The sequence below is a fragment of the Halocatena halophila genome, from assembly GCA_027563145.1.
Lineage (GTDB): Archaea > Halobacteriota > Halobacteria > Halobacteriales > Haloarculaceae > Halocatena > Halocatena halophila.
On sequence record CP071306.1, the window covers coordinates 1,302,228 to 1,355,909 of the forward strand.

64 protein-coding genes and 1 tRNA gene (2 of these 65 running past the window's edge) are annotated in these 53,682 nt (G+C 58.2%); 36 read left to right on the top strand and 29 right to left on the bottom strand.

Annotation, left to right across the window (positions count from 1 at the left end; genetic code table 11):
• Positions 1-319, top strand: the 3' portion of a protein-coding gene (cgi121, locus tag JXQ78_RS06910) for a KEOPS complex subunit Cgi121 (protein WP_330632747.1). It extends 170 nt beyond the left edge of the window; only the last 319 of its 489 coding nucleotides appear in the window; its start codon lies off the left edge, out of view; its stop codon occupies positions 317-319.
• A gap of 6 nt (positions 320-325) precedes the next feature.
• Here the strand turns inward: cgi121 and JXQ78_RS06915 are convergent, their stop codons facing one another.
• Positions 326-928 (bottom strand): MaoC family dehydratase, encoded by a 603-nt coding sequence (locus JXQ78_RS06915; RefSeq protein ID WP_330632748.1) that lies wholly within the window; start codon positions 926-928, stop codon positions 326-328.
• 149 nt (positions 929-1,077) lie between these two features.
• Between JXQ78_RS06915 and JXQ78_RS06920 the strand changes: the two genes are divergently transcribed.
• The 6 genes from JXQ78_RS06920 to JXQ78_RS19035 all read left to right on the top strand — a co-directional run bounded on the left by JXQ78_RS06920 (position 1,078) and on the right by JXQ78_RS19035 (position 5,164).
• Entirely contained in the window at positions 1,078-1,398 is a 321-nt protein-coding gene (locus JXQ78_RS06920; RefSeq protein ID WP_330632749.1) for an AbrB/MazE/SpoVT family DNA-binding domain-containing protein, read from the top strand.
• The gene (locus JXQ78_RS06925; protein ID WP_330632750.1) at positions 1,391-2,035 is read left to right on the top strand and encodes a hypothetical protein; all 645 of its coding nucleotides are present in this window, start codon (positions 1,391-1,393) and stop codon (positions 2,033-2,035) included. Before JXQ78_RS06920 ends, JXQ78_RS06925 begins: the two co-directional genes overlap by 8 nt.
• A gap of 10 nt (positions 2,036-2,045) precedes the next feature.
• A complete protein-coding gene (locus JXQ78_RS06930) occupies positions 2,046-2,597 on the top strand; it encodes a poly(R)-hydroxyalkanoic acid synthase subunit PhaE (protein WP_330632751.1) in 552 nt (183 codons plus the stop codon).
• Between the two features lie 4 nt (positions 2,598-2,601).
• A complete protein-coding gene (phaC, locus tag JXQ78_RS06935) occupies positions 2,602-3,942 on the top strand; it encodes a class III poly(R)-hydroxyalkanoic acid synthase subunit PhaC (RefSeq protein WP_330632752.1) in 1,341 nt (446 codons plus the stop codon).
• Positions 3,943-4,057: 115 nt separating this feature from the next.
• A complete protein-coding gene (locus JXQ78_RS06940; RefSeq protein WP_330632753.1) occupies positions 4,058-4,798 on the top strand; it encodes a beta-ketoacyl-ACP reductase in 741 nt (246 codons plus the stop codon).
• Between the two features lie 240 nt (positions 4,799-5,038).
• Complete coding sequence (locus tag JXQ78_RS19035) at positions 5,039-5,164, top strand: hypothetical protein (RefSeq protein WP_407934043.1); 126 nt, start codon at positions 5,039-5,041, stop codon at positions 5,162-5,164.
• On the opposite strand, the gene JXQ78_RS06950 is transcribed toward JXQ78_RS19035, so the two are convergent.
• From JXQ78_RS06950 to truD, 3 genes are read right to left on the bottom strand one after another with little or no spacing between them, the layout of a single operon-like run.
• Positions 5,124-5,306, bottom strand: coding sequence for a hypothetical protein (locus tag JXQ78_RS06950; protein ID WP_330632755.1), 183 nt, complete (start codon positions 5,304-5,306; stop codon positions 5,124-5,126). The genes JXQ78_RS19035 and JXQ78_RS06950 overlap by 41 nt on opposite strands.
• A gap of 29 nt (positions 5,307-5,335) precedes the next feature.
• Complete coding sequence (mobA, locus tag JXQ78_RS06955; protein WP_330632756.1) at positions 5,336-5,977, bottom strand: molybdenum cofactor guanylyltransferase; 642 nt, start codon at positions 5,975-5,977, stop codon at positions 5,336-5,338.
• Between the two features lie 39 nt (positions 5,978-6,016).
• Positions 6,017-7,354, bottom strand: a complete 1,338-nt coding sequence (gene truD, locus JXQ78_RS06960) for a tRNA pseudouridine(13) synthase TruD (protein WP_330632757.1) — start codon at positions 7,352-7,354, stop codon at positions 6,017-6,019.
• Between the two features lie 284 nt (positions 7,355-7,638).
• Here truD and JXQ78_RS06965 point away from each other — a divergent pair, with 284 nt between their 5' ends.
• Entirely contained in the window at positions 7,639-8,532 is an 894-nt protein-coding gene (locus JXQ78_RS06965) for a DUF7282 domain-containing protein (protein ID WP_330632758.1), read from the top strand.
• Here JXQ78_RS06965 and pth2 read toward each other — a convergent pair whose 3' ends face one another.
• On the bottom strand, positions 8,533-8,871 hold the full coding sequence (pth2, locus tag JXQ78_RS06970; RefSeq protein WP_330632759.1) for a peptidyl-tRNA hydrolase Pth2: 339 nt from the start codon (positions 8,869-8,871) through the stop codon (positions 8,533-8,535). It abuts the gene before it with no gap.
• Positions 8,872-8,953: 82 nt separating this feature from the next.
• Here pth2 and dcd point away from each other — a divergent pair, with 82 nt between their 5' ends.
• The 5 genes from dcd to JXQ78_RS06995 all read left to right on the top strand — a co-directional run bounded on the left by dcd (position 8,954) and on the right by JXQ78_RS06995 (position 13,910).
• Entirely contained in the window at positions 8,954-9,541 is a 588-nt protein-coding gene (dcd, locus tag JXQ78_RS06975; RefSeq protein ID WP_330632760.1) for a dCTP deaminase, read from the top strand.
• Between the two features lies 1 nt (position 9,542).
• Positions 9,543-10,442, top strand: a complete 900-nt coding sequence (locus JXQ78_RS06980; protein ID WP_330632799.1) for a thiamine-phosphate synthase family protein — start codon at positions 9,543-9,545, stop codon at positions 10,440-10,442.
• Between the two features lie 113 nt (positions 10,443-10,555).
• Complete coding sequence (gene citZ, locus JXQ78_RS06985) at positions 10,556-11,689, top strand: citrate synthase (protein ID WP_330632761.1); 1,134 nt, start codon at positions 10,556-10,558, stop codon at positions 11,687-11,689.
• A gap of 280 nt (positions 11,690-11,969) precedes the next feature.
• The gene (gene ilvA, locus JXQ78_RS06990) at positions 11,970-13,181 is read left to right on the top strand and encodes a threonine ammonia-lyase (RefSeq protein ID WP_330632762.1); all 1,212 of its coding nucleotides are present in this window, start codon (positions 11,970-11,972) and stop codon (positions 13,179-13,181) included.
• 48 nt (positions 13,182-13,229) lie between these two features.
• A complete protein-coding gene (locus JXQ78_RS06995) occupies positions 13,230-13,910 on the top strand; it encodes a type I 3-dehydroquinate dehydratase (RefSeq protein WP_330632763.1) in 681 nt (226 codons plus the stop codon).
• Here JXQ78_RS06995 and JXQ78_RS07000 read toward each other — a convergent pair.
• Positions 13,904-14,650 carry a proteasome assembly chaperone family protein gene (locus tag JXQ78_RS07000; protein WP_330632764.1) on the bottom strand — a complete coding sequence of 249 codons (747 nt, stop codon included), beginning with the start codon at positions 14,648-14,650 and terminating at the stop codon, positions 13,904-13,906. The genes JXQ78_RS06995 and JXQ78_RS07000 overlap by 7 nt on opposite strands.
• A gap of 146 nt (positions 14,651-14,796) precedes the next feature.
• On the opposite strand from JXQ78_RS07000, the gene JXQ78_RS07005 reads away from it, so the two are divergent.
• The 3 genes from JXQ78_RS07005 to JXQ78_RS07015 are packed head-to-tail and all read left to right on the top strand — an operon-like array spanning position 14,797 to position 16,737.
• Positions 14,797-15,273: a hypothetical protein gene (locus tag JXQ78_RS07005; RefSeq protein WP_330632765.1), complete on the top strand. Its 477-nt coding sequence runs from the start codon at positions 14,797-14,799 to the stop codon at positions 15,271-15,273.
• Positions 15,274-15,328: 55 nt separating this feature from the next.
• Positions 15,329-16,237, top strand: a complete 909-nt coding sequence (locus JXQ78_RS07010; protein WP_330632766.1) for an RsmB/NOP family class I SAM-dependent RNA methyltransferase — start codon at positions 15,329-15,331, stop codon at positions 16,235-16,237.
• Positions 16,234-16,737, top strand: coding sequence for a DUF7122 family protein (locus JXQ78_RS07015; RefSeq protein WP_330632767.1), 504 nt, complete (start codon positions 16,234-16,236; stop codon positions 16,735-16,737). Before JXQ78_RS07010 ends, JXQ78_RS07015 begins: the two co-directional genes overlap by 4 nt.
• A gap of 1 nt (position 16,738) precedes the next feature.
• On the opposite strand, the gene JXQ78_RS07020 is transcribed toward JXQ78_RS07015, so the two are convergent.
• On the bottom strand, positions 16,739-17,533 hold the full coding sequence (locus tag JXQ78_RS07020) for a nucleotidyltransferase domain-containing protein (protein WP_330632768.1): 795 nt from the start codon (positions 17,531-17,533) through the stop codon (positions 16,739-16,741).
• A gap of 42 nt (positions 17,534-17,575) precedes the next feature.
• Complete coding sequence (locus JXQ78_RS07025; protein WP_330632769.1) at positions 17,576-18,583, bottom strand: hypothetical protein; 1,008 nt, start codon at positions 18,581-18,583, stop codon at positions 17,576-17,578.
• 97 nt (positions 18,584-18,680) lie between these two features.
• Between JXQ78_RS07025 and JXQ78_RS07030 the strand changes: the two genes are divergently transcribed.
• Positions 18,681-19,133 carry a DUF5814 domain-containing protein gene (locus JXQ78_RS07030; protein ID WP_330632770.1) on the top strand — a complete coding sequence of 151 codons (453 nt, stop codon included), beginning with the start codon at positions 18,681-18,683 and terminating at the stop codon, positions 19,131-19,133.
• A 35-nt stretch (positions 19,134-19,168) separates the two neighbouring features.
• Here the strand turns inward: JXQ78_RS07030 and JXQ78_RS07035 are convergent, their stop codons facing one another.
• Entirely contained in the window at positions 19,169-19,576 is a 408-nt protein-coding gene (locus JXQ78_RS07035) for a CopG family transcriptional regulator (RefSeq protein ID WP_330632771.1), read from the bottom strand.
• Between the two features lie 214 nt (positions 19,577-19,790).
• Here JXQ78_RS07035 and JXQ78_RS07040 point away from each other — a divergent pair, with 214 nt between their 5' ends.
• Complete coding sequence (locus JXQ78_RS07040; protein WP_330632772.1) at positions 19,791-20,432, top strand: hypothetical protein; 642 nt, start codon at positions 19,791-19,793, stop codon at positions 20,430-20,432.
• 190 nt (positions 20,433-20,622) lie between these two features.
• On the opposite strand, the gene JXQ78_RS07045 is transcribed toward JXQ78_RS07040, so the two are convergent.
• Positions 20,623-21,249: an RPA family protein gene (locus JXQ78_RS07045; protein ID WP_330632773.1), complete on the bottom strand. Its 627-nt coding sequence runs from the start codon at positions 21,247-21,249 to the stop codon at positions 20,623-20,625.
• Complete coding sequence (locus JXQ78_RS07050) at positions 21,250-22,176, bottom strand: replication factor A (protein ID WP_330632774.1); 927 nt, start codon at positions 22,174-22,176, stop codon at positions 21,250-21,252.
• A 156-nt stretch (positions 22,177-22,332) separates the two neighbouring features.
• Between JXQ78_RS07050 and JXQ78_RS07055 the strand changes: the two genes are divergently transcribed.
• Positions 22,333-22,647: a DUF7091 family protein gene (locus tag JXQ78_RS07055; RefSeq protein WP_330632775.1), complete on the top strand. Its 315-nt coding sequence runs from the start codon at positions 22,333-22,335 to the stop codon at positions 22,645-22,647.
• 11 nt (positions 22,648-22,658) lie between these two features.
• Positions 22,659-23,663 (top strand): mannose-1-phosphate guanylyltransferase, encoded by a 1,005-nt coding sequence (locus tag JXQ78_RS07060; protein ID WP_330632776.1) that lies wholly within the window; start codon positions 22,659-22,661, stop codon positions 23,661-23,663.
• Here JXQ78_RS07060 and JXQ78_RS07065 read toward each other — a convergent pair whose 3' ends face one another.
• On the bottom strand, positions 23,664-24,095 hold the full coding sequence (locus JXQ78_RS07065; RefSeq protein ID WP_330632777.1) for a TRAM domain-containing protein: 432 nt from the start codon (positions 24,093-24,095) through the stop codon (positions 23,664-23,666). It lies immediately after the preceding gene.
• Between the two features lie 204 nt (positions 24,096-24,299).
• On the opposite strand from JXQ78_RS07065, the gene JXQ78_RS07070 reads away from it, so the two are divergent.
• The 7 genes from JXQ78_RS07070 to JXQ78_RS07100 all read left to right on the top strand — a co-directional run bounded on the left by JXQ78_RS07070 (position 24,300) and on the right by JXQ78_RS07100 (position 26,626).
• A tRNA-Pro gene (locus JXQ78_RS07070) sits at positions 24,300-24,372 on the top strand.
• 64 nt (positions 24,373-24,436) lie between these two features.
• Positions 24,437-25,159 carry a DUF2103 domain-containing protein gene (locus tag JXQ78_RS07075; RefSeq protein ID WP_330632778.1) on the top strand — a complete coding sequence of 241 codons (723 nt, stop codon included), beginning with the start codon at positions 24,437-24,439 and terminating at the stop codon, positions 25,157-25,159.
• A gap of 53 nt (positions 25,160-25,212) precedes the next feature.
• Positions 25,213-25,479 carry a 50S ribosomal protein L37ae gene (locus tag JXQ78_RS07080; RefSeq protein ID WP_330632779.1) on the top strand — a complete coding sequence of 89 codons (267 nt, stop codon included), beginning with the start codon at positions 25,213-25,215 and terminating at the stop codon, positions 25,477-25,479.
• A 29-nt stretch (positions 25,480-25,508) separates the two neighbouring features.
• The gene (locus JXQ78_RS07085) at positions 25,509-25,643 is read left to right on the top strand and encodes a DNA-directed RNA polymerase subunit P (protein WP_330632780.1); all 135 of its coding nucleotides are present in this window, start codon (positions 25,509-25,511) and stop codon (positions 25,641-25,643) included.
• 8 nt (positions 25,644-25,651) lie between these two features.
• Positions 25,652-25,903, top strand: coding sequence for a KEOPS complex subunit Pcc1 (locus JXQ78_RS07090; RefSeq protein WP_330632781.1), 252 nt, complete (start codon positions 25,652-25,654; stop codon positions 25,901-25,903).
• A gap of 57 nt (positions 25,904-25,960) precedes the next feature.
• Positions 25,961-26,371, top strand: coding sequence for a prefoldin subunit beta (locus JXQ78_RS07095; protein ID WP_330632782.1), 411 nt, complete (start codon positions 25,961-25,963; stop codon positions 26,369-26,371).
• 9 nt (positions 26,372-26,380) lie between these two features.
• Positions 26,381-26,626 carry a DUF3194 domain-containing protein gene (locus tag JXQ78_RS07100; RefSeq protein WP_330632783.1) on the top strand — a complete coding sequence of 82 codons (246 nt, stop codon included), beginning with the start codon at positions 26,381-26,383 and terminating at the stop codon, positions 26,624-26,626.
• A 6-nt stretch (positions 26,627-26,632) separates the two neighbouring features.
• Here JXQ78_RS07100 and JXQ78_RS07105 read toward each other — a convergent pair whose 3' ends face one another.
• The 4 genes from JXQ78_RS07105 to JXQ78_RS07120 form a co-directional block, all read right to left on the bottom strand.
• Complete coding sequence (locus JXQ78_RS07105; RefSeq protein WP_330632784.1) at positions 26,633-27,448, bottom strand: aminoglycoside N(3)-acetyltransferase; 816 nt, start codon at positions 27,446-27,448, stop codon at positions 26,633-26,635.
• 56 nt (positions 27,449-27,504) lie between these two features.
• On the bottom strand, positions 27,505-29,418 hold the full coding sequence (locus JXQ78_RS07110) for a DUF2070 family protein (protein ID WP_330632785.1): 1,914 nt from the start codon (positions 29,416-29,418) through the stop codon (positions 27,505-27,507).
• A gap of 8 nt (positions 29,419-29,426) precedes the next feature.
• On the bottom strand, positions 29,427-29,975 hold the full coding sequence (locus tag JXQ78_RS07115; RefSeq protein WP_330632786.1) for a GMP synthase subunit A: 549 nt from the start codon (positions 29,973-29,975) through the stop codon (positions 29,427-29,429).
• An 88-nt stretch (positions 29,976-30,063) separates the two neighbouring features.
• Positions 30,064-30,597: a DUF7097 family protein gene (locus tag JXQ78_RS07120; RefSeq protein WP_330632787.1), complete on the bottom strand. Its 534-nt coding sequence runs from the start codon at positions 30,595-30,597 to the stop codon at positions 30,064-30,066.
• A gap of 160 nt (positions 30,598-30,757) precedes the next feature.
• On the opposite strand from JXQ78_RS07120, the gene JXQ78_RS07125 reads away from it, so the two are divergent.
• A complete protein-coding gene (locus tag JXQ78_RS07125; protein ID WP_330632788.1) occupies positions 30,758-32,275 on the top strand; it encodes a 2-isopropylmalate synthase in 1,518 nt (505 codons plus the stop codon).
• A 44-nt stretch (positions 32,276-32,319) separates the two neighbouring features.
• Here the strand turns inward: JXQ78_RS07125 and JXQ78_RS07130 are convergent, their stop codons facing one another.
• From JXQ78_RS07130 to JXQ78_RS07140, 3 genes are all read right to left on the bottom strand, one after another.
• Complete coding sequence (locus tag JXQ78_RS07130) at positions 32,320-32,643, bottom strand: hypothetical protein (RefSeq protein WP_330632789.1); 324 nt, start codon at positions 32,641-32,643, stop codon at positions 32,320-32,322.
• Between the two features lie 247 nt (positions 32,644-32,890).
• Positions 32,891-33,298, bottom strand: coding sequence for a GNAT family N-acetyltransferase (locus JXQ78_RS07135; protein ID WP_330632790.1), 408 nt, complete (start codon positions 33,296-33,298; stop codon positions 32,891-32,893).
• Between the two features lie 63 nt (positions 33,299-33,361).
• Positions 33,362-34,150, bottom strand: a complete 789-nt coding sequence (locus JXQ78_RS07140) for an enoyl-CoA hydratase/isomerase family protein (protein ID WP_330632791.1) — start codon at positions 34,148-34,150, stop codon at positions 33,362-33,364.
• A 128-nt stretch (positions 34,151-34,278) separates the two neighbouring features.
• Between JXQ78_RS07140 and JXQ78_RS07145 the strand changes: the two genes are divergently transcribed.
• Positions 34,279-35,031 (top strand): hypothetical protein, encoded by a 753-nt coding sequence (locus JXQ78_RS07145; protein ID WP_330632792.1) that lies wholly within the window; start codon positions 34,279-34,281, stop codon positions 35,029-35,031.
• A gap of 241 nt (positions 35,032-35,272) precedes the next feature.
• Positions 35,273-36,187, top strand: a complete 915-nt coding sequence (locus JXQ78_RS07150) for a M48 family metallopeptidase (protein WP_330632793.1) — start codon at positions 35,273-35,275, stop codon at positions 36,185-36,187.
• A 226-nt stretch (positions 36,188-36,413) separates the two neighbouring features.
• Here the strand turns inward: JXQ78_RS07150 and JXQ78_RS07155 are convergent, their stop codons facing one another.
• On the bottom strand, positions 36,414-36,941 hold the full coding sequence (locus tag JXQ78_RS07155) for a hypothetical protein (RefSeq protein ID WP_330630093.1): 528 nt from the start codon (positions 36,939-36,941) through the stop codon (positions 36,414-36,416).
• Positions 36,942-37,465: 524 nt separating this feature from the next.
• Here JXQ78_RS07155 and gnd point away from each other — a divergent pair.
• On the top strand, positions 37,466-38,359 hold the full coding sequence (gnd, locus tag JXQ78_RS07160; protein WP_330630094.1) for a phosphogluconate dehydrogenase (NAD(+)-dependent, decarboxylating): 894 nt from the start codon (positions 37,466-37,468) through the stop codon (positions 38,357-38,359).
• Positions 38,360-38,396: 37 nt separating this feature from the next.
• Here the strand turns inward: gnd and JXQ78_RS07165 are convergent, their stop codons facing one another.
• Positions 38,397-39,035 carry an NAD(P)-dependent oxidoreductase gene (locus JXQ78_RS07165; RefSeq protein WP_330630095.1) on the bottom strand — a complete coding sequence of 213 codons (639 nt, stop codon included), beginning with the start codon at positions 39,033-39,035 and terminating at the stop codon, positions 38,397-38,399.
• Between the two features lie 349 nt (positions 39,036-39,384).
• Between JXQ78_RS07165 and JXQ78_RS07170 the strand changes: the two genes are divergently transcribed.
• Complete coding sequence (locus tag JXQ78_RS07170) at positions 39,385-42,018, top strand: valine--tRNA ligase (RefSeq protein ID WP_330630096.1); 2,634 nt, start codon at positions 39,385-39,387, stop codon at positions 42,016-42,018.
• Between the two features lie 8 nt (positions 42,019-42,026).
• On the opposite strand, the gene JXQ78_RS07175 is transcribed toward JXQ78_RS07170, so the two are convergent.
• The 5 genes from JXQ78_RS07175 to JXQ78_RS07195 form a co-directional block, all read right to left on the bottom strand.
• Positions 42,027-42,515 (bottom strand): deoxyuridine 5'-triphosphate nucleotidohydrolase, encoded by a 489-nt coding sequence (locus JXQ78_RS07175; protein WP_330630097.1) that lies wholly within the window; start codon positions 42,513-42,515, stop codon positions 42,027-42,029.
• Positions 42,516-42,996: 481 nt separating this feature from the next.
• The gene (locus tag JXQ78_RS07180) at positions 42,997-43,446 is read right to left on the bottom strand and encodes a hypothetical protein (protein ID WP_330630098.1); all 450 of its coding nucleotides are present in this window, start codon (positions 43,444-43,446) and stop codon (positions 42,997-42,999) included.
• A 92-nt stretch (positions 43,447-43,538) separates the two neighbouring features.
• Positions 43,539-43,922 (bottom strand): methylmalonyl-CoA epimerase, encoded by a 384-nt coding sequence (gene mce / locus JXQ78_RS07185; RefSeq protein ID WP_330630099.1) that lies wholly within the window; start codon positions 43,920-43,922, stop codon positions 43,539-43,541.
• A 38-nt stretch (positions 43,923-43,960) separates the two neighbouring features.
• Complete coding sequence (locus JXQ78_RS07190; protein WP_330630100.1) at positions 43,961-45,643, bottom strand: acyl-CoA mutase large subunit family protein; 1,683 nt, start codon at positions 45,641-45,643, stop codon at positions 43,961-43,963.
• 71 nt (positions 45,644-45,714) lie between these two features.
• Positions 45,715-46,329, bottom strand: coding sequence for a GNAT family N-acetyltransferase (locus tag JXQ78_RS07195; protein ID WP_330630101.1), 615 nt, complete (start codon positions 46,327-46,329; stop codon positions 45,715-45,717).
• Between the two features lie 147 nt (positions 46,330-46,476).
• Here JXQ78_RS07195 and JXQ78_RS07200 point away from each other — a divergent pair, with 147 nt between their 5' ends.
• Together JXQ78_RS07200 and JXQ78_RS07205 are read left to right on the top strand one after the other, a co-directional pair.
• Positions 46,477-48,444 (top strand): AMP-binding protein, encoded by a 1,968-nt coding sequence (locus JXQ78_RS07200; RefSeq protein WP_330630102.1) that lies wholly within the window; start codon positions 46,477-46,479, stop codon positions 48,442-48,444.
• Between the two features lie 38 nt (positions 48,445-48,482).
• Positions 48,483-49,457, top strand: coding sequence for a CPBP family intramembrane glutamic endopeptidase (locus tag JXQ78_RS07205; RefSeq protein WP_330630103.1), 975 nt, complete (start codon positions 48,483-48,485; stop codon positions 49,455-49,457).
• Here the strand turns inward: JXQ78_RS07205 and JXQ78_RS07210 are convergent.
• The 3 genes from JXQ78_RS07210 to JXQ78_RS07220 all read right to left on the bottom strand — a co-directional run bounded on the left by JXQ78_RS07210 (position 49,448) and on the right by JXQ78_RS07220 (position 52,143).
• Positions 49,448-50,152: a hypothetical protein gene (locus JXQ78_RS07210; protein ID WP_330630104.1), complete on the bottom strand. Its 705-nt coding sequence runs from the start codon at positions 50,150-50,152 to the stop codon at positions 49,448-49,450. The genes JXQ78_RS07205 and JXQ78_RS07210 overlap by 10 nt on opposite strands.
• A 38-nt stretch (positions 50,153-50,190) precedes the next feature.
• Positions 50,191-51,339 (bottom strand): molecular chaperone DnaJ, encoded by a 1,149-nt coding sequence (gene dnaJ / locus JXQ78_RS07215; protein WP_330630105.1) that lies wholly within the window; start codon positions 51,337-51,339, stop codon positions 50,191-50,193.
• A gap of 90 nt (positions 51,340-51,429) precedes the next feature.
• Positions 51,430-52,143 (bottom strand): Yip1 family protein, encoded by a 714-nt coding sequence (locus tag JXQ78_RS07220; protein WP_330630106.1) that lies wholly within the window; start codon positions 52,141-52,143, stop codon positions 51,430-51,432.
• 167 nt (positions 52,144-52,310) lie between these two features.
• Here JXQ78_RS07220 and JXQ78_RS07225 point away from each other — a divergent pair, with 167 nt between their 5' ends.
• Positions 52,311-53,231 carry an ABC transporter ATP-binding protein gene (locus JXQ78_RS07225; RefSeq protein WP_330630107.1) on the top strand — a complete coding sequence of 307 codons (921 nt, stop codon included), beginning with the start codon at positions 52,311-52,313 and terminating at the stop codon, positions 53,229-53,231.
• Positions 53,228-53,682, top strand: the 5' portion of a protein-coding gene (locus JXQ78_RS07230) for an ABC transporter permease subunit (RefSeq protein WP_330630108.1). It continues 385 nt past the right edge of the window; 455 of the gene's 840 nt are visible here — the first part of the coding sequence; it begins with the start codon at positions 53,228-53,230; its stop codon lies beyond the right edge, outside the window. Before JXQ78_RS07225 ends, JXQ78_RS07230 begins: the two co-directional genes overlap by 4 nt.

A 53,682-nucleotide genomic window follows, 5' to 3' on the forward strand; every position in this document is an offset into this window, starting at 1 on the left:
TCGCGACGAGAACATCGCCGACGACCGGGCTGTAGAGCTGTTGTGTTATGCCGCCGGTCGTCGCCAGATTGATCAGGCGCTCACCATGGGGCTGTCGACGGGATCGACGCCCGCAGTGATCCTCGTGGATGGCGGCGATGAGGCGGGCGCTATCGACGAACTCGAATCCCTCCTCGAACGAACACCGACGCTCGGTGACTACGACAGAGCACGCGTTTGTTCATTTTTCGACATCACCAGCGCAGAGGTCGATGCGACCGATCGGGACCTGTCTGCACTCGTCGAAGAACGAGTTGCCCTGTTGACCATCGAAAAGTAGGACCACTTACTCGGGGGGACTGTCCACAAGCACAATTGCTTCGCCGTCGATTGCGAGACTGTCTGGCTCCGTGTGTAACTGCGTCCTGAGACGGTATCGATCGTTGCCAAGCGACTCTGCGATCGACACCGTCGCCGTCGCTCGCTCGCCAATCTCGACAGGACGAAGGAACTCGACTTCCTGTGATAGATACACGATATCTCCAGGCAGCTGTGCAAGCCCAGCACTGATCAGTCCAGTTGCGAGAATGCCGTGTACAATCCGACCACCAAATCGCGTCTCCCCCGCGTGTTCGTCGTCAAGATGAATCGGATTGGTGTCGCCACTCGCGAGCGCAAACCGTTCAACATCAGAATCCGACAGTTCTTTGGAAAACCGTACGCTGTCACCGACTGACACGGTGGAATCGCGATCGATATCTCGTTCAACTGACCAGTCCTCGAGCACGCCACCGGCTGGTATGTTCACAGAGCAACTCGATTCTGTCTCATCAGATTGGTGATTGAACGTTGCTACTGCCGCCCGATTGGCCTCCAGAAGACCACTGAACAGCAACGACGACGAACGCGTCCACGCGCGAACCATGGACGGGTATGTCCCAGAACTCATAGCCGATCAATATACCCGGTCGAACCTTAAAAGCCATCGGTTCATCCCCGAAAATTGACAGACTTAATGGTAGAGAATGGTAAGAGATGGTAGCAAATGGTTCCTAGCGAAGTTCTTATGGTTTTGGGGGTATTGAATGGTACTAGGCGATGACCGAGGACAACGATGCACCCATGTGGCCACCCGCGCTGTTCACTCGGGGGATGCAGCAGGCGAGTGAGCGGGCAATGGACAGCCAACAGAAGATGCTCCAGCAGTTGTTCGAGCTATCGGATCCATCGAACGGATCGATTGGATCACAGCTCGGTGCGCTGAGCCAGACGGCGACGTTCAAAACCCGAGTGCAAAGCGGTGGCCGAATCAGTATTCCCGATGCCGAACGAGAAGCGCTCGACATCGAGGAGGGTGACATCGTCCAAACTGTGGTCATCCCAGTCAAACGAAACCGACCCGGTGAGACCAATGAGTGAGTTCACAACCCCAATCGAAACGACGTTTGAGCTGCAGAGAGCGACGATCGAACAGACCCAGCAGCTGTTCGAGCGTTCGATCGAACTACAGCAGACGATCAACCGAACCATGTTCGAAACGATCGATGGTCACGAGGGCCCACATCAGCAGGGTCTCGAACTATCACGGGCCGCACTCGAATCGTATCTCGACACCGTTGAGGCGACGGTGCCAGGCGCATCCGATGCGGTGACGGAGCTGCGCGAGACGCTCGACGAACAGTTTGCGGCAGTGGCCCAGGCCACGGATGATTCGGTCACAACGACCACATCGGAGCTCGAAAACGGATTCGAAACGTACGACGAGTTCCTTGAAGAGTATCTCCAGGTGGTCACGACGCAGACCGACCAGCTGCTCGAGGCCCACGAGGCCGTCGAAACGCAGACGACCGAGAGCGTCGAAGGGCTCGAACAACAGCTGACGACCCTCCAGGAGGAGATGGAGTCACAGTCCGAAGCGTTCCAGGACCGGTTCCAACAGCAGGCCGAGCTGTTCCAGGACGAGTTCGAATCCCAGACCGAACGCCTGCTCGAGCAGTTCGAAACCCAGGCTGCACAGCTCGAATCGATGAGCGACAGTAGCTCCAGCACAGCGTAGGTATCCAGCGATGGCCACTACCGATGCAGGCGATGACGTGCTAGAGCAGTGGAATCGAATGGTCGATCAGATGAACGACACGGTGGCCAGATCCGTCGAGCAGAACATCAAAGCACAGGCCTCGTTCGTCGAATCGTGGGCTGAAGCGATGGAGGGGTCGATGCCCGAAGAACAGGCCCTCTCTGAAGGCTTCGAGGCCTACAGTAACGCGTATGAGATCTGGATGGAGTCGGCAGACGAACTGTTCGAGCGCGCCCGCCAGGCAAGCGAAGGCGACGAGGTGCCGATCGAGGCGTTTCGCGACATCTGGCTCCGAACGGCGAACGAAGCGTTCAAAGAGGTGATGAACACGTCGGCGTTTGCGGCCACGACCGGCGACGTGGTCGAATCGATGATGGAGCTACAACGCGAATCCCAGACAGTCAGCCAGGATGCGCTGGCACAGATGGGGATCGCTACCCAGTCCGAGCTAGAGGAGGTTGCGACGCGACTCGTCGAAATCGAGCGTCGACAGCACAGTATCGAGCAGAAACTGGATACGATCATCCAGCAGCGTGAGTGAGACGATGGCTTCAGATAGTACACCGACGCCGGCGGATCCGTTCACGCTCGCGCTCGATTCACAGCGGGCGCTGCTCGATGCGACCACGGAGTCACTTTCCTCGCTCGCCGTCGCAGACGAGCGCTTTGCGACGATGGCCGACGTGGAGGTTGGACAGACCCCACACGAGGTGGTCCATTCGGAGAACAAACTCGAGTTGCTCCATTACTCCTCGCGCACGGATGAGCAGGCAGACGTTCCGATTTTGATCATCTATGCGCTGATCAACAAGCCGTTCATTCTCGATCTGCAGCCCGATCGGAGCGTCGTCAGGCGGCTGCTCGATGCTGGCCACGACGTGTATCTCATCGACTGGAACGAGCCTTCGCGGCTGGATTCGGTGTTGACGCTCGAGGATTACGTCACTCGATACATCGCAAACTGCGTCGATGTCGTTTGTGAGCGCTCTGGGGAGTCCGCGATCAACGTGCTGGGCTACTGCATGGGCGGGACGATGGCGGCGATGTACACGGCACTCGAGCCCGACACCGTCAATGCACTCGGACTGATGGCCGCAGGGCTCTGTTTCGATGACACTGGTGGCACCCTCGAGGAGTGGGGCCACGAGGACTACTACGATCCGAGCGCAGTCACTGACGTGTACGGCAACGTCCCGGCCGAGATGCTCGACGTTGGATTTGCCCTGATGGATCCGGTTGCAAACTTCTGTAGCAAGTACGTCCGTCTCTACGACAACCTCGACGATCAGTCATTCGTGGAGAACTTCGCCAGAATGGAACGCTGGCTCTCGGAAGGTATCGATGTGGCCGGCGAGACGTACGTGCAGTTTCTCGAAGAGATCTATCAGGAGAATAAGCTCTACGAGAACGAGCTCACCATTGGAAACAGAGACGTAGATGTGGGCCAGATTGACATGCCAGTTGTTCAGATCGTTGGCGAACACGACCATCTGATACCGAAGGCGTCTTCGATTCCGTTCAACGACGTGATCGAGAGCGATGATGTTTCGGTGATCGAGGCACCGACCGGTCACATCGGGCTTTCAGTCTCGAGTACGTCTCATGCAGAGGTCTGGCCGGCCGTCGCCGACTGGTTCCACGAGCAGATCGACGACGACGGCACAGACCCCCCACCCGATGGCTCGACCGAGAGCGCACCCGCCATCGACGACGGCGCAGACGGGATCCAATCCGTCGAGGGGATCGGACTCACCTACGCTTCACGGCTCCGCGAAGCAGGGATCGAAACGGTCAGAGATCTTCTGGAGTTGAATCCGGAAACAGTCGCGGATGCTGCTGAAGTCAGCACGACACGGGTCGAGCGCTGGATCGAAGCCGCCCAGTGAACTGAGGAGTGTGCACGCCGTCCAGGACGCGAATATATTTATCTACTGTGACAATTAATGTAATATATTAAGATTATAGCATAATGTTATAAATACGTATGGACAACGTACAGATATGTGTGCGAATCAGACCTGTGTGATAACCGGTGCATCACGCGGAATCGGTCGAGGGATTGCGATCGAGCTCGGCAGTCGTGGTGCGAACGTCGTCGTGAACTACCACTCTTCGGAAGGAGCGGCACACGACGTGCTCGATGAAATCGAAGCGGCGGGCGGGAGCGCGATCGCGGTACAGGCGGACGTATCGGACTACGACGCGGTCGAATCGATGTGTGAAGCAATTCACAGCGCATTCGGGGATGTCGACGTGCTGGTAAACAACGCGGGTATCACGGTCGATCGTAAGTTTGCCAATATGTCCCGTTCGGAGTGGGAACGAGTCATTGACGTGAATCTGACCGGTGTATTCAACTGCACCCACTGTTTGTTCGACGATCTCCGGGCTGCAGAACACGGGCGGTTGATCAACATCTCTTCAGTGGTCGGCCAGCAGGGAAACTACGGGCAGGCAAACTACGCCACGACAAAAAGCGGGTTGTTCGGATTCACGCGGACGCTCGCGCTCGAAATGGCCGAGTCGGGCTCGACGGCCAACTGCATCGCTCCGGGCTTTGTGGAGACCGACATGCTAGAGACAGTGCCAGAACGGGTGAGAGATCACATTCTCGAGCGGATTCCACTCAACCGGTTCGCGACGGTCGATGATGTGACGGGAATTGTACGTTTTCTGGCCAGTCCGGAGTCGAGTTATATGACGGGGCAGGTGCTCGCGGTGAACGGTGGAATGGAATGGTGAGTCTGGGCGATTTTTACCCTCCAGTGTGAGTTTTCTCCCAGACCGTCTCTGTCCTCGGGAGTACAACCACAGCGAACGAATCAGTACAGTATCAGACCGCCGTTTCGGTTGTCGCGTTGCTGGCCGAACGAGATCACACCGTCGTCTGTGGCAGTCGTGGCGGCGTTATAGAACGATGGGTCGTGGGAGTCAGAACGCCGATGGCTCCTCGTAGCGATCGTCCCGGAAGTGTCGCCAGCGATGGCCACCGACGCCACAGAAACGGTGATCGTCAGAGGGATGGGAAACGCCCGCAACGTGCTCGTCGTCCTGAACGGCGACGCAGTTATAGCCACCGCTGGAAGCGCGCACTACACACGACGGTGAGCAGTCCGACGACGATCGCGACGGCGAACAGGACGGCGAGATCAATCGACTCGCCGGTCACGAGGACGAATCCCTGTGCGAGCACGAGAAACGAGAGCCCACCGATTACTCCCCAGAGCACTGTCGATTGCGACCCTGTCATACGTCCTAGCAGACGATAGGCGCACAAAATCACTCGGATCGCAGCTCGAGAAGTCTCTCGAGCGCCTCGAGATCTGTGGGCGTGTTAACGTTGATGCACGTTCGAAGCCGACCAGCCGTTTGAATCGTCTCGGGGGCGAGTACGCTCACATCGAGCACATCGAGCAGGGCAGTAACGGAGTGACGACCACGCCGGTCACAGCGTTTGATTGCCCGTTCGAGCGGGGCCAGCCGGTAAACGCCGTGGAGTGGTTGTGGTCGGCCCGTTCGATCACAAGGGATGGCCCCAGCACCGTCACCACAGTAATCGAACAACAGCTCGATCACCGCCGGATCGAGACACGGCATGTCACATCCAATCACAAATGCGCGATCGGCGTCGATTGAATCAGCCGTCCCAACGGCACGCTCGATTCCTGCGAGCGGTCCACGATCCGGTCGCTCATCGTGGGCGAACGTCACCGAAAGCGGTGGCTCTCCGATCGCGTTCGCAATTGTTGGTGTCTGTGATCGTCGGCAGTTGATCACCGCGTGTGAGACGACGTGCGCGAGCCGTCGGACGATGCGACGGATCATCGGAACGCCCGCCACCGGGACAGTCGCTTTCTCAGTGCGACCGAACCGACGCGATCGCCCGCCAGCGATCACCAGTGCACACCGCGTTTCGGACATGCTTGACGATTTGGCCTCGAAAGCAAAAGCGAACTGGGCTCAGGCCAGATCCGCCGCTGGAACCTTCATGTATTCTCTGAGCACCACCGTCGCATAGGCCCCGTTGGGCAACGAGAACTCGAACGACAGCGCCGTCGGATCGTCATCGACGGCATCGATTGACACCGCTGTCTGCAGCAGAATCGGCCGCCGGGTGCCCGTCGATCCGAACTGTCCCGTGCCGTCGAACGATCCGGGCGTCAATCCTTCATCATCGAGCACTGCACGTTCGATATCTCCCGGCGTTTTCTCACCGAGTTCCGTCTCGGTTCCGACGAGGGGCGCGGTGACGAATGCACGGCCGCGCTCACAATGGCGTGTGATGGTTTTTACGCGGGCTTTGGTGACGCGCTGTGTGTGGTCGGGATCCGGACGGCCGTGGTCGTCGGTAAAACAGACCACGTCACCGGCAACCGGCCGGTCGAACGGCAATCCAGCCTCGAGTCGCCTGGAACATAGCTGATTGAACAAATACGACTGGGCAGCGTGGACGAACAGCGCCTGGAGATTCGATGGGACGGCTGTGAGTGCCGTCTCGAATCGCTCTGAGCCCGTCGCGTCGGTTTCGAGCAACCGCTGTGCGATCGCTCGTTCGTAGCCGAGATGCGATGGAAATCGATCGAGCGCTCCTGCCCAGTCGTGCGTTTCGTCCACGTACTCGCGAGCGCGTCGGGTGGCTGGTGGCTCCGTTGGCGAGGGATTGCCAAGATACGTGAGCACGGCCTGCTCGAAATTGCCACGGACGATCGCCAGTCCCACCTCGTGTGTAACCGGCCGGATCGTCCCGAACCGCTGGGGACCAAAGACGTTTGCCACGCCGATCGTGGGTGGGGTCCGATCGGCAAACGACGCCAGTTCCGTGGTGGTTTGCTCGCACAGTTCGCGTGCGTTTTCTGTGGCCTCGCGAACGATGATCGAAAACTCGTTGCCGTTGTGATCGCCAAAAAGAACTGGTCGACCGGCCCGTCCAAGGAGTTCGATCTCAGCGCCAGCCACCGACGGCAGTGAATCGCGCTGGAAGTTTCTGATCGAAAATCGCTGGGTGGTGACCGCGCGCTTATCTTTCGTCCCGGCCCAGGTGATGCGCTCTCTACTGATCCCCAATCGATTGGCCAGCTCACTCGCAAAGCCGTTGGTATCGCGATTGGTCAACGTCGCTCGGAACACCAGCGCCGGATAGTCACCCGGATCCGCATCGAGGGGTTCCAGCTCGCGAACCGACCGCTCTCGAACCGCAAAATCCGCGGGCTCGTTTCGGAGCACGCCGTCGATTCCCGGCGTCTCCGAGACGTATCGGTCGATGCCGATCGCCCGCTCGAACGGCGGTGAAGCCGTCATCTGTGTTCGCTCCGTCGTTGCATGTGCTGGCGTAGGATGGTTGGGCTGAATAATGACTGGATCCAGTTTGGCTCTCTCAGCAGCTGGTCACGATGGTCAAGCGGCCGTGAATCACTATGACTGGATTTTTTTACCGTGGACATCGTTCTAGCAGGATGGACGCCCAGCGACGACACACACAAAGCCCAACCGGGTAAATAATACCGCTGCAGACCGAACACCCCTCAACTCCGTACCGACCGAGTGCGATTCGTCCCCCTGGGCATCCTCTGGACTACCTGGAAATGAGATACAATCTAACTGAAACCCACATCGCAGGTATCGCAGCTGCCGTGCTTGCAATCATCATTATCGTCGTCGCCGTGGTGCTGATGAGCGTGGCCAAACCACCGGACAATTCGTCTGGAACCTACTCGCCAACGAGCGCCGGCGTCGAAACGACCGACAGCAACTCGATACCAGTCCATACAGCGCCATCGGACACGGCAACGCCAACCGATACGCCCACGATAAAGCCATCACCGGACGTGAACGAGGGGATAAATCCCCAACACGTCGAAATAACACAGATGAATGAGTGTACGGCTGATATCTCCACAGCCAACTACACCATCAAAAACTCGAATCCCGATCCGGTGACGATCACCTACAGTCTCCACTCCAGTGACGCTGATCCGACGGAAGTGACCGTTGCAGGCTCCAGCTCGAAGACCATCACGGTCGAGCCGGCCGGACACGGAGACGAACTGATGGTCGTCATCCCGGGCACTGACACCGATCCACGGACGTTCGCAATGCCTACCGCGTGTGATAGCGGTTCACAGGCAGCGATCACCTTCGCCGATCAGCAGAGCAACGGAAGCGTGATCGAATTCGAGAACGTCGCCATGCCACAGGGTGGCTTTTTCGTCCTTGAAGGCGGCACAAACCGGATTCAATCGGACTACGTTGATCCACGAGAGGGCGGCAAGATGACGCTCACGATGTCATCGAATCCGTTGACGACGACGACGGAACTCACCGTCACCTTATATCAGGACACGAATGAGAACGGCGAGTACGACCCGACCGTCGATCTCCCGTATAAAACGAACGGCGAGGTCGTCAGCAGTTCGGCGACGATTACAGTCAAGCAGTCCGCCACTCCGACACCAACGAAAACGGTAGCCGGATCCTGATCAGTAGAGCGAGAGTCCGCCGGTTACGCGGTCTACTTGCTCGTCACGACCCGGTCCGACGGCGAGCGTGGTGACGGTGTTCGGTTCGAGCTGGGTGTGGCCGGCGTCACGGACGATTGCGTGGGTGATCCCGTGCTGTCGTGCCACATCGGCCAGTTCGAACAGCGTATTCTTGCCGTCTGCCTTGAGCACGACCTTCTTCTGTCCATTTCCTTTCCAGGCGGTTCGCGTCTTTCGGTCGGCATCCTCATAGGCAGAGAGCGAGGCGTGTGCAACCTGTGCGGCCAGCTTTCCCCGGCTCATGCCAAGATCCGTACGTGCAACGATTGCCTGTTTCATGACCCATCGGAGACGCCGCTCTGATAAGGGGTTGACGCCACGATTCGAGGCCTTTTTAGGGAATTGAGACCGCCGAACTAGTATGATTCTCTCCGACCGAGACATCCTCGAGCGCCTCGAGGCCGGCGATCTGGCTATTGAGCCGATCGACGATCCGGAGCTGCAGATTCAGCCCGCAAGCGTCGATCTCCGGCTTGGCCGCGAGTTTCTGGAGTTCCAGCGGACGAACATTCCGTGTATTCACCCGACGAGCGAGCACGAAGTCGCAGAGTACGTCGAGGAAACGACAGTCAGTGGCGACGAGGAGTTCATTCTCCATCCGGGCGATTTTGTTCTCGGCACGACTCACGAACGTGTTGCGATCCCGGACGATCTCATCGCCCACGTTGAGGGACGATCCTCGCTGGGACGACTCGCCATCGTCGTTCACGCGACGGCAGGGCTCTGCGATCCAGGGTTTGAAGGGAAGATCACGCTCGAACTCTCCAATCTCGGCGCAGCACCGGTCTCTCTGACGCCGGGAATGCGGATCTCACAGCTAACGTTCACGGAGCTCAGCTCGCCAGCCGACAGACCCTACGGCACAGAGCGTGGCTCAAAATACCAGCACCAGGACGGCCCGCAAGCCTCTCGCATCCAGGGTGACCGCGAGTTCGGAGGTGAGCAATGAGATGCGGTTCATCGAAGAGATCGTTGTCGAGGAGTTTTTGCCCACCGTCCGTTCGATGCTGGCCGCAGAGCTCAGAGCGCAGGGACTGACCCAGACGGACGTTGCAGGGGTGCTAGGAATTAGCCAGTCGGCCGTCTCGAAATACTCACACGGCGATGTCGAACGCAACGACGCGGTGTTGAACCATCCACGCGTCGAAACGCTCGTGAGCGAACTCGCCGTTGGACTGGCGAACGAAGAGATCAGTCAGGTGCAAGCACTCATCGAGATCGAGGTGTGTATCCGACAGCTCGAACGCGGTGGGGTACTCGCCAAACTCCACGAAGACGCCGTTCCAGAACTGGCTGCCCACGACGAACTGTTCGACGTTCACGACGCAGAAAGCCGGCTTCGAGCAAGCGAACGAACGCTTGGCTCAGTGCGGCGTGGACTGCGTCTGTTAGAGCAGACCAGTGGGATCGCAACGCTCATTCCCGCCGTCGGTTCGAATCTGGTCGAATGTCTTCCCAGAGCCGACGGAATTGAAGATGTAGCAGGCATCCCCGGACGAATTCTCGACGTGAAAGGACGCGTAACGGTGCCGGCCGAACCGGAGTTCGGTGCCAGCGGCCACGTCGCATCCGTGTTGCTCGCCTGTCGTCAGCAGAATCCAGCCGTGCGCGCAACGCTCAACGTCGCCTACTCGCCCGAAACGATCGCCCAACTCGAGAGTGATGGCCTCGAGTGTGTCGAGTTCGACCCCGAACAAGCACTCTCCGATGCTATCGAGCCCGTACTGTCCGACACCACAGATGTCCTCTATCAGACCGGCGCTATGGGAATCGAGCCCGTCGTCTATCTCCTCGGAGAAGACGCCCCAACCGTCAGTTCGCGAGCGAAGGCAATCGTCGAAACGGAGTGAGCAATTGGAACACCACTGGGACGAACGCCGTCCGAATGGTGGAATTTCGATCGAACGATCGGGGTTCTGCACGAAAGATAATCCTTTTGAGCATAGCTATGAAATCCACGAGTATGCCTGAGGAACTGAAAAAGGGGCTAGAGGGTGTGCTCGTCGCTGAATCTGAACTGAGTTTCATCGACGGCAACGCGGGACAACTCATCTATCGGGGCTACTCGATCGACGATCTCGCCCGAGACGCCAGCTACGAAGAGGTGTTGTATCTCCTCTGGCACGGCGCGCTCCCCACACGTGAGCAACTCGATTCGTTCACCGATGCAATGGCCACAGAGCGTGCCATTGACGATGGACTACTTGAGACGATCGAGACGCTCGCAGCCGCAGACGAAGAGCCAATGGCCGCGCTCCGAACGATCGTGTCGGCGCTTTCTGCGAGCGACGTGAACGACGTGAATCCAACCGACCGTGATGCGAATCTAGAGAAAGGCATCCGCATCACGGCGAAGATGCCAACCGCTTTTGCGGCGTTCGTTCGGCTCCGCGACGGGAACGAGCCCGTCGAACCGCGGACGGATCTCTCACACGCGGCGAATTTCCTCTACATGCTCAATGGCGACGCTCCCGACGACGTGCTCGCCGAAACCTTCGACATGGCGCTCGTCTTGCACGCCGATCACGGACTCAACGCCTCGACGTTCGGCGCTACTGTCACCGCATCAACGCTTGCTGATCTCCACAGCGCGATCACGACCGCTGTCGGCACGTTGAGCGGCTCGCTTCACGGCGGCGCAAATCAGGATGTCATGGCAATGTTAAAAGAGGTCGATGAGAGCGAGAAAGACCCGACGACCTGGGTCGAAGACGCTCTCGAGGAGGGCCGACGGATCCCTGGATTTGGCCATCGGGTCTATCAGGTCAAAGATCCGCGGGCACGGATCCTCAGCGAGCGCTCGGAGGAACTCGGCGAGGCCGCCGGCGACACGCGCTGGTATGAGTACAGCCAGGCGATCGAATCCTACGTCAGCGACGAAAAAGGGCTCGCGCCAAACGTCGATTTCTACTCCGCCTCGACCTACTACCAGATGGGGATTCCAATCGATACGTACACACCGATCTTCGCGCTCTCTCGCGTCGGCGGATGGATCGCCCACGTCCTTGAACAGTACGACGACAATCGGCTCATCCGTCCACGGGCACGCTATGTCGGGAACGAACCGCGATCGTTCCCCCAGATCGACGACCGATAACACCACCAGCCGTCTCAGTTACGTGTTGTTCTGTAGAAAAACTGGCCTAGCAGGAGCCGTGCGTACTGCTCATCGAAGGCACATCATAAAACAGATATAAATTAGAAATGTATAATTTCAATATTTGAATATCGGCGAGCCAGCACTCGACTGGATTACTTTCACTTTCACCACGGAAGAGGGGTATTTATGGTCAATCAGACAGATGGGTAACTGTCACACGCTCCATCTCCCCTTTTTGGAGCGTTACCCCTAACCACGAGCCTGGGCTATCCGGCGTATGCTTACGTACGACGACGTGGTTGTGGCGCGCGAGCGGATCGAGGGACAGATTCGACGGACGCCGATCGAGCACTCGAGAACGTTTTCAGAGCGAACGGGCGCGGACGTTCGATGTAAACTCGAGCTGTTTCAGCGCACTGGCGCATTCAAGCTTCGAGGGGCGACCAACCGCATTGCCACGATGGATGCAGACCAGCGTGCGGCGGGCGTTGTGACAGCCAGTGCCGGCAACCACGCACAGGGGGTGGCACTCGCCGCGAGTCGAGCTGGCGTCGATGCAACGGTCGTGATGCCAGAACACGCACCGATCTCGAAGATCGAAGCGACCGAGGGCTACGGCGCAGAAGTGGTGCTTCACGGAGCGGATTACGACGCGGCCGCAGAGCACGCACACGCGATCGAACGCGAGCAACAGCGGACGTATCTCCACGCGTTCGACGATCTCGCAGTGATGGCCGGCCAGGGAACTGTCGGCCTTGAGATCGTCGAGGACTGTCCCGCGGTCGAGACCGTCGTGGTACCGATCGGCGGTGGCGGATTGATCGCGGGGATCGCGACGGCCGTCCAGGGGCTCGATCCGGACATTCGAGTGGTGGGTGTCCAGGCAGCCGGCGCACCAAGTGCCTTTGAGGCCATCCAGCAGGGTGGCGTCGTCGAACTCGAGGCTGTCGATACGATTGCCGACGGAATTGCGACGCGTGCAATCGGCACGACGCCGTACGAAGTCATTCGCGAACGGGTCGATACGGTGGTTACCGTCTCCGATTCTGCGATCGCACAGGCGATCTCCCTGCTCGTCGAGCGCTCGAAGGTGGTGGTCGAAGGCGCGGGTGCGACGCCGATCGCAGCGTTGCTCACCGAGGCCTTTGATTTTGATGACGATGAGACGGTCGTGCCAGTACTCAGCGGTGGCAATATCGATCCGAACGTGCTGACGACGGTGCTGATGCGTGGTCTCGTCCACAGCGGGCGCTACGTTAAACTCCGAACCGTGCTGAAAGATCGTCCGGGGGCACTCAACGAGCTCACTCGGATCATCGCCGACAACCGGGCGAACGTCTATGCCATTCAACACGACCGAACGGCGCGAAACATTGGCATGGAATCGGCCGAAGTGGTGCTAGATCTAGAAACTCGAGGACAGGACCACGTCTCTGCGCTGATCGACAAGCTCGAGGCGTCGGGCTACCCGATCGAGTTGCTCTTGTGAGCCGGTCGCAATCACGACCGTTAACACGACGCGCACGGAGGGTCTGACATGGAATTCGATTCGTTCGTACTGGTGGCCGCCACCGATTCGTTGCACTCGGTCGACGGCGCACGCCAGCACGCCGACGCCATCGAGTTTCGGATGGATCTCTCCGAGACGCCGCGCAAGCAGCTCGAATCGTACGACGGCGAGCTCCCCATTCTCGCGACGAACCGATGGACCGCAGAAGGAGGTACCGCAGAAGACGACGCAGACCGGCTGGCGATGCTGGAGTGGGCAATCGAACAGCCAGCCGTCGCGGCGATCGACGTGGAGTTCGGAGCACTGGACGATCCTGACTGGCGCTCGCTCGTTGCAGACGCCCGAGCTGGTGGTGTGCGCGTCGTCGTTTCACTACATGATTTCGATCGAACGCCATCGAAGGCCGTAATGAACGAGCAACTGCACGAAGCAGGCAAGCACGGCGACTGTGCGAAGCTCGCCGTCACCGCTACCGACCGGCGCGATGTGCTTGATCTGCTCTCGGTCACCGAAACGCGAACGGCCGCGGGTGAAACGGTTGCCACAATGGCAATGGGCGCGGTTGGTCAGCACTCACGGGCCGTTGCACCGCTGTATGGCTCACGGATTGGATACGCGCCGGTTGCTCCGGACGACGCCACCGCGCCGGGCCAGTACACGCTCGAGACGCTTTCACAACTGGTTCGCGCGCTTTCTGTCGATCACTGAAAGCCCGGCAACGGCTGGGCCTGCGAGCTCTCTTCGGTCGGCGACTGTTGCATTCGCTTTGCCAGGCGCTGTCGTGCGGACCGGATCTCTTCGGCCTGCTCATCAAGCGCGCTGGTGTCGATCTCCACGCCCGAAATCGGCCCGATCGCCTCCTCGAGCAGTGCGCGTGCGGCGCGTGGATCCGGAAACTGGGGATTTGCCTCGACAACCAGCCCGATCGCGTCCATTTCGTGGGCCATCGCCTCGTGCAACAACGCGCCCGTCGGTCCACTGACGACACCCGTCTGATTCGGCGTCGCAATCTCGTGGTCCTCAAGCACGTCCGTTGCCCCACCAGTGGCGACGCCGAACGTCCCAGGAGTCCCCGATTTGTCACCCTCCGAATGGGGAAGCCCGCTCAGGAAAACCCCGAGCACCCCGTTGTGCTCGAGCCAGCCCACCAGACAGGCCGCAAACTCCTCACGGCGCTCGCCAGTGATCGGCACGTCGCTGTGTAAGACGACCAGCTCCCGTTCTGGATCGCCGTAGAGACGAACCGGTGGTTTTACCGTCGATTCATCCTCGTGATACACCGCGACCGGCGCGAGTCCCTCACAACGAACCGCGCCGAAATACGTCATATCGAACGTGTCGATCAGGTGATCAGCGGCGATCTTCCCGACCAGTCCGACGCCCGGAAGCCCCTCAATGAGCGTTGGGTCCTCGAACGAGAGCTCCGTTATCGTGGTTATCCCTGCCATGGTGTATAACGAAGGGAGCGATCACCTAAAGCGTCCCTCCGTTCGCACCATCGAGACCGTTGTCAGTCCAGAGAATGCATTAATTAATTTAATATATTAGATCTTTTAACAGAAACGATATAACGGATGCGTTCTAGCATCCTCGCATGAACGACCGGATAAAATTTAGTTCGATGACGGTAAAGTCTACAGTCCATGCCGTGGTTCTCGGAACGGCGGTGTATGCGTCTATTCACGGTGTGTCGGGGGTTCTCACCTGGTGTATCATCCTTTCGTTGATTGGTATCGGCTGGCTGGTGCTTTCGGGACTGGGGGCTCTGGTTCGCTCATCGATGGTCCAGTCGTTGTCCCGGACGGCAATGCGGGCACCCACAGAAGCGTCTGTGACGACAATCATCGCGCTATCGATGCGCGATGAGCTGGTGAGTGCAGTTCGTCCGCTGAGTTCCGAGGAGTTGGCCGACCGGCTTGACGTCTCCGAATCACGGATTCGCTGGATGCTATCGGCAATGACCGACCGCGGAATCGTGCATGGAACCGACGGGCAGTACTGGCTCCATCGGAATCGTCTCGGCGTGTGTTCGCTGGTGTTGCTGTTGGCGGCACGACTCGACCACACGTAGCGAGCTCGCCGTCGGCGACCGAACGAGAGAAAAGCCCCGGCTGGATACTCCTCGTATGATACTCGAACGATATCGGGAGCTCATCGATTCGTTCGACGCCTTTCTTGGGGCGTGTGATCGTCCGCTACCGTCGGTGGTGCGGGTGAACACGCTGAAGGCGTCGGTCGAGCGGGTCGAGCGAGCGTTGGCGGATACCGGCTACGAGTACGAGCAGTGTTCGTGGTATCCCGAACTACTGCGGTTGTCCACCGACACGCCGGGAAACAGCTGGCCATACGTGCACGGATGGATCTACGGTCAAGAGGAAGTGTCGGCGCTGCCGGCACGCGTGCTCTCGCCCTCGGCTGGCGATCGCGTACTCGATACGTGTGCCGCACCGGGATCGAAGACGACACAGCTCGCCGCACTGATGGACGATCGAGGGACACTCATCGCTAACGACGCCAATCTCGGCCGTCTCTCGGCACTCCGAACGAACGCTCAGCGGTGTGGCGTAACGAATCTGATCGTCAATTCGGCTGACGCACAGACACTGTCGTTAGCGCCGTTCGGCGGAGACCCGTTCGATCACGCACTCGTTGACGTTCCCTGTTCGTGTGAGGGGACGATTCGAAAGAATCCAACAGCACTCGAAGACTGGGATATTGATCACGTTCGCGGATTGGCGGGGATACAGCGCGGCATTCTTCGACGGGCGATACAGGCCACACGAGCTGGTGGGACAGTCGTCTACTCGACGTGCACGTTCGCACCCGAAGAGAACGAGGCGGTACTCGATGCGGTGCTCGAAACCGAGAGCTGTCGGATCGTTCCGTTCGAGACGGCACTCGATACCCGCCCAGGTGTAACCGAGTGGAACGAGAAGACGTTCGATCGATCCGTCGAGAAGGCCCAGCGGATCTATCCACATCTGAACGACACTGGGGGCTTTTTCTGTGCGAAACTCGAGGTGACTGGCGAATGAGATCGAACGTCGGCGAGCAGTTCAGTCGATTGCCAGCGACGGATGCGGATCGGGCTGTCGAGGGGCGGCCGACCCGGAATGGGGTGCTCTCGTTCTGGGAGGATCGATACGGCGTTTCACCCGAGGTTTTCGAGGATCACAGTTTCTGGGAGAAAGGCAGCGGCAAACTCTGGGCGTTTTCCGGCGACGCACCGGAAGGGACCCAGGTTGAGGCGCTCGGAATCACGTTTTTGCGGGTTCGCCAGGAACACTGGAAACCCACGACCGACGCCGTCCAGCGGTTTGGAAAACACGCCACCCAGAACGTCATCACCGTCGATGCGGAGGCCGCCCGCACGTTCATCGCCGGGGAGGATCAGAAACTCGACTGGGAGGGCGACTGGGGCTATCTGATCGTTGCACACGAACTCGCCGACGTGCGCGAACCGATCGGCGTCGGACTCTATCTCCACGGCGAACTCCGGTCGCAGATTCCGAAGGGTCGACAGCGTTCGGTCTGACTCAACTACGCACGGTGAGCATCCAGTCGTTCAGCGCATCGTGGTAGGCGGACTTTTCAGTTCGTTCCGGTGGCGATGTGGTCTCGAACAGCTCGGCTGTTGCCGTCCGGGCCCGGGCTTCGAGGTCATCGTCAACGGTCGCGAACTCCTCGTCGCGTTTCGTTTCGATTAACGCTTCGATGCACTCGTCATAACCAGCCCACGCACCAAGTTCCCGAACGTCTGGCTCGAGGGAGTTCCGTTCGATAACGTACTGGGCACCCAGCAGTCCTCGCAGCACGTAGAGGAACTTCTTCGCAGTTGGACGTGGATCGCGCCCGTCCGGATCCAGATAGCGGTTGTAGTTCGATCTTGCCATCCCAACATACGAATGTGCCACATCGAGTGGCAACGACGTTTCGATCAGCGACCTCAGTTCCTCGAAGTCGTCCGGTTGTGTGTTCAGTACTGGTTCTGCACAACAGACCAGCTCGAGCACGTTGTAGTTTGCCTGATAGAGCAGTTCGCCGAACTTCCGAAGCTCGTAGCTCACCAGATCAACCGCGGCATACTCTTCGAAACCGTCGGTGGTTTCGCCCTGGTTGATCACATACTGCTGTGTCGGTTCATCAAGCAACCAGTACGCCTGGCCATCCGTGATGTGAAAGCCACGCACGTCGATATCCCCGCCAGCGTCGCTTGGAAAGCCATAGAGGTGCGATCCAGAAACCGCATAAAACGCGGGCCGTGCCGGATCTGTGGCAGAAGAAATCGCCTGGTCGATCACCGTTCGAAGCGATTCATCATCGTAGTCCATCAGCGATCCATCAGTAATGCTACAACATAAATCCCACCCTAGCTACGAGTCGGTCTGACGCAACACGAGCGGGCCGATTGCGAGCGTTCGTCTCGTCATGGTGACGATCCGAAGGGTGTAAGCGATAAACAGAACGAATGGGCTCACGCCGACGGTGAAGACTGCCCCAGTGACCAAAAGCAGCGTCTCGATCCCCGCGACCGAACCGGTGACGGTGTCAGTGCCAACAAAGAGAAGCGAGCCCCCCACAATACAGAGCGACACAATTGCTACGTAGAGTATCAGCCGCGAGAGCGTCATTAGCTCCCACTGGAAATACAGCGTTTTGATGTGTTCACGAAATGCTCCATATCGGGTGAGTCCAGTTCTCAGTTGTTCTACAGACTTCATTGCTTGCTGGTCGAGCTCCTCAGTGTGGTCGTATTCGAGCTGTTCGAGCGACTGGAGCTTCGTCGCGTAGTTGAAGTTCAACAGCGATGCAACGACGGAGGACGTGCCAAATTCTACGTTCTCGAGGTCGTCTTGAATCATTGTTGCGTGATCTGTGACCTCGTTCGTAAAGTCGTTCACTTCCGTGGCGAGCGATCTATCTGTGGTTTCAGACACCGCTGCGTCGAGCTCCCGTGCGTCAGATTCAATTCCTTCGAGGAGGAGACGGCAGTTTGCGGAGACGGTTGTCGGTGGAGCATTTCCGAGCCGTTTGGCCGTCTTTTTGCGAAATTCCATTGCGTTGTTAATCCGTGACAGTTGATCGCCGAGCGCGCCGAGCTCCTGTGAGATCACGAGCTGACTGATCGTCACGACCAGTGTCGTCCCGGTGATGATGCCGCCAATCAGCGTCGAGAACAGCGTTTCGATCGTATCACCCGTGCCAATGGCCGAAGCCAGCGCGCCGCCATACAGCAGGCTCACGAGAAGGACCCCCAGAAAGATGACCACCAGCAACGCGAGCGTCACCAACAGTCGATTCCCCGAAAGACTCAACCAGAGTCGGCCGCGTCCCTGTCGTGATCGCGATGCCATCGTATTGGCCGTCGAATCGTGCTCCATACCGCATCGATCGGGAGGGGGCCAGGAAAGTGTGATTCTCATCGGTGTGAACCGTTCGATCCACGTGGCTTTTATCGACGGAGGATCTACTGATGATGTGGCTATCACGGACAAGATCTATCTGAAGAACCATCGCCAGATCGTCTCACAGCTGGACACGCAGCTTCCAAAGAGTGCCTTTGCCGGCGCGACGATCGACGTGCTCTACAGCGGTGAGGGACTGTCGAATCTCGACAGTGCCACCCGTGATCGGCTGTTGGATTTCGCCAGCGACTTTCTGGATTGTAAAGACGAGGCCCAGCTTTATTCGGGCTATCCAGAGCGCACGTTCATGCAGTATCTACTCGAACTGCGCGAGCAAGGACTCGGACCGGACGCGATCGTCGACGTGATGGGGGCGGACTATCAGGTGTACGCATACTCTGGGGATGTGCTCACATTTCTCGACGATGCCGTCCGAACGCTTGAGGCGGCCGAAGATCTCGCACGCGTCGATGGTAACGAGTCACATGCCGACCGGCTCGCTGCGCGGATCGATCGGTTGACCTGAGAAGAAACGAGACACACGAATGGACCCGACAGTTATCAGCCCAATCGGTACGTGTCGTCGCCATCCGAATCGTCGAGATCGTCGAGCACGATGATGTCTTCGTCGTTGTACTCATCGAGTTCCTGCGTGAGCTCTGTGACGTAGCGTTTGTACTCGTCCAGTTGCTCGCGGAGGTGGTCGGCCTCGAGTTCGAGGCGTTCGTGCTCTCGAACGAAGCTCTTTGGCACCTCGACTTTTGGTGGAAATCCTTCTGCTTCCGCCGGATTGTTGTCGATCTCGTGTTCGGGGACCACCCGCACCTGTCCATCGTGGGCAACGAGCTGGTCCACGTAATCGCGGAACACAGCTGAAAGCGAAATGTCTCGTTCCTCGGCGATGTCGCGTAACACCTCGAATACGTCCTCATTAACACGGAACGAGATTGTCTTGTTCTTATTGCCCATCAGTGAAGAGATACTCGTTCAACCTACTTAATCGTTTGTGAGAGAACTGATTGGTGTCAATATTAATAGTCGAGAGAGAGGCTCTGACGGCCGAAGATGAGTGATGTGGGGAGGATGAAGGGACCGACACACGCTCGATCAGTAGTTTTTCGTGAGTCATTCTCGACCGCCGCATTAATTGCCACTCAGTAGTGTGTTTCGCATAGTATATCGCATGAATGAGATCGAACGCCCTGCGGAGGTTATCGATCTGATCGATCAGTTCCACGGACGCGAACGCGCACTCAGCGCGCTATTTGTCCTGCTAGTGATGGCGGTCTATCTGGTTGCGTATTTTTCGACGCCATTGTTGGTATCAACAGGGATAGCGATCGTGATACTCCTCATCGTTCGAACACCCATCTATCAATCATATGGATCAATCAAACTCCAAACACCGATGACAGAAACGGCGGTGATCGAGAGCTTCTCCGGGCCAACACCACCAGTGCTTGGTTTTCAATGGGGCGTCGCTGATGCAATCTCCATCGAAGACGGAACCGTGAACTGTGAGACATCGTATCTTTTCGGCGTGCGATCTGTGATCGTGGCCATCGATGCAACTGTCGATGACACTTCCGATGGCAAAACGCGAGTCACACTGGATGTTACGGAGGACGAAACGCCATGGGGTACCTATACGTGCACCATCACAACCGACGGTGAGCACGCGATCGTCGATATCGACTACCGATCGAACCGTCGGTTCGGCCTCCGGCGGCTCCCACAACAGCTCCTGGCGAGCAGGTATCGTGATGCAATCCTTGAGACACAGGGGTTTGCTGTCGTTGAGCGAGAGAGCCACGTCGGGTTGTGACATTTTGTACGTGGTCCCGAGGAACAGCTCACGGACAGTTATGGGCCCCAATTGCTGTCCAGCGAACAGACCAATCGAAGTGTGACTGATTAGCTATGCCGATGCATTCTCAAAGGAACGGCAGCTGTCTTGATTTCCTGAATCGAACTGACGAGCGTCTCCGTCTCAACAGCAAACCTTCCCAACAGTGTTACGACACTGGCATCTCGTTTTCGGCTGGCTCATCCGCTCCGTCGAGTTCCTCAAGCACCGCCAGTGCCTCCTCGCGGTAGAGCTCTGGTGCACTCTCGTACTGCTCGTCTGCCATCGTCGCGTACTCGGATGGCTGTGTTACCGCCTCGCTTGCGCGCTCAATCGTCTTGAGTGCCGTCTCGACGACCCATCGATCGCGCGTGTCATCATCAATGATCGAGATCGATTCCGGCCGGATCGAGACGTTCATCTCGCCGTCATCCGTCTCATACGTTCTGGGCTTGCCGACGATCGAAACGTAGATCGGCGGCTGTGCCTCGCGCAACATCGTTGCCGCCTCGGGCTGATACTGCCCGGCATACACGAAAAACGTCCCCGAGGGATCGACCACACGACCCTGCCAGTACTCGCTGTCGGAGCCCACATCCTGGGTTTCGGTGAGCGTTCCCGCAACGAACACCCGATTTGCGCGCTCACCGGTAGGCAACAGCCCGTAAACCGGCGCACGCTCTTCGTCGGATTCTTTGAACGTGTATGTGATGTCGTTGAACTCCGTGGCAAACACCCGGCGCGCAACTGCACGCGATGGCTGGCCGTCAGAGGGAGTGGATTCTGATTGTGACATCTACATCGACCTCGCGCGAACGAGTGCATCGTTCGTGTCCATCGCCCCAAGTCGTTCGAACTCGTTAACGAGGAGATACCGACCGAATTTTGGACCCGTCACCTGGTAATATCGCCCGAGCGTCGAGGACTTCATCTCTTCGATCACCACGCTCGTATCCAGGGCGTCCTTGGCCATCTCCTTTGCGCGATCGAGCGTGATATCGGTCAACGTCTCGGTCTGCTCACAGTCGAAAATTACCTCCTGAACGGCCGTGCCGTCGTCCAGCACGCCCTTGATTCGGAGATCGAACTCGCCGTCGACTTCGCCGTGTTCCGAACAACGCCCGTTCTGGAGCACACGCGTGCAATCGTCCGTGGGACAGCGCTTGATCAATCCACTGCCACGCTGGATGTCCACCAGCGCGCCGATCTGCTCTACGGTGTCGTCGCCAACCTCGATGTCGTCCTCGAGCTCGGTGATTGAGGTGGTTCGATTGAGCTTGATCGAATACTGACCCTCGTACTCATCAGTGACGACGTTCGACAGATCGTAGACGCTCTCTTCTTCGAGTTCTTCGAGCTCGCTCGTGGCAAACGAAACGAACTTTATCCGCCCGGATTCGTCGCCGAGGAGGCCGACCTGCGCGATGGCGTCGCTGCGTGGCTCCCAGAGCTCGACGACCTTCACGCGCACGTCAACCCACTGCTCGTCCTCGTCGATCGACCCAACGGAAACGCGCTCGGTCTGCCCACTGGCGAGCTCGTCGCGCTCGAGATCGGCCTCGGAGAGATAGCTACTCACGAGACTGCGCCGTGCCTCCTCGGGAGGGACTTTATACTCCGACACCAGCGTCTCAAGGCGATCTTCGATCTCTTCGAGATCGACCTCGAGATGGTCGTCGAACTGGGCGTGGACCGACTCCGCGTGTTGGCGTAATTCCGACATTGTGGCTCTGTCTCTTCGTATTTTCGGTGAGAGACAATGTGCGGTTCGACCTTATCCTTCTTAAATTCTCCATATTCGATTTTAGAAATGATGGCAGCACAGAGAGTGCACGCGGCGAGCACCATCGTTTTCTCCGATGAGAACATAGTCCAGGCCATGTCCTCGCGTCGGCGACTAGAGCGGCTGTTACACGCGAAGTTTCGCGCAGCTGGAATGCAGATCGAGCAGGCAAAGCAGACGTTTGCCACGACAAAACGCGCGGCCGAAGCCGACCTTCCGACCGATGAGAACGGAAACGCGCGAATTGTCTGTCGACGATACGCAGAGCGACGCTCTGTGGGACTCGATGCGTCGGGGCGGCCACCGTGTTTCGATCCCACCAGCCAGGACTGTCAGGGCTGTGTTGAAGACATTCAAGAAGAGACGATCGAAACGTGGAATCCCGCCGGTGGTGATTTGTACCGGCGATAGTAACCGACGGTATGCAGATCGCAGTGGTGCTTGCCGGTGGCATCGGCACACGGATGTATCCAGCGAGCGCGCCCGAGCGCCCCAAACAGTTTCTCTCATTTGCGGACGATGACGCCTCCTTGTTGGGCCAGACCGTCGAACGCGTCAGACCGATCGTCGATCAGGTGTGTGTGGTGACCCGCCCGGCATACGCCGACAACGTTCGATCGCACGTTCCCGACGCGACGGTGCTCACCGAACCGATGGGAAAAGACACCGGTCCAGCGCTCGTGTATGCAGCCCACGAGCTCCAGAACACCGGTGAGAACCCCGTACTGTTCTGTTTGCCGAGCGACCAGCACGTCGGCGAGGGGTTTCAGGCAGTGGCACAAAACGCAATGGCTGTCGCCGAACGGACCGACCAGCTCGTCACCCTTGGGATCGAACCGACGCGCGCGGCGATCGAATATGGCTATATCAAGCCTGGAGACGATCATGGCGACCATCTCGCCGTCGAGGGATTTTACGAAAAACCCGATCCCGGTGCGGCTGCGCGATACGTATACAACGATTTCTACTGGAACGCGGGGATGTTCGCCTGGACACCCGAGACGCTACTCACTGCAGCGAGATCGACGCCGCTTTCGTCTCTCGTTGGGGCACTCGAGGAGAACGATCCACTCACCGGCTTCGATAGTGTCGATCCGATCAGCATCGACCACGCCGTCCTGGAACGAACCGAGGAAATTGCCGTCGTTCCGGCTGCTATCGAGTGGGACGACCTTGGCTCGTGGGATTCGCTCGGGCGCATTCTCGACGCTAACGTGAATGGCACCGTCAGCAGTGGTGACGTGCTTTCGATCGAGACAGAAAACTGCGTGCTCGCCTGTGATTCCTCGACAGAAATCAATGCGGTTGGCGTCACCGATCTCGTCGTCGCGGCGTTCGACGACCGGGTGCTGGTCGTCCCAACAAACGAAACACAACGGGTCAGAGAAGTCGTCGACAAACGGACGGCGTCCACTCGCGAGTCCTGATCAGGAGCCCCAGAAATTGTCGCGGCTGCCCAGGCGTTTTCGCCCCATTGGCTCGTCGTCATCGTCGTCGTCGGGGACTTCCGTCTGATCGACATCGTCCATTGGCAGCCGTTCGAGCTCTTCGGCGCGGGCGTGATTCGACCGGACGGTGGTAACTTTCACCCGGGCGCGGGCATCGGGCAACACGCCATCAACCAGCACGATAAACCCCTCTTCGGTCCGACCAACGCCGGCACCGCTCTCGTGAATGTCCGTGACATCGACGACGATCTCTTGGCCAGGGGTGACTGGCTGAGATTTGAGTTCGCGAATTGGCTGATTGTAGTGATTACACCACTCAGCTCCCCCTCGCTCGCTGAAATGTTGACACCCCATCCCTTCGATCCGTTCGGAGTAATGAGGGCATTCGTCCGCGAGTGGACAGTCCGACATACAGATACCAGCGTGGCAGTCGTCTAAATCGTTACGACACGCTCTGCACGACGGCACCTGAGCCCGACCAACTGGTGTCAGATCAATTTCATCTCGTCAGTAGGTAGCAGGTAATCGTGGGTAGCTCACCACCGAGTTGCGCTGTCGTGAACGGCCGGCGCGAAACGAAACCGTTAGGTGAGTACTGCCCAAACGAATGAGTACGGGGTTGTGGGTTAGCCTGGTATACTTGCGGCCTTGGGTGCCGTTGACCTCGGTTCAAATCCGAGCAACCCCATCTTCTGTCGTGTTGTTTCACCGTGAACCAGCCGGCTTTTCAGCACCGATCACATACCTTGAGTATGTCGTGTCGGCAGTGTCGGTCGTCGCTTGATCGCCCTGGCGATTACTGTTTAGTCTGTAACACGGCCAACGCCGACACTGTCGTCTTAGAACTCAATCGTGATCGCGCTCGCGTGAGCGCACTCAACGACGAGACCGTTCTTGGCTCGCGAGTGATCACCACCACGCCCGAGAGCGACGGCGAAGCCGCAGTGGTCGAACTTCGCAACTTCGTTGGATTGATCGCGGACGACGTTCGGCGCAAGCGCCCCGAGGAGGTGTACGTCACCGGCGACCGGACGGTGATCGACCACGTGCGCCGAGCGCTTCATTATCCTCTGTTTCGGATCACCGGCGAGGATGCGATCCAGTCGGTGATTGAACGGCGAGGCAAACCCGCACTCGAAGAAGTGCATGCCTCGCTGGCCGACACGATTGGCGGCTCACACACCACGCTCATCGGCGATCGAGAGGGCCGGAGAGCGATCGAGACGGTGGCCGCCCATCCGCACGTGAAAAAGCTCGTTCCCGGACCGATCGACGCTGGCGGTAGCAGCTCTCGAACGGGCGTGCGCGCGAAAGCAACCCGCGCGGACACCAACGGCAACGTCCGGCTGCTCGTTCGTGATGGCTCAAGCGTCCAGGAAAATCGTGTCGTCACCACCGCCTATGACAGAGACACCGGCGAACGGGTTCGAGCGGACCTTAACGAGGCCCTCACCGAGTCTGGACTGCAGGAATGACCCTGTCGAATCGAACTCAACGGATTTATACCCACGATTGGATTACAGACCGTATGGCCGAACAACAGGGATCTATCGGGAGCGCCGGTCGCTTTGGCGCTCGCTACGGTCGAATCGCTCGGCGCCGTGTCAACGAGATCGAAGCGGAAATGCAAAACGCAACTGTTGACGGCGACGATGTCAAACGCGTCGGCACCGGGATCTGGGTGAACGAAGCAACCGGCGAGAAGTTCGCCGGTGGCGCCTATCGTCCAGAGACGCCGGGTGGTAAAACCGTCCAGCGCTCGATTCGTGCCGCGCTGGCCGAAGACGACGAATAAGCTTTCAGACCAGACTCCCAATCCAACGTATGAGCTACAAATGTTCTCGCTGTAAACGCGACGTCGAGCTCGACGAATACGGTGGCGTCCGCTGTCCGTACTGTGGTCATCGCGTGCTGCTCAAAGAACGCAGCCGCAATATCAAAGAGATCGACGTTCAGTAGATCGGCCCGTGGCGACGACCGTCCCCGCAGCAATCACGCTCGAATTTTCCTATGAGAGTGTCGCGAGAGCCGAACTGATCGAACGGGCAATCAGTCAGGAGATCGGACAGATCGACGACAGTCGTGCGCAGACTACCATCGAGCGCGACGGAAGAGTGCTTTTGATTGAGGTAATCGCAGAGGATCTGGTGGCGTTGCGGGCGGGGCTCAACACCTGGTGTACGCTCATCGAGGTGGCAGAACGATGTGCAGAGCGCTAAATCGGTAGGGAGGATCAAACACGTGCCTTTTTGCGTTGCGGTCCTGACAGGGTAACCATGCAGGGTAATCTTCCACCAGAAGCCGAAGAGAAAATCGAGGAGTTGCAGGGACTTCAGGAGACCGCACAGCAGGTCGCCATGCAGAAACAGCAGGCTGAAACCGCACTGTCGGACACTGAGACCGCACTCGACCAGCTCGATGATATTACAGAAGACACCGACATGTACCAGGAAGTCGGCGAGCTACTCGTCGAGACGGATTATGAGGCTGCACAGACCGACCTCGAATCGAAGCAGGACAACCTCGAGATTCGCATCGACACGCTCGAGAAACAAGAAAGCCGCGTCGAAGAGAAGTTCGAAGAGCTCCAGCAGGAGCTCCAGCAGTTGCTGAGCGGTGCCGGCGGCGGTCCATCTGGTCCACAGGGACCGGGCGGCCCTGGGATGGGCGGTCCAGGCGGTGACTAAAGCTGCGCTATGGTCTCTGATTCGGCGGTCGTCCAGACGGCAGCAGAGGCGGCCGAAGGGGTCATCCTTTCGAACTACAAACAATCACAGCTCGAGGATCTCGACGTGACCGTTACGTTCGAAGACGACATCCTCAAGGTCGACATTTACGTGAATCCGCCAACCGATCACGACGCCGATCCCGAGGCCGTGATCGACGACGCGATCGAGGCGGCACACAGCGCGGTCGACGAACTGCTCGAATCGGCCGACTAGCGACTCTTACTCCCGATTCGTTTCGAACCACTCGACAGCGTAGTCTACCATCGCTGGTTGCTCAAGGAGCGTCGCCGATGTGGCCCCGACATCGCCGGTCGTGACTGCAACAGGGTGGTCGCGTTCGAACGCCGACCCACACGCCGGAAAGTCGGCGTCGCTGAACGCAACGTCTTCCCACTCGCGCCACTCTCGCTCACCATCGACGACAATGGCACTCGCGTGTGACGTCTGCTCTAACGCCAGCGACGATCGATACTCGGCCAGGTGAAGCGAGGTGTTCGTGGCGTGTGTCGTCCCGAGAAACAACACTTCGCCGTCGAGATCGTAGACGCGTGCGAGCGGTGAGTTCTCGCCGAGCGAATAGTCAAGTGAGTGCCCCTCAGTCACGAACTGTGCGTTCTCCCCCCAGGCAGCGAACGAATGCTGTGGATGGGCACTCCGTCGAACGTCTGGATACGAGCGGAAACACTCGAGGATTGCGCCCATCCCCTGGGTCGGTGTGAGCGCCGGCCGATACGGTGCCATTGACTCTCGAACCCGTTCATACCAGGACTCTGGAATCGGTGGATGATTCATGTTTGCCGGATCGCGATTGCCTGGCGAATGGGTCGCCATTACGATCGTTCCATCGCGTGTGACGACCCGTTGGAGGGCATCAACCACCGCCGGCGCACCGCCACACACCCACCCGAGCGAAGCAAGCGAGGCGTGTACCAGCACCGTCGTTTTTCGATCGAGCCCCAGCGATCGAAGATCATCAGCCAGTCGGTCAACCGTAATGGGATCCTCAGAGCGCTGTGCTGGAGGTACCTCCGTCATACGTCTCATTATTCCAAACAGCAAAAACGGATCACGGTTCGATCCGAGCGATCGGCTCAGGTGAAAAAGAAGATCAGCACGCTAACGGCAAATACGGCCATGATGAACGCTGCTGCGAGCGCGCCGGCCATCGAGATCATCACGTTCGCGTGGCTGGCGAGCGTCTCAGTCCGGTCATTGCCAAAGACGGTGACAGTCGCGCGTTCGACGTTCATTCCCGCCTCAACGGGTTCGATGTCGTCAATCGCCGCCGCGAGGAGATCCTCGATACGATCAAGCAGTTCAGACGTGTCGATCGCATCACCCACCTGGTTTTCGGCTTCAACCGTGTTGACGACGTGCGTATCGGTGGTCATCACCTCTGCATGTTCGATCGTCTTGCCGACTCGACTGTCACCACCATCAGCAGCGACTGTTCGTGTGGCGGTGGCGGTGAGACGATCGACAATCCGGTCACGAAGCCCAGGCTCCATGTTGTTGCCATCAACGAGCACATAGGCGGTTCGTTGGGTGCCAGTCTCAACAACGGCGACGCGAATTCCCAGCGGTCCGATCCCGTCCGTTGGCGTCCAGTCGGTGGGATCCCAGGCGACACCCAGCCCCAGGGGCTTGCGGTTGGCCGCAGTGAGCGAGCCACCGAGTTCATCTGCGGCGTGAATCATCGAAAACGATCGCTTCGAACCCGGCGTCACGTGTCCGAGATCTGCACCGCCGAGACCGTTGTTACAGTTGTGCGCATCGACGAGCATCACGTTCTTCAGGCCATCGCGCTTGGCCCGAGAGCTCGCAGAAAGCCCAACGGAGTACTCCACGTCGTCGGCAAACGACGGTGAATACGTTCCCACGAGCAACGCTCCGTTCCCGAACGACTGTCCAAGCATCGTCAGCTCGCCGTCGTGTTCAAGGTGTGAGTTCGTGGCCTCGGTGTCGTAGGTGATTCGCTCGTAGGCACGGTCGGCGGCGGCGATGATCGTGTCGACTTCGCGTTCGGTGACGAGATTGAAATCGTGGCCAGCAGTGGCATGTGGCGGAAATCCCAGTCCATCGGTGTTTTCGGCCACGCGTTCGGGGAGATTGCCGCCACCAATCTCGCCCATCGGCCCAGGATGGATCATCGGAAGAACAAATCTTGCCTTTTCCGTCTGATCAGCTTCTCGACGGAACGAAAGGACGGAGACGGGGACGATCGCCTCCTCACCCAGCTGTTCGAAGAAATCCTCAAGTTCGCGCGAGCCTTCGGCGATGTGTCCCACGAACCCTCGGATGAAATCCAGCACGCTCACGCCGAGGCTGTTTTGCCACGGTCGATCGATCGTCACCATAAACAGCCAGGTGGCGATCGCATACAACACACAGATTCCCCCGAGCAAGAGAAAATCCTTGGGGACGAACACATCGAAGCCGCCGGGAGCGTGATTTGAGCGCGCGAAAAACGACTGGATGATCGGCCCACCGATTTCGAGATACGTGATCGTTCCGCTGTAGATGAACAACAACACCGCGCCGGCAAGCGTCTGAATGCTCGCCGGAATAGACGCGATCAACAACGATTTTCGGGAAATCGCCATCACGACGAGCAATCGAACGGCAAAGATGCTCGCCAGCGCAACAATGAGCGTATCGAAGACGAAATTTTCATCGAGTGATGTCAACACTGCAATCGCACCCGCTGCCGTCAGAATCCCAACGACGAGCAGTTCACAGAACAGTGCGAGCAATGAGGCCCGATTCGGTGTGAGCTGCCCGCCCAGGCGCTGGTCGACATAGGGCGTGAAGATACTCGCCAGAACTGTTGGAATACCAACGAAAAAAATGCCTTGCCAGGCGTCATCGAGAACGAACTCGTTTTCAAACGCAGCGAGACCCATCAGCGCCGCAATAATAAGCGAGAACACGACGCTGGCGTACCAGCTCGGCGCGCGAAAGATAAATCGGGAGAGGCCCGCCAGATCGCCTTGCGTTTGAGTCATGCGAGCGGCTACTCACAACGGCGACGGAAATTCTCGAACAGTTCCGTCCCGGCCTCGGTGTGTGCGACTTCCGGATGCCACTGGACGCCATACAACTCCTCGTCGGTGTTGCTCATGGCCTCAATCGAACAGACGTCGCTCGTTCCGGTCAGAGTGAAATTTTCTGGCAATGCCGTCACTTCGTCGGCGTGACTCGCCCAGACACGCGTGGTTGGACCGAGCGATCCAACGAGGGGATCCTCATCCGCGACGATATCAACGTTAACGTCCGCATAGCCGCCGTACTCTCCGGTTCCAACCGTCCCACCGAGCGAGTCGGCAATCAGCTGCATCCCCAGACAGATGCCGAGGACCGGGATATCCAGATCGAGATACGCAGTACACTGACCGGTGTCTGTCATATCCGGCCCGCCGGACAACACGAGTCCGTCGGCATCGATCTCGGCTGGAGGAGTGGTGTTGTCGATGAGTTCGGTTTCCACGCCGATATCACGGAGGGCGCGATGCTCGAGATGCGTAAACTGACCGTGATTATCGACCACATCGATGCGAACCATTGATTGCGATAGATCATCGACCCGTATATACTTCTTGAAATACAGCGCTATCGGTGTCACGATCCATCAACCGAGCAGAGCGTACTGATCACTCCTGATGTCGTTCAGCTGCAGTGTGGAATCCAAACTCTGCGTGTTCTTTCGATCTGCGGGCTTGCTGTTCGGCTATCGCCTCGGTGGCGGGATTCACGTCATCGTCGATGCGGGCCCACGCATTGTGCACCTTCGCATGACACCACCGGCAGAGCTCGACGGTAATTTCGTGGGCGAGGCCAGCGTCCGTGTCGGCCACCGAATCGTCGCGCCGATAGGAGAGATGATGTATCTCAAGCAGGGGACGATCGTCATCGTGGGCCATCCGCACCTCTGCGATGCCACAGCGAACGCACTCGTGGCTCCGATCTATCGATTGAAACTTCGGGCAGTCACGCCACTCCCACGAGCTCGTGCCGACTGGGCAATCGTAATCGTCTGCGTTACGGGCGCGGGCGAATGATGGATCACGGTCGGCGTGCTCGATTGCGAACCGACAGCGCCCATCATCAGTAAGATAATCACACCGCTCGACGTGGTCGTAGGGGTTGTCCACACCCACGGACGTGCCTGACGCTGTCGTCTCCATGGCCATCGATTGGCCCAGAGAACCGTGAACGACTCGGATTCGCTGTCAGTAGAACCGATCAACTGGCAAAAATTATCACGATATACAGGACTGCAATATCTGACGCACTCAGCTGTATTATATAGGAGCCGGTCACACGTCTGGATGGCTAGCATGACCGGTGACCGATTTATTCGGGGGCCACCCCGAAACAACGCATCTTTCGACGGCTGAGGTAGCGTTTCTGGACACGACGCTCCGGGATGGCGAGCAGGCGCCAGGCGTCTCGTTGGCTCCAGACGAAAAAGCACAGATAGCACAGCGGCTCGACAGCGCCGGCGTCGAGGTCATCGAGGCTGGCAGCGCCTGTACGGGTGCTGGCGAGCGAGAGACGATCTCGCGTGTCACTGCCCAGGGACTGTCGGCAACGGTGACGAGCTTCGCTCGTGGCGTCCAACGCGATATCGATCTCGCGATCGACTGCGACGTCGACGGGGTGAATCTCGTCGTTCCGGCGAGCGACCGCCACATCGAACGGAAGGTGGAGACAACGCGCGCGTCAGTGATCGATACGACAGTCGAGCTCACCGAGTACGCGACCGACCACGGATTGTGGGTCGAGGTGCTTGGCGAGGACGGCTCGCGCGCCGATCTCGACTTTCTTGAAGAGCTGATGGGACAAGCACTCGCCGCGGGCGCAGATCGCGTCTGTTACTGCGACACTGTCGGGCACGCAACGCCCGACCGGACGCTCGAAGTGGTGAATCGACTCACAGCGCTTGGTCCCACGAGCACGCACACGCACGATGATCTCGGGCTGGCAGTGACGAACGCGCTGGTGAGCGTCGCTGCAGGGGCCGATCTCGTCCACGCGACCATCAACGGAATCGGCGAGCGCGCCGGCAACGTTGCGCTCGAAGAAGTTGCAATCGCGCTTGCTCACGGCTACGATGTCGAGACGGTCGCAACCCAGGAGCTGTATGAACTCGCACAGACGGTGGCGTCGGCGACCGGTATCGGACTCGCACCGAATAAGGCGGTCGTGGGTGAGAACGCGTTCACCCACGAATCCGGCATTCACACCGACGGCACGCTCAAAGACGACGCCATGTACGAACCGTATCCCCCAGAACAGGTGGGACGCGAGCGACGACTGGTGCTCGGAAAGCACGCTGGCAGGGCCGGCGTTCGGGCTGCGCTTGCCGAACACGACGTTTCGGTTGAAGAAGACGAGCTCGGTCGGATCGTCCAGCGCGTGAAAGCGATTGGCGATCGTGGTCGGCGAGTGACGGACGCAGATCTGCTGACGATCGCCGACGACGTTCGCGGCACCGACCGCGATCGGCGTGTCGAGTTGCTGGATCTCACCACCACCAGTGGCGGCCCGACACCCACTGCGAGCGCACGGCTTGCGGTTGATGACGAAGAACGCGTCGCAAGCGGCGTTGGCAGCGGGCCAGTCGATGCGGCGGTGAGCGCCGTCCGGGAGGCGCTGGCGATCGACGCCACGCTCGAATCGTATCACGTGGACGCCATCACCGGCGGCACCGACGCGCTCGTCACGGTAGAAGTAACCGTCTCGCTCGGCGATCGATCGGTGTCAGTGACAGGCAGTGACGCCGATATCACGCGAGCGAGCGTCGGTGCGATGGTTGATGCGTTCGATCGGCTGCTCGTCGACACGGAGACGGCCGACTGATCGACGCGATCCACCGCCGTTTTTTCAGCAGATGAACGAGCAGTTCAGGCCACACCAATGGATCTGAATCGCCGAACAACGTTGTGGACGCCACCCGCCAGAAAGACGATGGCTCCCACTGCGAACACCACCACACTGAGCTCGGAGTATCGACCCAGTGCGAGACCGCCGGCAACGACGATCGCGCCAATTGCGGCAATCTGTGCGCGATCAGCTGCCGCAAGGACGGCGGCAAGCACCGCAATTGCAGCCAGATTTGTCGTCGTCGCGAGCAGATCGATCCCCGCCAGTCCGAGCGCGTAGAGCCCAACCGGGAGACACAACACGATGAGCGCCTGGATCGCCCGTCGGAATTCATCCCCAATCACACCAGTAAATATCCATTCTAAATTATTAAAAACTTGTGTTAATATGATATTGAATTTAATTTTCACAACAGTCTGTCTCTGGGAATGATGTGTGTGGTGATTGGTGCACGACGCGGTGTGACGGTATGATTATTTTTTGAACATAGCCACAACCCTTATAGTAACCAATACCAACAGGTTCAGGGCGGGGGTCTGTCCCATATCGACCCACCGCTTTGGTTCACTCACCGGAATCGTATTCTTCTTGTTAGCACTCTTGCTCAAACACGTAGCCCCAGCGTTGCATCCCGTTTTCTATGTAAAATTCTCCAGCACTGTCGTTCTCAAGGGTGGCTGCGAGCGCGACGACGGCACACTCGTTCGATCGTGCCCAGTCGGTGACGAACGAGAGGAGTTCGCTGCCATAGCCTGCCGAGCGATGGGCTTGGTCAACAACGAGATCGTGAATCCACGCGTGGGTTCGATGATGGAGCACTCGCTGGATCGAACAGCCCGCCACGGCTCGAAGGTTGTCGTCGTAGAGACCAAATAAATGATACTCCTCTTCATCGATAAATTCTCGAATAAACGATGTGTCTGTGTCGGTCCAGAGCTGTTGGAGAATCGCGATCGCGTCGTCGATTGCAGCGTCGGTGGTGCATGCTTCGATACGCATCACCGAAAAATGCGAGCGCAGTGTGGTGATCGTTCTGTGGGTATGCGTCGCTATCGCGTGGTGTTATCGCCCGACGAACTCTGGGTCCTCGTCGGAGTCGAACGCAGCCAGACCCCGCTGGTAGTCTTCGGTGCGGGTGGCCCGGGCGATCGCATCCGTTTCGGCCCCAAGCTGTCCGGCGAGATCACGATCGAAGCTCTCGGTGAGGAGCCGTTTGGTAGCAGCCAGCGCGGCGGTCGGTCCGTCGGCCACCGTTCGTGACAGTTCATCGAGACGATCCTCGAACGCGTCGGGATCAACGGCATCAGAGACGAGGCCCAGACTCACGGCGTGATCCGCGCCGATCGGTTCGTCAAGCAGCGCAATCTCTTTTGCCCGGCGGAGGCCGACCAGTCGCGGGAGCAAAAACGTTGCGCCACCGTCGCCGGTAAGCCCGATCTGCGGATAGGCAAATCGCAACGTGCTATCAGCAGCCATCACCACGAGATCGCCACTGAGCGCCAGGCCAACGCCCGCGCCGGCCGCCGTGCCGTTAATTCCCACCACCACGGGCGCGTCAAGCTGATGCAGCTGCAGAACGGCGTCGTGCAGTCGGCTGGCGAGTGTCCGGAGGTGTGATTCATCGCGCTCGTCGCCGTCGAGCGAGCTGAGATCGGCACCCGTACAGAACGCGTCGTCGGTGCCCGTCAGCACCAGACACCGCACTGCTTGATCGCCACTGAGCGACGTGATCGCAGCAATGAGTTCGTCAGCCTGCTGGAGGGTGAGCGAGTTCAGCCCCGACGAACTGTCCAGCGTAAGACGAGCAATCGAGTCGGTTCGATCGACCTGGATGGTCTCGTACTCTGTCATAGCTGCTGTTCAATCTGAGTAGTCATAAACCAACTGGAGTAGGGGTAATCGGGCGTGTGAGCACGCCACGCACGTTCTTGAGTGATTCACCTGGCAGTTATATGATAGTGGAATAGAACATTTCGAGCATGGCAGTTGATCCGGCTGGAGCGGACGATCCAGCGAAGCTCATTGAGGAGCGATACTACCGGTCTGATCCGATTGTGATCACGGTCGAACCGACAGGGGGTGGTGACGAGATTCCAGGAGAGTTGCTGTTGTGGACCTGTGCGACCGGAATGGCGTATGTCAGCTGGAGGATAGGGTCAGCACATGGTCGACTCGGCGTGTGGGATCAATCACGGGATGTGGTGTGGTTCGGTCCGCATGGCGTTCCAGAAACGGGAGGCCGGTATCGGTATGTACTGGACCTCGGCTCGGCGGCGGAGCCGGTCGAATATGCCTACTGGCACGCGTTGATTGGAAATCAGTCACCGAGTGCGATGGCCAGGTCAATCTCAGCAGATCACACCGGACCAGTGGAGACGGTTTCCGTCCCACTGCAGCCCGCACCGCAAGATTCTGCTGCCGTTGGGGCTGTTCACGCGTTCGAACTCGAGTCGTTCGAAGTCACTGCTGAAGCACGATTGCAGGCGTGGCGGCCACTGAACTGCGGGGCGGTGTACGTCGCGTGCGACATCGATCGAACGATGCTGGAGTGGAGCTGTCTGCAGGGAACGACGGTCTGGTTCGGGCGAACGGCGGGGTGGGAGGCGTATGCGGCCTATCCGGCCGGTGAGAAGACGTTTGCTGCGTTGGCCAGTGATATCGAAGCCATCCGCAGCGACGTTCCCGACGCCGGCTATCGGGTGGTGAGTAGTGAAGCGTCCACGGGAGACTGACCGTTGGCGAAACGATGGACGATCAGCGGTGCGTCGATCCGTTCCATCGCCGATTTCGGTTCTGATGCGGGGAAGGTCATCTGGTGAATTCCCCTATCGGTTGTTGTGAGAACCCAACCTATCCGATACTTGCTCCAGTAGTCTTACGAAGAGCGCTACGACGACGCACGCTTAAGATTCGCCGGAATTAATGCTCCATAGTCCGCATTCATATTCAATGAGGAGAGTATCTTCGATCCAGATGGCTGTCCGGATCGCCGTGGCTCTCTCGATTGGAACTGCGGTCCTTGCTACCAGTATACTGGCACTCGGAGCAACTGCGGCCGTTTTTGTCGGATCGGTACTTCTCGTTGGACTCAATATTCTGGACTACGAGACGAGCGTGCTCCCCGATTCGGCGTTGCTGTTGGTTCTCGCAGCCGGCGGTTGTTTGGGGTTGATATACGGCATCTATCGAGTCGCACTCTCGATTCGTCGCGAGCGTAAGGCGCTCGTCCCCACAGAAGAACCCACCTCAAACCGAGGTGGCGAAGTCTCTGATCGCATCGTCCGGCTATCGCAGCAGTTGGATATCTCAACGCCAGCAGTTCGACTACTGGACACAGCATATCCAGTATCGTATACGTCATATTCGCCAGACGCGCCGCTCATCCCGTCCACGGATGCAAATCCCACTATCGTCGTATCGAGCGGCCTCTATGAGTTGTTGACACCTGCCGAGCTTGATGCTGTGCTCGCACACGAACTTGCTCATATTGCAAACGACGATCTCCGGCTCATCACGATGATCCGCTTACCACTGCTGTTTGCAGAGTCATTGAGTAGCGAGGTTGGCTATCCAACAAACATCACAGAGATCTTGGGGGTAGCATTGACTACCGTTGCAACTCGTGGCGTCGGAATAGTAGCACGAGCGCGAGAGCTCGCGGCTGATCGTGGTGCTGTCGCACTGACTGGCGACCCGAACGCCCTGGTAAGTGCACTAGAAGCACTTGAGAAACACGACGAAGGAGAACCAGATGATGTGCTCGAAGAATTCACACACTCAGCGAGTTCGATTGCGATATATCCGGTTTTCGGAAATCGTCGGTGGCCATCCACACCACGACACCACCCATCACTCAGCCAGCGGACAAACAACCTCAAATCGAAATAGGGCGACATAACCATCGGTATCGACCATTTCTCCAGCTACGTCACCGATCATTCGAATGAGCTGGTAATCGTTAGTGTATTGGTTGGAACAGATTCATCTGCAAACAACCCCATAATTCATCAGCACCAACAAGTGAGTTTCAAAAGATCGCGTTTCCCACTGCTCTCATCGACCGATTTTTGATCTGTAGTTGATCGATAGGCCAGCCGAATTCCTTTCGAGTGACCTAGTCGGTAGTGATGCTGGCCAGTGCTGGATGCTGATCTTCGAGCCCTGTCGGACAACCAAGACACCGATACCGACCATACGAATCGAGCAGTTCGATCAGACCATCAGCTGCACTCGCACAGCCAGGTCGGTCAATCGTTTCCAGCGGTGATTTCGGATCAGATGAAGGAAACGTCACCTGGTGAATCTCGCCTGTTCTCGTTTCGTGGTATCTGACTTTTGCGCCCGTATCAAACGTCGCGGCCACGACCGTTTCGCCCGTTGCGCGATAGCGCGTAATTCGTTCGATGCCGGGGAGATGTTCAAAACTCGTTCGTTCGCTGGCAAGATCGGCCATCGTGAGGATCTGTTCGATCCGCGTCGCGTGCGGACAGCCCGTTGATTGACAGGGCCGACACCAGGTTCCCTGACCGATATCCACCACGTGATAGAGCTCCGCTTCAGAAAGCTCGCTCCGTGAATCAACCGTCGAGAGGTTCACGCAGTTGCGATCCTCGTCACGAAAGAGAAACAACGGCAGCGTCATCGACGACCCCACAGCGGACAGCACAGATGGTGATCGCGATGACCACGGAGCTGTCGCCGACAGACTACGCAGCTGTGGCTGTAGTAGTTCATCGAGTCGGTACAATTACGGTCGCGTGTGTTCTCCCAATGCATGGGTATCTCCTATCGTGAGAGCCCAGCGTCGGGTGCTGTTCCCACCCGGCGCATTCAACACGAACGCGCAACGCCCACGCGGCGCACCTGTGCTCTCGTGTTGCTATGCCTTCCCGATCGGTTATAAAGTTATTTAGGAATAATTGTGAAAGACTGTTCGAATAACAGGTGCGAGTGAGTGCTGCGCTTGCGGAGAATCCTGTCTCGCTATTTCACCACCGGTCCAGTGTCCGTTGGGGCGTTCGGAAATGACCATCTCAACCACAATCAGTACCGACACACCGAGAACGATTCGCGCCACCTGGTGCACAACGCCAGTCCAACATCTGCCCACAGGCATATACCGCCGAAAATCCCGCACGTAAAAAGCATCGCCCCCGAACGACGCCCATGGAACTCGGAGTGGTTGGTCTGGGCCGCATGGGACAGATCGTCGTCGATCGGGTACTGGCAGCTGGACACGACGTTGTGGCGTTCGATCTGGACGACGACGCCGTCGCCACCGCCGAAGAGCGCGGTGCAACGGGGGCCGACTCACTGCCTTCACTCATCAATTCGCTCGATGACGAGAAGCGAATCTGGCTGATGGTGCCCGCCGGCGACGCTATTGACGCCGCACTGACGGAACTCGACGAGCACCTCGATGAATTGGACATCGTCATCGACGGCGGAAACTCCTACTACGAGGATTCGATCCGGCGGGCAGAAGCAACCGACGCGGCGTTTCTCGACTGTGGCACGAGCGGGGGCCCCGCCGGCGCTGAGCTGGGCTTTTCGCTGATGGTCGGCGGCCCGGAGTGGGCCTACGAGGAATGTACGCCGATCTTCGATGCGGTCGCCACCGGCCCCGACGGACACGACCGCATGGGACCGGCCGGCGCTGGCCACTACGTGAAGATGATCCACAACGGCGTGGAGTACGCGCTCATGGAGGCCTACGGCGAAGGATTCGAACTGCTCGCCAACGGCGAGTACGACCTCGATCTCGAAGCCGTCGCCCGAACCTGGAACAACGGCGCGGTGATCCGATCGTGGCTGCTCGAACTCTGTGAGGAGGCGTTTGCCGAGGAAGGCAACGATCTCGGCGACGTTGCTGACCACGTGGCCGGGGGCTCAACTGGCACCTGGACCGTCCAGGAAGCACTCGAACAACACGTGCCAGTGCCGCTGATCTACACCGCGCTCGCCGAGCGATTCAACAGCCGCAACGACCGGTTCGCCAGACGACTGGCCAATCGCCTCCGGTATGGCTTTGGACGACACGAGGTCCAGCGCCGCGACTGAGACTCCGCGGAGTTGTTCCTCGAAACAAAGAGCCACCTTAGTAGCCGGTACCGAGATACGTGTGTACGGAACGTTCCGATTCGAGTTCGTCAACGAGTGCCACGGCGAAATCCTCCATCGAAATGTGGCTCTCTCCCTCGTCGTCGGTCACCAGTTCGCGATCGGCCGTCCGATACTCCCCGGTTCGGTCACCGGGTTGAATCATCGCGGCTGGCGCTACATACGTCCATGCCAGATCGTCCGCTTCGCGCAGGATTTCATACGCATCAATGGCTGCACTGGCGACCGGCTTCCACTCCTCCGGAAAATCTGCCGTCTCGATGAGCATCGTTTCCGGATTAACCATGAGCCCGCCCGCTCCCCCAGTCCAGACCAGCCGATCGACAGCACCATGGCGCATCCCGTCGATCACAGCCGTAACCATCTCTGTGAGGATGTCCGGCGACACATCGCCGCCTGGGCCAAGCGTTGACACCACCGCGTCATGACCCGCCGCCAGTTTCGCCACATCCTCGGAAACCGTCGCGTCTCCGGCGACCACAACGAACGCATCGCTATCGATCTCCGCAACCGTCCCACTCCGGGAAACCCCCGTTACGTTGTGACCACGATCAAGGAGTTCAGTGGCAGCTCGTCGTCCAATTCGTCCGCTTGCACCGAGAAGTAGTACATTCATCGTATTCGTGGAAGGTATCGACAGCAATCATTCGGTCGTGCGATGCAGATTCACTTCTCGTGGAAATCCGCACAGTGACTATCGAACGGAAGCGTACTTTAGTTTAATTATCATACTGACAGACAGAATATACCTCATCATCACAAGTGCACAGAACCTGAGGGGTACAGGTCCCGTCGAGAAAACAGTTGTGAAGACAGCCTGTACGACACGCTTATAGGTCCATCAGGCAAACAATCCCCTATGCGCTGGTCGTCGGTAGTACGTGTGTAAAGATCTTCACCGCAAGACACACCACAGAGTTACAACTCTTTTCAGTTGGGACGATCCGTCGGCCACCCCTGAACCTATGACAGCAATAGATAACGATTACGATCCCGACAGCATCGAGCCCCAGTGGCGCGAGCAGTGGCAGGAGATGGAGCTCTACCAGTACGAGGACGACGACGAGCGTCCCGATTACATCATCGACACACCACCACCCTATCCCACCGGAAACTTCCACATTGGAAACTCGCTTGGCTGGTGTTATATGGACTTTGCGGCCCGCTATCACCGCCTCCAGGGAGACGACGTGCTCTTTCCACAGGGTTGGGACTGCCACGGACTGCCGACGGAAGTGAAAGTCGAAGAAAAACACGACATCCACCGGACTGACGTCTCACGCGATCGGTTCCGTGAGCTGTGTATCGAACACACCGAAAGCCAGATCGACGCGATGTACGGGACAATGTTGAATCTGGGCTTTTCACAGGACTGGTCCCAGGAGTTCAGAACGATGGACCCGGAGTACTGGGGCGAAACCCAGCGCTCGTTCGTCCGAATGGCGGATGAAGACCTCGTCTATCGCGACGAACACCCAGTGAACTGGTGTCCACGCTGTGAAACGGCGATCGCAGACGCTGAAGTCGAAAACGAAGACCGGACCGGCACGTTGTACTATCTCACCTTCGAGGGTATCGATAACGACGACATCGAAATCGCCACCACACGGCCAGAACTGCTGCCGGCCTGTGTTGGTATGGCCGTCTCCCCGGACGACGACCGATTCGAAGACCGTATCGGAGATAGCTTCCGTGTGCCGCTGTTCGAGCAGGAGGTCACGCTCTTTTCCGATGACGAGGTCGATGGCGACTTCGGAACTGGAGCCGTGATGGTCTGTACGTTCGGCGACAAACAGGACGTGAACTGGTGGACCGAACACAATCTCAATCTCCGACCGGCACTCACCGAAACCGGCCACCTCAACGAACGTGCCGGCGAGTACGAGGGGCTCTCGATCCAGGATGGCAAAGACGAAATCGCCAGCGCACTCGCCGAGGCCGGCGTCCTGAACGACCAGGAACCCACCGAGCAATCGGTTGGCATCTGCTGGCGCTGTGACACCCCGATCGAGATCCTGAGCAAAGAACAGTGGTTCGTCCGCGTTGACCAGGAGGAAATCCTCCAGAACGCACAGGAGATCGAGTGGCTCCCAGAGCACATGTACACGCGCCTCGAGGAGTGGACCGAAGGAATGGACTGGGACTGGGTGATCTCCCGCCAGCGCGAATTCGCCACGCCGATCCCCGCGTGGTTCTGTGCGAACTGCGATCACACCCACATCGCAACCGAAGCCGACCTGCCAATCGATCCGACCGACGCCACCCCCGAAATCGACTGTCCGGACTGTGGTGGCTCTGATTGGGTTGGAGACACCGACGTGATGGACACCTGGATGGATTCGTCGATCTCGGCGCTGTATATCAACGGCTGGCCGGACGAATCGTTCGAACCCGTCCAGCTCAGAGAACAGGGCCACGACATCATTCGCACGTGGGCGTTCTACACCATCCTCCGGACCGGCGCGCTCGAAGACGAACTCCCGTGGGAACAGGCGCTCATCAACGGGATGGTGTTCGGTGAAGATGGTAACAAAATGAGCAAATCTCGAGACAACTTCGTCCAGCCCAGTGAAGTCGTCTCGGAGCATTCAGCCGATGCGTTCAGACAGGCTATCGCACTCGGTGGCCAACCAGGCAGCGACATCCAGTTCCAGTCGAAAGAGGTCACGTCTGCCTCTCGGTTTTTGACGAAGCTCTGGAACATCACCCGATTCGCGAGCAACCACCTCGATGAAGACACGCCAGCGATTCAGGATCCGGCCTACCGTGACGCCGACAAATGGATCATCGGTCGGTGTCGCGAGGTGGCCACAAGCGTGAGCAAGGAGATGGACGACTACCGATTCGACGGTGCACTCCGCGAACTCCGGGAGTTCATCTGGCACGATCTTGCTGACGATTACCTCGAGCTGTTGAAAGGACGGCTGTACGAGGGTCGTCCTGGCGAGCGCGATGCCGCAAGACACGCCCTCTACACTGTTTTGAAGGCATCACTGACGATGCTTGCTCCGTTCGCGCCGTTCATCACCGAAGAGGCCTATCAGTCGCTTCCCGACGGCAAAGAGAGCGTCCACCTCGAATCCTGGCCATCCCTACCGACGGTCGATCCGGCCACGATCAATCGTGGACAGCTCATTGCCGACACCGCGAGTGCGATTCGTGGCTGGAAATCCGACACCGGAATGGCGCTAAACGAAGAACTCGACCGAATCGAGGTCTACGTCGATGAAGCCGACGACGAACCCGCCATCGACACGTACGATCTGAGCTCTGCGGTGAACGCGCCGGTGTACATCGAAGTCGGCCGGCCGAACGTCGAGCTGGTGCCCGTCGCCGTCGATCCGGACCACTCCGTGATCGGCCCAGAGTTCAGAGAGAACGCCAGTGCCGTCGTTGACGCGCTCGAAGCCGCCGATCCGGCCGAAATCAAAGCAGAGGCAGAAACGAACGGCGAACTCACGCTTGATCTGGGCACCCAGACCGTCGCCCTCGATGTGAGTGCCATCGAAATCAACGAAGAACTCAGAGCCGCCTCGGGAGAAGAAGTCGACGTGCTCGATCTCGATAACCGAGACGCGACAGTGCTGATCTACAGATAACGCTGCTATCACTCCGTGGCGACGTTTTCGTGTTGATACGTCCCTTCGTACGTGCCGTCGTGATTGGCCTTTGCCAACACCAGCTGGGCGATCCGTGCGCCCTGTTCGATCTCGATGTCGTGGTGCACCTCGAGTAAGCCTTCACCTTTGCCTTCGTAACCCGCATCCCAGACCGCCGTGTTCAGCATACAGGAGTTCCGGAGCAACGTCGATCGCGGGTAGACAAAGCCAATGTGACCGTCCGGGATCGAGATCGTCTCTCCGTACTGGACGATGTAGCCACCAGATTCGAGATAGTACGTCGGCGGTTGATCGTCCGCCAGCGACTCCTGATCGCACTCTCGTCGATCACCGATCGACTTGCCATCGCGACTCACCCGTCCTGCATCGATCTGTTCGTACACTGTAGACACCGTTAGATCGATGCCATTGGTCTGTTGTTGACCGTCTGCAACCGGTTCACACTGCTCGCGAACGAACGCTCCACCTCGATACATAGCAATTGATCCGACCGCCGGCAAAATGATGGTTTCTATCCGCGTATTGCCCAGAACACTGAAATTGACACCCGGTCGAAATCAACGCTGAAAGCCCAACCATCACCATACAAGTCAATAAACATTCAAAAATCTATGGAAGATTGTTACCCCCTGAATCTCGTGGATGAGAATGTTTTATGATATATTGGACTGACATTAGGGGTAGTGGACGAATTTACACAATTTTGTGTGTGTGGCACCCGAAAAGTCCGCTGTGATGCTATCCGTCGGTATTTCCGCACTCGAGGCACCTGATGAAGTCTCTATTTTCAGTTATTACAGTATTTTTACTTCCACACTCATTACACCGTATCAACATATTCTTCCTCCATAGTATCTGCGCGCAAATGTGTTTGGTACGCCCACAGCTTTAACCTAACGATTGGTCACAAATGCGTTTGTGTTATATTTCAATAATGTATATCATCGGTCGAACAACTCAGTTGTCAAATTCGAGAAATCGCATCTCGAACGACACGTTCCACTTCAGATCGTGGAACCGGTTTGAGCAGTGGCTGTTCCATTCGATCCAGTGACCGTTTTCGAAGCGATCGACGGCAAACCGAACGACAGGCTCACGATCTGTGGTGTTTTCTCCGACGAACGCCACGCCGTATGGTTTGAGTCGGTATTCGCGATCGCCGACAGACCAGGTGGTCCAGCCGTCCGCTGGTATCGTTGCTTGTGTTGTAAGATCCCACGCTGAGATGTTCCGGCCAACCACCGCTTTTAGCTCAACCCGTAGTCGTCGGGAGGATTCGAGGGGTTGCTCATCATCGGCGCTGGTCATTCGGTCGCGGCGTGCGAGAAAGGCATCGTTCAACGTCCCCCGACGAGAGATGAATGAATCATCTTGAGGAGGGCTTGAATAATTGCGGGAACTAGACATAACCTAGAGGCTATTCCGAAGGCTCGTAAATGTTTCCCTACTCATCTACAAGTAATAATTTATTTTTTCATCTTTAATGAAGGACTTCGGATTCAGTGTTCGACGAATTCTACGAGAACGCCACCGGTGGATTTGGGATGTAAAAACGCTACCTGATGTCCCCAGGCACCCGGTCTCGGTTCGGAATCAATCAGTTCGACGTTCAGTTGTGCTGCTCGATCGAGTGCATTCTGAATGTCGTCAGTCGCAAGCGCGACGTGATGAATGCCTGGGCCATGATCGTCGAGATAGCGGCTGATTGTCCCATCTTCGAGTGGTTCGAGCAATTCGAAGTAGCCGTTATTGAGATCGAGAAACGTCACGTCGAGTCCATCGAACTGCTCTTTGTGGGCGATTTCGAGGTCGAAGAGCTCACCGAAGAGCGCACTCAGCCCGGCGGCGTCGGTCGTAGCAATGCCTGCGTGGTCGAACTCCATACCTGTGGAGATTCCGCCCCGGATGTTAAACGCCCGGATCAGACGGAAACGTTCGGTTCGTACTCGCCGAACACGTCGCGCAGCGCGTTACAGATCTCACCTGTGGTCGCGTACGCTTTGACGGCCTCGATGATGTAGGGGAGCAGATTTTCATCGCTTCGTGCAGCGTCTTTGAGTGCTGTGAGTGTGGCCGAGACCGCTTCGCTGTCGCGCTGTGCGCGGACATCGTTCAGCCGCTCGATCTGGGCCCGTTCATCTTCAGGGTTCACGGATTCGATCTCCTCATCTGTCTCTTCGTCGACGGTGAACTCGTTGACGCCGACGATGATCCGATCGCCGGCTTCGACTTCTCGCTGTCGTTCGAAAGCGGTATCCTGGATCTGTCGCTGGACCCACTGCTCTTCGATCGCCGAGCGCATGCCATTGCGGGCGTCAACTTTTTCGATCAGCTCGCGCGCCTGGGACTCGAGTTCGTCGGTGAGGTGTTCGACATAATAGCTGCCAGCGAGCGGATCGACCGTGTCCGCCACGCCGGATTCGTGTGCCAGGATCTGCTGTGTGCGAAGCGCCGTTCGCACGCTTTCTTCGGTGGGAAGCGAGAGCGCCTCATCTTTCCCGTTCGTGTGAAGCGACTGTGTTCCACCGAGCACGGCCGCCAGCGCCTGGTAGGCAACACGGACGACGTTGTTTTCGATCTGCTGGGCAGTCAGCGTCGATCCTGCGGTCTGGGTGTGGAACTTCAGCTGTTTCGATTTCTCGTTTTCAGCCCCGTAGCGTTCGTCCATGAGCGAATACCAGAGCCGGCGTGCCGCTCGGAACTTCGCTACTTCCTCGAGGATATTGTTGTACGAAGCAAAAAAGAACGAGAGCTGTGGGGCAAACTCATCGACATCCAGTCCGGCATCCAGTGCGGTTTCGACGTACTCCATTCCGTCGGCCAGTGTAAACGCGATCTCCTGGGCTGCCGTTGAGCCGGCTTCACGGATGTGATAGCCCGAAATCGAGATCGTGTTGAAGTTTGGAACCTCGGCCGCACAGAACTCGAAGATATCCGTGATGATGCGCATCGACGGCTCCGGCGGGAAGATATAGGTGTTTCGGGCGATGTACTCTTTGAGCACGTCGTTCTGGATCGTTCCCCGCAGTTCGGACCGATCGACGCCCTGTCGGTCACCGACAGCAATGTACATTGCGAGCAAGACGCTGGCTGGCGCGTTGATCGTCATCGATGTCGAGACCGAATCCAGCGGAATCCCATCGAACACCGTCTCCATATCGTGTAGCGAATCGATCGCGACACCAGATTTGCCAACCTCGCCGGCGGCCATCGTCGCGTCCGAGTCGTATCCCATCTGCGTTGGGAGATCGAACGCCATCGAGAGGCCAGTTTGGCCCTCATCGAGAAGATAATGAAACCGTTCGTTTGTCTTCTCGGCGGTTGAAAAGCCGGCATACTGACGCATTGTCCACAGGCGGCCACGATACATCGTGGGGTAGACACCACGCGTGTAGGGTGGTTCGCCTGGATAGCCGAGCGAGTCGTCGTAGTCAAACGACTCGATGTCGGCCGGCGTGTACAGCGGCGCAACCGTGGTTCCCCCAGTGTCTGTCGTGAACGTCTCTTTGCGTTCGCCGAATCGATCGACCGTGGGCGATCTGGTCTCGGATTCCCATTCCGAGCACCCCTCACGGATCGATGCGAGGTCCTCCTCGTCAAACATGCCCGAATCGTGGCGACCTGCAGGCTAAAACCTTGGCGAGTTGTTCGCGTTGTCCAGCCAAGAAAAGGATATCAGCTCGTATCGTATTTGTACGTGGCCGCGTCCGGATCGATGCCGAAATCCTCGGCAGTTTCGGTGGTGTCTTCGGTCTCGGGCTGCTCGCTCGCTGTTTTGAACCGCTCTCGAAGTCGGTCAGGCATCACGAATCGATCCACATCGATCACGACCGGCGTGGCATCCGGAGCGAGATTTTCTCGTTTCGTTTCGAGTCGCTGCTGTAACACCGCTGGCAGTCGCTCGATATCGATCGTTCGAAAGCCAAACTGTGCGAGATACGTCGGTTGCTCGGTCAGCGCATACACACGTTCGAAACCGTCGTCGCCAGCCATCTCGATGAGTCGTTCGACAACGTGGGCTCCCACGCCCTGGCGTCGCCACCCATCTAGCACGCCAATGCTCGTCAACTCACAGATCTCGCTGCCAGGGCCCTGGCCTCCCGGCGTCCGTTCGTCCGAGTCACTCGTTTTGTGGAGGCGAATCCGGCCAAAGCCCGCCTTCTCGTTGGTAGACTCATCTAATGCAATGACATAATCGCGCGACCGGAACGTCGTCTCGTCGAGTCCCATCGCCTCGATGTGATCCAGTAACCAGACCTCTTCTCGGTTTTTGGCGTCCCGGACATACATATCGAATCGTTGGCTTGCTGGCGACAAAAGCCTTTTTCGGGGGCCAACGATTGTAGCGGACTGGCCACAACGAATCTGGCCACTGAGATATTTTTCGGGTGCTGTAATAATAGGAACTTACTTGGATATCCGATAGCATTCGCCAGTATGAGCGATATACCGTCGACAGACACCGTCGTCTACGAGCCATCACAGGAGACGATCGAATCGACGAACGTCTACGAGTTTATGGCAGCACACGACATCGAGGGGATCGATGCGCTGATCGAGCGGAGTCGCGATCTGGACTGGTTCTGGGACGAACTCGTCGAATATCTCGGTATCGAGTTTTACGAGCCCTACGACGACGTCCGCACACAAAGCGATGGGCCACAGTTCACGGAGTGGTATCCCGGTGGGAAAATAAACATTGCGCACAACGTAGTCGATAGACACGGCCATCCCGACAGCGAGCACCGAAACACGGTGGCGACGATCTGGGAGGGAGAGGATGGTACCGTTCGGGAGATCACCTATCACGAGCTGTATCGACAGTCAAACCGGGTGGCGAACGCGCTCACCGAGCGGGGAATCGAGGCCGGCGACACCGTTGGGCTCTACATGCCGATGGTTCCAGAAGTCGTCTCGATCCTGTATGGCTGTTTCAAGGTTGGAGCGATCGCTGTACCGATTTTCTCGGGATTTGGCGTCGACGCGACCGCAACCAGGATTTCGGATGCTGAGTGTTCAGTGCTGTTCACCGGCGATGGCTTTCTCCGCCGTGGGAGCGAGATTCACCTGAAAGACGCGGCCGATCGTGCGATCGAGCAGGCGGGACATGTCGAACACACCATCGTCTACGACCGACTCGGTGTGGACGTGCCGTTCGATCCATCCCGCGATGAGTGGTGGGACGACGCTGTCGAATCGCAGTCGCCGTCGTTTGAAACCAGAGAGCTCGACTCGACGGACGAGTCGATGTTGCTCTACTCCTCGGGGACGACGGGAATGCCAAAGGGAATCGTCCACACGCATGCGGGCGTCCAGCTCCAGTGTGCCAAAGAGATCTATTTCGGCTTCGATCACACGCCTGGTGATCGCTTTTTCTGGGTGTCGGACATCGGCTGGATGATGGGCCCCTGGACACTGATCGGCAACCACACGTTCGGCGGCACGGTGTTCATCTACGAGGGTGCGCCCGATTATCCCGAGCCCGATCGGTTCTGGGAGATGATCGATCGCCACAAGCTCTCGGTCTTTGGTATCTCGCCCACGGCAATCCGCGCGCTGCGAAAGCAGGGCAACGGCTGGCTTGATGGCCACGATCTCTCCTCGCTCCGGTTGCTCGGCTCAACGGGTGAGCCGTGGGATCCAGAGTCCTGGCACTGGTTTTTCGAGGCGGTCGGCGACGGTGAGCTGCCAATCATCAATATCTCTGGGGGCACCGAGATCTGTGGCTGTTTCCTCATGCCGTTGCCGGGCATGTCGCTCAAACCATGTACGCTCGGAAAACCAGGGCTCGGAATGGCGGTGGACATCGTCGATCAGGAGGGTACAAGCGTCGTAGAGGACCACGAACGCGGCTATCTCGTCGCGAGGGATTCAGCTCCCTCAATGACGAAGTCGCTGTGGTCCGGTGACGACCGGTATCTCGCCGAGTACTGGTCCACGTTCGAGGAGCCACCGCTCTGGGACCACGGCGACTGGGCACAGCAGGATGAAGACGGCTTCTGGTTCCTGCACGGACGCGCTGACGATGCACTCAACGTGGCCGGCCGGAAGGTCGGTCCAGCAGAGGTCGAAGGAGCGCTCTTAGAATCCGAGGCCGTCAATCAGGCCGCCGCAATTGGAGCCGACGACGACACCACTGGCACCGCCGTCGTCAGCTATGTGATTCTCGAGGAGGGGATCGATGCAAGCGACACCCTCCGCGAGGAGCTGACTGAACTCGTCGGGACCGAACTTGGCAAGCCGTTCCGCCCGCGGGAAATTCTCTTTGTCGATGCGTTTCCCAAAACACAGTCAGGAAAGATTGTCCGGCGGGCAATTGAGGCGGTGTACAACGGCGAGGAGCTCGGTGATCTCTCGAGCATCGAGAATCCGGACGCGATCGATCGCCTCGAAGATGCCAGGTAGGCGAAGAACTATCATAGCCGGCGTGTAAATGTCAGTATATGGAAGATAGGCCCTCCAGTACAGACACGCTCATTCCGGTGGAAATCGACGATATTGAATCCGGACAGCTCGAGTGGCGCAGAATCGGCTGTTATCTCGTGGTAACGTTTGGGTTTTCGTGGCTCGTTGCCGTCGTGTTATACCTGACAGGCGGGATTGGTCTGGAGAGTCAGCAGGCGTTTTCCGGTGTCAAATACGCAACTATCTTGCTTCCGCTGTACATGTTTGGTCCCGCTATCGGTGTCATCATCACGCGACTAGTCACCGGTGAGGGCCGCGATCGGCTCTTCGTTCGGCCACGACTGCGATCGAACTGGCGCTGGTATCTGTTGGGCTGGCTTGGTCCACCAGTCCTCATCGCGCTCGGGGGCGCGCTCTATTTTCTCCTCATGCCGTCGCAGTTCGATCCAACGTTCTCGTCGTTGGAAGCGTTTGCGCGACAGGTGGGGCTCCCAGGGGGATCACTCGATCCGTTGGCCTTGCTTGGCCTCCTCGTGGTGGGTGCGCTGACGATCGACGCTGCCATCACATCGATCGCGACGTTCGGCGAGGAGTTCGGCTGGCGGGCGTATCTCGTTCCAAAGCTCTTGGCACTCGGCGACCGTCGTGCAATCGTTCTCTCCGGGGTAATCTGGGGCGTCTGGCACTGGCCGCTGACGATTCAGGGGCACAACTATCCCGGCACGCCGATTCTGGGCGCGGTGTTGATGTGCTATTTCACGATCGTAGTGGGCGTGTTTCTGGCCTGGATAGCGCTCCGCGGTGAGAGCGTCTGGCCGGCCGTAATCGGACACGCCGTCATCAACACCACGACGCCACTGGTCATTCTTCTCGATGTTGATATGCCCCAGTATCTCATCGGACCGATGATAACCGGCGTCGTGGGCTCGATACCCTTCGCGCTGCTTGCGTGCTGGTTACTGCTTCGAGACGGCTCGTTTGCGTTGCCAATGAGCGAGCCGACTCAGAAGTGAACCGCAGACAGCGGAATGTGGCGTGGCTCTGGAGCACCGTTCGCCCCGATCGCAACGTCACCAACGCGGTCTTGAGCCGGGAACGCAATCGTTGCGCACGAAAGCAACGGAGCGATGACGCCACCGACGATCGTCGCTGGGTTTGAAAGCGATTCACGGAGTACGACGGTGGTATCTGGCTCGATTTCGTGGCCCTCACAGAGTGCTCTGGCCTGGGTCAACAGTGCACTGTGGGTGTACTGCTCGGTAGCCGTCTCTAGCACCGTTGCGGTCGGCTCGACGGAATCCGGTGGTGCTGTCGGGTTCTCGCTCCAGACCTCACCCTCGAAGTGAGCGACGGTAGGCTGAGCTGGCACCGATCCATAGCCGATTCGTCTGGTCGAGGAGTCAAGGGCCGAGACAGCATCGGTCGGGCCCACGATAGCTTTCGTTCGATCGACCCCGTTGACCGAAACGGATGCACCCAGCAGACTGGCTCCCAGCAGTGTGAAAATCGATTCCGGCGCGTCGGGTTCAAGGAGGCCCACTTGATCACCAGCACGGACCCCGTAGTGGCGCAACAGATTGCCCACTTTCCAGGCGGTGGTACAGAACCGACGGTAATCGTACTCCCGGCCGCTCGCAGCACCCAGCAGTGCGGGCTCGTTCGATCGCCGTTCTCTGGCCACGAGTCCACCGAGCCGATCGATCGCCATGGCCGCCGTTCGTCTCGTATGCTCGAAAACCGCTCGGTTCAGAACGAGTGTTTCAGCTTCTCGAAAAAGCCCTCCTTCACGTCAATCTCCTCACCACCCGCCTCGGCGAACGCTTCGAGCGCTTTTCGCTGTTCGTCGTTCATCGACTCGGGGGTAACAACCTGAACGTGAACGAACAGATCACCGTCGCCACGCCGCTGGAGCCGTGGCATTCCCTTGCCGCGAAGCCGGAACTGCTCGCCGCTCTGTGTGCCGGCGGGGACGTCGAACGTCGCTGCACCGTCCATCGTCGGCACTTCAACCTCTGCACCAAACACCACCTGCGGGAACGAAACCGCCAGACGGTGGTGGAGATCAGCGCCGTCGCGTTCGAATTCCGGATGGTCTTCAACCGTGATCTCGACGAGTAAGTCGCCGTTTGGTCCGCCGCTTTCGCTCGGTGCGCCCTCGCGTTCCAGTCGAAGGGTCTGGCCGTCCTGAATGCCGGCCGGAATGTCGACGGTGAGCTGGGTCTCGTTTCTGACCGTTCCGTTGCCACGACAGCTAGAACAGGTTTCGGAGTGGATCGTCCCCGTGCCTTCACACTCGCGGCAGGGCTGGGTCTGCTGGACGCGCCCGAGTGGTGTCTGCTGGACGGTCGTCCGCTGGCCCTGCCCGTTACACGCCGGACAGGTTCGTGAATCCGCGCTAGGGGGGTGCCCAGTGCCGTTACAGTCATCACACTGTTCGGGACGCGTGACCGTCATCTGCTTTTCGACGCCATGATAGGCGTCTTCAAGCGAAATCGTCATCCGGGTCTGGAGATCCTTGCCGGGACGGGGGCCACGCCGGCGTCCATTTCCGCCACCGCCACCGAAGAACTGATCGAAAATGTCCCCAATGTTGCCGCCGGCACCACCCATGTTACCGAACGGATCGCCCCCAACGCCACCGCGGCCACCGTCAAAGCCGCCGCGTTTTTCTGCCTCCTCAAACCGTTCGTGACCGAGTTGATCGTATGCCTGGCGTTTCTCGTCGTCGGAGAGCACTTCTTTTGCCTTTTTTACCTGTTTGAACTTTTCTTCGGCGTTCGGATCGTCGCTCACGTCCGGGTGATACTTGGCCGCCTTTTTCCGGAACGCACTTTTGATCGCATCCTCGTCCGCATCACGAGAGACCCCCAGGATATCGTAAAAATCGTCGGTCATTCGTTAGTGAGTATTGGCCATTGAGATACTTGAAAAGAACGGCTCCCGGACGAGAGACCATTTGGTTGTGAGAAACTGCTCTAAACGGCGCTATAAAAAGGCCAGAATGTCCTGTAGCCTGAGCGCCAGCATGATGAGAAACGGAATCGCGATCGCAATGAAACCGTTCTGTCGGTTGAGATCGTGGAGTTTCTCCATCGCAATCGTCCAGAGAACGCCACTCCAGAGAAACATGATGAAGCCGAAAACGGTCGCACCGAGCAAGAGTGGATCCGTCTGGAGTGAAGACTGTAGCGCCTGGGCTTCAGCCTGTGTTTCGGGAACGGCCACACCGCCGTAGACCACGTAGTTCGCAATGGCGTTGGCGATCTTCGTGAGCGCTTCGGGGACGAATCCCCAGCCGACGAACGCGAACGTTCCGCCGAGCGAGCCAGTCCCATCAAGTGCATAGTTGGCAACCGCATAGAACAACAGCGAGTACAGAACCCATCCTACCAGCGGCCCAAAGAATGCGAACACCGTCATCGCACCTTTCGCAACCGCCCCAACAAATCCACCAACTGCTTCGGGGTCAACCTGTGGGGCGGTGGCGGTCCCCTCCGCTGTGGGTGGGGTAAACGTGCCAGCGCCCTCTTCGAACACCTTTTGGCCAATTTGACTGGTGAACTCCGCGAACGGTTGGATCGCAACAGCCGCGAGCACCGCCGTCGCGATCACGATGAGGGCAGGGGCGAGGAGGGAAGGACTCTCCTTACGGGCACCGAAAAACGACTCTGGATCGGTAATGAAAGAGCGCCGGTCCATGATGGCAGTTTGTTGGTCCCACTATTATACCCTTTCACTTACCACCACCTTAATATAACAATAAATTGTGTAGTTAGCCACTTTTCGCCCCCAATAGCTGAACAATTCACTGTAACTCCATAGCCACCGAACACATGAACTATTATCACACAGACAGATATGCAGATATGGTCTCCATTGCAATGCGCGACGTGACCAAGCGGTTTGGGAGCGTCACTGCGCTCGACTCGCTGGATTTGACGGTGCAATCCGGTGAGATCTATGGCTTTCTCGGTCCGAATGGGGCGGGAAAATCGACAGCAATCAACGTATTGCTCGATTTCGTCCGGCCGACGAGCGGGAAGGCCACCGTCCTGGGCTACGACACCCGAAAAGAATCCACCGAGATCAGGGCACGGACTGGCGTGTTGCCCGACGGCTATCAGCTGTACGGGCGACTCACGGGCCGTGAGCATCTAGAGTATTCGATCGCTTCCCGTGGTGCTGGAGATGATCCGGATGTGATCTTAGAGCGGGTGGGAATCGCCGACGCGGCCGACCGGCGCGCTGGTGGCTACTCGAAGGGGATGGCCCAGCGACTGGCGCTTGGGATGGCGCTCGTTGGCGAGCCTGAACTGTTGTTGCTCGATGAACCCTCCACTGGTCTCGATCCCACCGGAGCTCGAGAAATGCGCACCATCATCGAAGCAGAGGCAGCCCGTGGAGCGACGGTTTTTTTCTCGAGTCACATTCTGGGACAGGTCGAGGCGGTCTGTGACCGGGTTGGTATTCTGCGCGACGGATCGCTCATCGCCGAAGACACGATCGACGGGCTGAAATCATCGATCGACTCACGGAGCACGATCGAGGTGACCGTGGAGAACGCACCGCCGGGGATCGAACGAGAGATCCGGCCGATCGGCGGGGTTTCCTCGGTCGAATTCTCCAATTCAAAGCTGACGATCGACACCACAGACGACGCGAAGATGACCGTCCTGCAGGCGATCGAATCGACCGGCGCGACGGTGAAAAACGTTCAAACGGACGACTCCTCGCTCGAAGATCTGTTCGTCGCCTACACGAGCGACGAGTCTGGGGTGGCCCAATGAGTCTCACCCGCATCGCGATGAAGGATCTTCGGGATACCAGTCGATCACGCATGCTCGGGGTCGTCGTCGTGCTCTATGTGCTGTTCACCGCCGGAGTGGCGTACATTTACACGTTGATTCCGGAGATCGGACCGGGAACTGGAGAGCTCTCACTCGAGCTTATTTCGTTTCTCGGGACGCCGATCGGGCTGTTCGTTCCAATTATTGGTTTGATGCTCGGATTCAACGCCATTTCGGGCGAGCTAGAGAGTGGCTCGATCAAGCTACTGCTCTCAGAGCCTCACAAACGGTCCGACGTGGTGTTTGGCAAGTTCGTCGGTCGATTCGTGGTGATGACGATCGCGACGCTGCTCGGATTCATCGCTGCACTGGGAATCGTGCTGGCGCTGTATGCGGAACTTTCGCCGGTCGTCTATGTCGAGTACGTTCTTCTCACCGTGCTGTTTGGGGG

What these genes read in the sequence shown, in the direction of transcription:
- JXQ78_RS06915 (WP_330632748.1), bottom strand. Translation starts at nt 928, where the DNA reads ATGAGTTCTGGGACATACCCGTCCATGGTTCGCGCGTGGACGCGTTCG.
- JXQ78_RS06920 (WP_330632749.1), top strand. Translation starts at nt 1,078, where the DNA reads ATGACCGAGGACAACGATGCACCCATGTGGCCACCCGCGCTGTTCACT.
- JXQ78_RS06925 (WP_330632750.1), top strand. Translation starts at nt 1,391, where the DNA reads ATGAGTGAGTTCACAACCCCAATCGAAACGACGTTTGAGCTGCAGAGA.
- JXQ78_RS06930 (WP_330632751.1), top strand. Translation starts at nt 2,046, where the DNA reads ATGGCCACTACCGATGCAGGCGATGACGTGCTAGAGCAGTGGAATCGA.
- phaC (WP_330632752.1), top strand. Translation starts at nt 2,602, where the DNA reads ATGGCTTCAGATAGTACACCGACGCCGGCGGATCCGTTCACGCTCGCG.
- JXQ78_RS06940 (WP_330632753.1), top strand. Translation starts at nt 4,058, where the DNA reads ATGTGTGCGAATCAGACCTGTGTGATAACCGGTGCATCACGCGGAATC.
- JXQ78_RS19035 (WP_407934043.1), top strand. Translation starts at nt 5,039, where the DNA reads ATGGCCACCGACGCCACAGAAACGGTGATCGTCAGAGGGATGGGAAAC.
- JXQ78_RS06950 (WP_330632755.1), bottom strand. Translation starts at nt 5,306, where the DNA reads ATGACAGGGTCGCAATCGACAGTGCTCTGGGGAGTAATCGGTGGGCTC.
- mobA (WP_330632756.1), bottom strand. Translation starts at nt 5,977, where the DNA reads ATGTCCGAAACGCGGTGTGCACTGGTGATCGCTGGCGGGCGATCGCGT.
- truD (WP_330632757.1), bottom strand. Translation starts at nt 7,354, where the DNA reads ATGACGGCTTCACCGCCGTTCGAGCGGGCGATCGGCATCGACCGATAC.
- JXQ78_RS06965 (WP_330632758.1), top strand. Translation starts at nt 7,639, where the DNA reads ATGAGATACAATCTAACTGAAACCCACATCGCAGGTATCGCAGCTGCC.
- pth2 (WP_330632759.1), bottom strand. Translation starts at nt 8,871, where the DNA reads ATGAAACAGGCAATCGTTGCACGTACGGATCTTGGCATGAGCCGGGGA.
- dcd (WP_330632760.1), top strand. Translation starts at nt 8,954, where the DNA reads ATGATTCTCTCCGACCGAGACATCCTCGAGCGCCTCGAGGCCGGCGAT.
- JXQ78_RS06980 (WP_330632799.1), top strand. Translation starts at nt 9,543, where the DNA reads ATGCGGTTCATCGAAGAGATCGTTGTCGAGGAGTTTTTGCCCACCGTC.
- citZ (WP_330632761.1), top strand. Translation starts at nt 10,556, where the DNA reads ATGCCTGAGGAACTGAAAAAGGGGCTAGAGGGTGTGCTCGTCGCTGAA.
- ilvA (WP_330632762.1), top strand. Translation starts at nt 11,970, where the DNA reads ATGCTTACGTACGACGACGTGGTTGTGGCGCGCGAGCGGATCGAGGGA.
- JXQ78_RS06995 (WP_330632763.1), top strand. Translation starts at nt 13,230, where the DNA reads ATGGAATTCGATTCGTTCGTACTGGTGGCCGCCACCGATTCGTTGCAC.
- JXQ78_RS07000 (WP_330632764.1), bottom strand. Translation starts at nt 14,650, where the DNA reads ATGGCAGGGATAACCACGATAACGGAGCTCTCGTTCGAGGACCCAACG.
- JXQ78_RS07005 (WP_330632765.1), top strand. Translation starts at nt 14,797, where the DNA reads ATGAACGACCGGATAAAATTTAGTTCGATGACGGTAAAGTCTACAGTC.
- JXQ78_RS07010 (WP_330632766.1), top strand. Translation starts at nt 15,329, where the DNA reads ATGATACTCGAACGATATCGGGAGCTCATCGATTCGTTCGACGCCTTT.
- JXQ78_RS07015 (WP_330632767.1), top strand. Translation starts at nt 16,234, where the DNA reads ATGAGATCGAACGTCGGCGAGCAGTTCAGTCGATTGCCAGCGACGGAT.
- JXQ78_RS07020 (WP_330632768.1), bottom strand. Translation starts at nt 17,533, where the DNA reads ATGGACTACGATGATGAATCGCTTCGAACGGTGATCGACCAGGCGATT.
- JXQ78_RS07025 (WP_330632769.1), bottom strand. Translation starts at nt 18,583, where the DNA reads ATGGAGCACGATTCGACGGCCAATACGATGGCATCGCGATCACGACAG.
- JXQ78_RS07035 (WP_330632771.1), bottom strand. Translation starts at nt 19,576, where the DNA reads ATGGGCAATAAGAACAAGACAATCTCGTTCCGTGTTAATGAGGACGTA.
- JXQ78_RS07040 (WP_330632772.1), top strand. Translation starts at nt 19,791, where the DNA reads ATGAATGAGATCGAACGCCCTGCGGAGGTTATCGATCTGATCGATCAG.
- JXQ78_RS07045 (WP_330632773.1), bottom strand. Translation starts at nt 21,249, where the DNA reads ATGTCACAATCAGAATCCACTCCCTCTGACGGCCAGCCATCGCGTGCA.
- JXQ78_RS07050 (WP_330632774.1), bottom strand. Translation starts at nt 22,176, where the DNA reads ATGTCGGAATTACGCCAACACGCGGAGTCGGTCCACGCCCAGTTCGAC.
- JXQ78_RS07055 (WP_330632775.1), top strand. Translation starts at nt 22,333, where the DNA reads ATGTCCTCGCGTCGGCGACTAGAGCGGCTGTTACACGCGAAGTTTCGC.
- JXQ78_RS07060 (WP_330632776.1), top strand. Translation starts at nt 22,659, where the DNA reads ATGCAGATCGCAGTGGTGCTTGCCGGTGGCATCGGCACACGGATGTAT.
- JXQ78_RS07065 (WP_330632777.1), bottom strand. Translation starts at nt 24,095, where the DNA reads ATGTCGGACTGTCCACTCGCGGACGAATGCCCTCATTACTCCGAACGG.
- JXQ78_RS07075 (WP_330632778.1), top strand. Translation starts at nt 24,437, where the DNA reads ATGTCGTGTCGGCAGTGTCGGTCGTCGCTTGATCGCCCTGGCGATTAC.
- JXQ78_RS07080 (WP_330632779.1), top strand. Translation starts at nt 25,213, where the DNA reads ATGGCCGAACAACAGGGATCTATCGGGAGCGCCGGTCGCTTTGGCGCT.
- JXQ78_RS07085 (WP_330632780.1), top strand. Translation starts at nt 25,509, where the DNA reads ATGAGCTACAAATGTTCTCGCTGTAAACGCGACGTCGAGCTCGACGAA.
- JXQ78_RS07095 (WP_330632782.1), top strand. Translation starts at nt 25,961, where the DNA reads ATGCAGGGTAATCTTCCACCAGAAGCCGAAGAGAAAATCGAGGAGTTG.
- JXQ78_RS07100 (WP_330632783.1), top strand. Translation starts at nt 26,381, where the DNA reads ATGGTCTCTGATTCGGCGGTCGTCCAGACGGCAGCAGAGGCGGCCGAA.
- JXQ78_RS07105 (WP_330632784.1), bottom strand. Translation starts at nt 27,448, where the DNA reads ATGACGGAGGTACCTCCAGCACAGCGCTCTGAGGATCCCATTACGGTT.
- JXQ78_RS07110 (WP_330632785.1), bottom strand. Translation starts at nt 29,418, where the DNA reads ATGACTCAAACGCAAGGCGATCTGGCGGGCCTCTCCCGATTTATCTTT.
- JXQ78_RS07115 (WP_330632786.1), bottom strand. Translation starts at nt 29,975, where the DNA reads ATGGTTCGCATCGATGTGGTCGATAATCACGGTCAGTTTACGCATCTC.
- JXQ78_RS07120 (WP_330632787.1), bottom strand. Translation starts at nt 30,597, where the DNA reads ATGGAGACGACAGCGTCAGGCACGTCCGTGGGTGTGGACAACCCCTAC.
- JXQ78_RS07135 (WP_330632790.1), bottom strand. Translation starts at nt 33,298, where the DNA reads ATGCGTATCGAAGCATGCACCACCGACGCTGCAATCGACGACGCGATC.
- JXQ78_RS07140 (WP_330632791.1), bottom strand. Translation starts at nt 34,150, where the DNA reads ATGACAGAGTACGAGACCATCCAGGTCGATCGAACCGACTCGATTGCT.
- JXQ78_RS07145 (WP_330632792.1), top strand. Translation starts at nt 34,279, where the DNA reads ATGGCAGTTGATCCGGCTGGAGCGGACGATCCAGCGAAGCTCATTGAG.
- JXQ78_RS07150 (WP_330632793.1), top strand. Translation starts at nt 35,273, where the DNA reads ATGGCTGTCCGGATCGCCGTGGCTCTCTCGATTGGAACTGCGGTCCTT.
- JXQ78_RS07155 (WP_330630093.1), bottom strand. Translation starts at nt 36,941, where the DNA reads ATGACGCTGCCGTTGTTTCTCTTTCGTGACGAGGATCGCAACTGCGTG.
- gnd (WP_330630094.1), top strand. Translation starts at nt 37,466, where the DNA reads ATGGAACTCGGAGTGGTTGGTCTGGGCCGCATGGGACAGATCGTCGTC.
- JXQ78_RS07165 (WP_330630095.1), bottom strand. Translation starts at nt 39,035, where the DNA reads ATGAATGTACTACTTCTCGGTGCAAGCGGACGAATTGGACGACGAGCT.
- JXQ78_RS07170 (WP_330630096.1), top strand. Translation starts at nt 39,385, where the DNA reads ATGACAGCAATAGATAACGATTACGATCCCGACAGCATCGAGCCCCAG.
- JXQ78_RS07175 (WP_330630097.1), bottom strand. Translation starts at nt 42,515, where the DNA reads ATGTATCGAGGTGGAGCGTTCGTTCGCGAGCAGTGTGAACCGGTTGCA.
- JXQ78_RS07180 (WP_330630098.1), bottom strand. Translation starts at nt 43,446, where the DNA reads ATGTCTAGTTCCCGCAATTATTCAAGCCCTCCTCAAGATGATTCATTC.
- mce (WP_330630099.1), bottom strand. Translation starts at nt 43,922, where the DNA reads ATGGAGTTCGACCACGCAGGCATTGCTACGACCGACGCCGCCGGGCTG.
- JXQ78_RS07190 (WP_330630100.1), bottom strand. Translation starts at nt 45,643, where the DNA reads ATGTTTGACGAGGAGGACCTCGCATCGATCCGTGAGGGGTGCTCGGAA.
- JXQ78_RS07195 (WP_330630101.1), bottom strand. Translation starts at nt 46,329, where the DNA reads ATGTATGTCCGGGACGCCAAAAACCGAGAAGAGGTCTGGTTACTGGAT.
- JXQ78_RS07200 (WP_330630102.1), top strand. Translation starts at nt 46,477, where the DNA reads ATGAGCGATATACCGTCGACAGACACCGTCGTCTACGAGCCATCACAG.
- JXQ78_RS07205 (WP_330630103.1), top strand. Translation starts at nt 48,483, where the DNA reads ATGGAAGATAGGCCCTCCAGTACAGACACGCTCATTCCGGTGGAAATC.
- JXQ78_RS07210 (WP_330630104.1), bottom strand. Translation starts at nt 50,152, where the DNA reads ATGGCGATCGATCGGCTCGGTGGACTCGTGGCCAGAGAACGGCGATCG.
- dnaJ (WP_330630105.1), bottom strand. Translation starts at nt 51,339, where the DNA reads ATGACCGACGATTTTTACGATATCCTGGGGGTCTCTCGTGATGCGGAC.
- JXQ78_RS07220 (WP_330630106.1), bottom strand. Translation starts at nt 52,143, where the DNA reads ATGGACCGGCGCTCTTTCATTACCGATCCAGAGTCGTTTTTCGGTGCC.
- JXQ78_RS07225 (WP_330630107.1), top strand. Translation starts at nt 52,311, where the DNA reads ATGGTCTCCATTGCAATGCGCGACGTGACCAAGCGGTTTGGGAGCGTC.